Below are 57,671 nucleotides of genomic sequence, written 5' to 3'. Positions count from 1 at the left end.
CAGGTCCCTAAATCAAGCAGGTCGCGAATTTCACGATAGCTTTCTGCGCCATTTGCGACTGCATCTTTAATATCTTGATCGGTAATACCACGACATAAGCATACGTACATTTGAACTAGCCACACGAAGAGTGAAATGGGATAAGTGATATTATTGATAATTATTATCGTTTGTCAATGAAATTCATTTGAAATATCATTTATTGTGATTGAGTTTTTGAATAAAAAAATACCACCTGATCGGTGGTATTTTGTACAACGTTATAACTGATTGAAAATTATTTATTAATAATTACTATGCCATCCATTTCAACCAAAGCACCTTTAGGCAAGCTTGCTACACCCAGGGCTGCACGTGCAGGGTAAGGTTGGGCAAAATATTCACCCATAATCTGATTCACTAGCTGGAAATGAGACAGGTCGGTCAGGAAAATATTCAGTTTGGCGATATCTGCCAAAGAACCACCAGCTGCTTCACAGACAGCTTTTAAATTATCAAATACACGGCGAATTTGTGCTTCAATGCCTTCAACCAATTCCATACTGTAAGGATCTAAACCAATTTGACCTGAAAGGTACAGGGTATTTTCAACTAAAATCGCTTGAGAATATGTACCAATGGCTGCAGGTGCATTTTCAGTATGAATTACTTGGCGGGACATCGATTTCTCCTTATATCATCTCTATGCATCATAGCGTAAATTGTTCAATAAGCGTTACTTATGTTTGAACTAACTGGCTTTGGATGCTTCGGCAATATTAATGGGCTGGGCTAAACGGGTAATGCGTGGAAAACCAAAGTGCATACGCAAATCACGGATAATCTGCGCAATTTGCTTACGATTATGCACCACAATATGGACGTAGGTTTTGCCTTCATGGGCATGAACCATTTCTACACCGGTTTTTTCTTTACGGCATTGATAAATCAGGTCAGAAATCTGTTCATCATTCATCAGCATATCAATACTTAAATAGGCAGTGAAACTAATGTCATTGACTTCTTCAGATGTCCAATGCAACGGCATAATATTTTCTGGGTGCAGATGCTGTTCATGTAACAGGTTATGACAACGTGCACGATGCACAATTAAACCGCGACGTGAGAGATGTCCCTGAATTGGGTCACCAAGCACAGGGTTGCAACAATGGGCATATTTGACATCTACACCTTCAGTGCCTTGAATGAGTCGGGTAGACGATTGTGCATCCAGACTTTGTCCTTGGGCAAACAGATGGTTCGCCACTAATTGCGGTAACAGGTCGCCCACGGCAATCTGTTCAAATAACTGTTCCTTAGATTCGATATGACGCCATTGCAGGATATCCATCCAGTCAGCTTCGGTTAAGTCTTTAATGGAGCGATTAAATAGTTTCAGCGCACGATTCAGGGCTTGCTGACCCACCAGTTGTTGTTCTTCAATATCCTGATCACGCAAAATATTTTGGATGGCACGACGCGCTTTTTGAGTGTTAATGAAGCTGAGCCAGTCGGGATTTGGTGTCGCTAGGACATCTGTAATAATCTCAATGACTTGCCCACTCACCAGTGGTGTGGAAAGAGGGCGGGTTTCACCATTTATTTTGGCTCCGACAGCATGGTTACCTAAAAACAGGCTGGCTGAGTAGGCAAAATCGACTGCTGTAGCCCCTTGTGGAAGTTCGTGCAAATGGCCATGCGGGGTATACACCCAGATTTTTTCCTGATGTAAATAATCCAACAGATCACTAAAAGTGGTTTTGGCACAGGCCCCATCAATCAGTACATTCAGGTTTTGCATAGAGGCCTGAATGGCGGAACGGCAGGCTTGCGGGGCATTTTCACCCAATACCACCCCAAAACGGGCAGCCTTGCGCATCAGTTCGGTCTGAATGGTCAGAGAGAGCGTGGTTTTCTCACCTTTTAAGCGCATCATTAAAGACTGGTTACCACCCGGTAATGGGCGGCGAATATGATCTTCATAATGCAGAATCTGGAAATTTTCACGCAGGATTTCTGCCAGGCGGTCACAGTCGGCAATGCTTTGCAGAATAATCTCAAAAGCATGGCTATGGGTGAGTTCTTGCAGATCAATATCATTTTTTACGAAGTGACGCAGTAATTCAATATTGTTATTTTTCTTTTTAATACGACCGCCAATCTGGTGTTGTTGCAGCAGTTCGGTGAGATTCTTTTCCCAGATGCTCTGGTATTCACAGCGTTTCGGTTTGGTTTGTAATAAGGCATCTTGAACATTATTAAACATATCTAGGTCAAGATTTTGATAGCACAGATGTTCCAGGTTGTCGGCCATCTCGTTCATACCGACAATACGCGCCATGGGCACAAAAATATCAAAGGTTTCCTGGGCAATACGTGCCCGTTTATCTGGGCGCAATGAACCCAAAGTGGTCATGTTGTGATAGCGGTCAGCCAGTTTAATAATAATGACACGTGGGTCTTGTAGGGTGGCTTGCAGAATTTTACGGAAAGATGCGGCTTTATTATATTCTTTATCGCTGGAATGACTGAGTTTGGTTACACCATCGACCAGTTCTGCAACTGTGCGACCAAATTTTTCAGCAATATCTTCTTTGTTGAAATCAGTATCTTCAATCACATCATGCAGCAGGGCAGCCATCAGGGTTTCGGCATCCAGACGCATATGCGAAAGAATGCTGCTGACTGCAATTGGATGCAGGATATAGGGTTCGCCACTTTTACGGGTGATCCCGTCATGGGCAATATCGGCATAATCGCAGGCCACAAGCACGCGCTCGACATCGCTTGCACTTAAGTAAGCGTCGATAATAATTTTGAGCTGTTGTTTGGCTTGGCTGACCTGTGGGCCTGGCATATAACACCTTTAATACTTCAGTTTCTACAATTTAAAACGCTAGCCCTTTAATGAAAAACATATTGCATGACTTGTCAAATTTTTCATTTAAAAAAAGCAAAAAGATACATTTCAAATAACGTATCTTTAATCTTATGTTATAACGGTTATTCACCCAATATTAAAGTTGTGCAATAAAAAAAGCCTAGTTTTAACTAGGCTTTTTTAAGATATTTTTTCTTATTGGAAAGAAAAGCCATCTAAATTCAAATTGTTTGCAGAAAGTGCAAGGTCAAGGCTAGACGTTTGATAGTCTTGATCACGTTGTTTCAAGATATCTTTAGATACATGACCTACCGCAATTTCACGTAAAGCAACCACAGTCGGTTTATCGTTATCCCACTCTACAGTTGGTTCGATCCCTTGACGTGCCAATTGACGCGCGCGTTTGCTTGCCACTAGTACAAGCTCAAAGCGGTTGTCTACATGGTCTAAACAATCTTCAACGGTTACGCGTGCCATAAGAATTCTCGTTTGAATATTAAATTTGAACAGACTGGGCAGTATAAAATGCTTTGCCTGAAGACTCAAGTTTTAATCACGGTTCAACAGGAGTAATTAATTTTTCAATCAATTCCTGATGACGGGTTGCCTGCTGTGAAATTACTAAACGGTTGGCAATAATTACACATTCCAGATCATGCAGTGCCTTATTAAAGTCATCATTAATAATGACATAGTCAAAGTTTGTATACTGCTGCATATCTTCAACTGCACAGCCCAGACGGCGTTCAATCACCTCAACAGAGTCCGTGCCACGGTTAGACAGGCGCTGGCGCAAATCAAACTGGCTAGGCGGTAAAATAAAAATCTGTTTGGATTCAGGAAAAAGTTTGCGGACTTGATCTGCGCCTTGCCAATCAATTTCAAGTAAAACATCATGCCCTTTGGCAAGTTGCTGTTTTACAGTCGCTTGAGCAGTGCCGTAATAATTGCCAAACACTTCTGCATATTCAATAAAACCGCCTTGCTCAACCAAGGCAAGAAAATCTTCTTTTTTTGAAAAATGATAATGTACACCGTCAAGCTCACCAGGACGCTGGCCACGCGTGGTATGAGAGACAGAAACGTGCAGATTGGTCACACGGTCGAGAAGGGCTTTAACGAGGGATGTTTTGCCTGTTCCAGATGCAGCAGAAACGACAAACAAGAGACCCGACATGATATTTTTCCTGATATGATAAAATATCTTCTCTATTTTAGAGCAGACCAGCATCAAACTAAATAGCTGATCGAAGTTTGTTTGCATTTATTTCAAATTATTCCGCTTAAATTCGAGTGAACATTGAGGATCTTATGGAAATTGTATTGGCCAATCCACGTGGTTTCTGTGCAGGTGTCGACCGAGCAATTGCGATCGTCAATCGGGCACTGGAATGCTTTAATCCGCCTATTTATGTACGTCATGAAGTGGTGCATAACAAGTTCGTCGTGGATGATTTACGTCAGCGAGGGGCGATTTTTGTCGATGAACTGGATGAGGTTCCCGATGACAATATCGTGATCTTCAGTGCACATGGAGTATCAAAAGCGGTACAAATCGAGGCGGAGCGCCGTGGTTTAAAAGTATTTGATGCAACCTGTCCGTTGGTGACTAAGGTGCATATAGAAGTCACCAAATATGCGCGTGAGGGGACAGAAGCTATTTTAATTGGTCATGAAGGACACCCGGAAGTGGAGGGTACCATGGGGCAATATGATAAGAAAAATGGTGGTGAAATCTATCTGGTTGAAGATGAAGAGGATGTAGCAGCATTACAAATACAGCATCCTGAAAAAGTGGCTTTTGTTACTCAAACAACATTGTCAATTGATGATACCGCCAAAGTGATTGATGCTTTACGTGAAAAATTCCCTCACATTCAGGGACCTCGTAAAGATGATATCTGCTATGCCACGCAAAACCGCCAAGATGCAGTACGTGACTTGGCAACTCAGTGTGATGTGGTGTTAGTCGTGGGCTCCCCAAATTCGTCAAATTCAAACCGTTTGCGTGAACTGGCGGAGCGTATGGGGAAACATGCCTATTTAGTCGATAACGCAGATCAGCTTGATCAAGCTTGGTTTAATGATCAAACGAAAATTGGCGTCACAGCAGGAGCCTCTGCGCCCGAAATTTTAATCAAGCAAGTGATTCAGCGTTTACAGGACTGGGGTGCGAAAGCACCGCAAGAGCTGGCAGGGCGTGAAGAAAATATTACTTTTAGTTTGCCGAAAGAGTTACGTATTCCTGTAACTCAAGCTTAAAGCGTGAATGATTTAACATTCTGAAAATTTTAAAAAATTGACAGATAATGGCTTTTTGGCAATTATCTGTTTTTTTATGCCTTTTATCTCTTTGCGTGTTTAATTTGTAAATGAGTTAGGTATTATTTTTAATAGGGTAAAGTTTTGTTGCCTTGGGGGGAGTATGCAAAGAAAAGAACAGGGATTCACTTTAATTGAGCTGATGGTCACGATAACTGTGTTGGCTATTATTGCGAGTTTGGCTGCTCCTGCTTTTGGCAATTTGGTGGCTAAGCAAAAAATTAATACAGTGACTCGGGAATTGATGGTAGCTGTTAATCAAGCAAAATCCCAAGCTGCAACGCTGAAAACGACAGTAGCTTTATGCTTAAATAAAACAAATACTGATAATGATTTTGATAAGCAGAAGTGTGCAGAAGCAGCTATTCCTGAATATACAACGACCACAGGTACTCCACCCATCGCAGTGTTAACAGATGACCAAAAAAAAGAAGTATTAAAAACTCGTGTTATTTCTGTGCCAGTCGATAAGAAAATAACGGTTTCATCTACAAGTTCTACTGCAATCTTATTTAATGAAGTTGGAATTGCAACAAGTACAGCAACATTCAATATTTGTAAGTCCCCATTTATGAAGACGGTAACAGTAACAAGATTGGGGAATATTAGTCAGACTTCAGGGACGTGCTAATGAATAAATCTCAAAAAGGTGTAGGGCTAATTGAAGTACTAGTTGCACTTTTACTATTGGCAATTGGTGTACTTGGTTACAGCCTATTACAGCTACGTGCGATAGATGCTTCAGGTGAAGCTTTAAATCGTTCGCAGGGTATGTTGATTCTAAGAGGTCTAGCTGAAAACATGCGGGCCAATCCATTAGCTCAAAATAATTATCCAGCTGCCGTTAGAAGTTATACTAATATTACTGCTACCCCAACTGCACCAACTACTGCATGCTTTAACCCTACTACGGCTTGTACACCTGCACAAATGGCAACATATGATGCTTTTATGGCGGCGAGGTCTGCATTTGAAATTGGAATGAATATCACTATGGATAATTGTCCTGGAGTGGGTTCAGCACCACGACAACGGCAATGTTTGTTTATTGCCTGGGGAAATACAACGCTAAGTTCAACCAATACTGCAGCCAATGTAAGTAATTGCATGGGAACAACAGGTGTTTATGTAAATGGTTCTCGTTGTTTAATGATGGAGGCATATTAATGAAAACTCTGTCTTATTCAGTAATTAAAGCACAAAAAGGTTTTACGCTGGTTGAATTAATGGTGGCATTAATTCTGGGGCTTTTAATTAGTGCTGCCGCGGTTCAACTTTTTTTAGGTGGACTACTTGGTTCTCGTATGCAAGATGCAAATGCAGAATTGCAAAATAGTGGTGTATTTGGCCTGGATTATGTAGCTAGGGATCTTCGCCTAGCAAATTATATTAATACTACTAACCCTAGTTTAAATGAACAGACACCTTGGGGTGGGGTGGTATTAACAGCACGAGATGCTACGACAGTAAATGCCAATATACCAATACCTGTAGCTGCTCCTTTTATTTCTAAAGGCCTATTAAGTCATAGTGTTGGTACAGATGACGTATTAAGCTCGACTGCTAATGAGTGGCAAGGTTTGTCTAATGTCAATCAATCAAGTGATCAACTGACCATTCAGTTTGTTGCGCCTAATGATATGTTTAATTGTGAGGGTGAAAATGTTTTTGCAGGTGATTATGTTATTCAGCGTTATTTTTTAAGACGTGATCCTGCTGCAGCAACCACGGGTACAAATTACGGATTGGCTTGTGATGCCAATACTCCTGCTACCACTACCGCGAGTGTAAATCCTCAACCTTCAACAATTAGTGGTTTTGGTGGAGCTGGTGAGTTGATTATGCCTAGAGTGGATCATTTTACCGTTCAACTTGGAACGCGAAATGCATCAGGAAATATGGCGTATTACACGATCAATCAATATCGGCTTTTGGCAAAAAATGCGCGGTCAGCTGCTACTCCTGCGATACCTCCACGAATAGTTTCCGTGAAGTTGGCAGTACTTGTTCGTTCAATGGATAACACGCGTAACGAATCTATAAATCTGACTCAAACATTTAACATTTTAAATCAAAGTGTGAGTTTAAATGATCAAAATACCCAATTCGCACGTCGTGTATATAGCACAGTTGTAACGTTCAGAAATGGTCTAGGAGAATAAGAATGAGAAAAAAACAACTCCAACATCATCAACGTGGTGCGACCTTAGTGGTTGTTTTAATGATGTTACTCGTGATTACCATAGTTGGGGTTTTTGCCATTCGTACAGCAATGACATCCTTAAATATTGCAACAAATAGTCAAATTGGACAATTGCTTTTACAAACAAGTGACGCGCCTACAAACTTTTTTTTGAATCAGACTAATTATAAAAATATCACTTCTATTATGGGAGTGGTTGGAAAAGCAGTAAATGATCAGGCTGATCCTTTACGGCGAGGCAGAGAATACATTTTTTGCTATCGTCCTACTTCGGTAATCCAAACTGGAAGTATTCTAGATGTAACAGTGTTAATTCCTCCGGCAGCTACAGATGGAGATGATACAAGAGCAACAGTTGATACAACTGAAAGTAATAGAAGTGGTTTTTGTGATTTGGAGAAAGACTTTGGTAGTTCCCGTGAGGCAGTAGTGACACAGGTAGCGGTGAAATATATTGTTGAGGCTAACCCGGATGCTGCACCTGGTTCGGATTTAGACCGGGGTACGGATGCCAGTAAGGATTCAAATGTACAGCAAGGTAAAATTGAAGGTCGTGTTCGCATTACCTCAACTTCAATCTTGCCAAATTATTCCCGTGAACAAATATCGACTGTACAAGCAGATTGTATTGGGAATGCAAGTGCAGTTGGTTATATCAATGACAATATAGAAGCGGGTTTGCGGACTAAAAAAACGATGGCTCAATGTTTGACCGATTATGGTATTCCTGTGAATACGCAGGTTCAGGAAATTGATCTGAAAACACGTTATATTCAGGTGAATGCACCAATATAATTGGGGAGATAATTAAGATGAAAAATCAAAGACAGCATTCAGGTCTCAAAAAATATACTCACCATTTTAAATATGGTGCTTCATTTATTTGGGCATTTTCAGGGACAATGTTGGTTGCTTCCTCTGTCGTGCAAGCTAGTGACTTACAGATTTATGCGGTACCTACAGCCGGTAAAAAGACTATTGTGATGATGCTGGATACGTCGGGCTCAATGGGAGTAAACAGTAGCAGTAACTCTATTTATGCGGATTATGAAGTTTGTTATGATCGTTCAACCGTCCAAACAGAAACAGGTGGAAGTAGTCCTTATACTTATACCAGAACTTATTGTTCTGTAGCCTATTCCACCTCAAGTTCTTCAAATTATCAAAGACTTAAAGGCATTTGTTATAATCCGAATAAAAATGCTGATGGAAGTTACAGTACACGGACGGGAGCATTAAAATGTTATGACCGTATTTCGCGTTTAAAGGACGGCATGTTCGCTTTCTTGGATAGTGATACCCCAACTTTAACTGGTGTGCGGGTAGGGTTGGGGCACTATTCAGTTAATGGTTCGGGTAACGCAGGAAAAATTTTAGTACCTGCTGTCGCATTAGGTGCTTTAAACTCAACCCAGCGAAATGCAATAAAACTTGCTGTCAAAGATTTAACTGCGAGTGGGGGGACACCTACAGCAGCAGCCTATGCAGAAGCGGCGGCGTATTTAATGGGAACCTCAACGGTAGCACCTGTAGAAATTGCAGTGGATGTTTATAAACAGGTCTCAACAAGATCGATTGTGGGTTATTCATGCCCTTATTCTGATTATCCATATCAAAGAACTGATGTAAATCCTCAACGTTGTTATGAACGTTACGATAGTTGGCGTTCACAACCTTATCGCGGGGATTATATTAATGCATCTCCAGTTTATGGTGCTGCTACATCTACGACTTATTATAAGTGTAATAGTCTTAATTCTACCGATTTTAATGCTGAAGCTCAAAGATGTAGTTCTTCGGGGTGGGTTTCTTTAGGAGCTACAGCTCCAACTGATTTGGCCCAAGCAGGTAATTATGATAGTGGTAGCGATATTATTTATTATAAAAATGAGATGCAAACGGGCACTAATGTTTATAGCGGATTTAGTAGTTCGGTTTCGAGTTCTAAAAAAACAGATTTGGTCAGTTATGCTTCGCCATTACCTGCAGCAGCTGATCGAGTGAGTTGCGATGGTCAAGGTGTTTATATCCTTTCAGATGGTCAGCCAACTGATAAAACAGATTCAACTCTTAATTCTGTGATGAATGCCAGTCTGGATAGCACTACTTTTAACTGTTCTGCATCCGGATCACTAAGTAGTACCCGAGATTGGCATTGTATGAGTAACTATGCCAAAAAGCTTTTTAATGGAGGGCTAATTCAAAGTAATACCACAGACGCAACTAATCCCGTGAATGTACCTATCCAAACAGCTTTTGTAGGGTTTGGTAGTGATTTCTCTGACTTGGGGTCATCTGATGTAATCAATGCTTGTAAATTAACTTCTAGAGCGCAAAGTGACCGTACTGGTGATGATGCCTGTTCTCCTAATCAAGCGACAAATGCAGTGGCTGCTCCAGGTTATGGTAATGGTGGGTTTTTTACCGCGCAAACAGCGCAAGGGGTGACAAACAGTGTTATTGCTTTTATTAATAACCTGGGTCCAACACCTTTAGCTCCATTAACTACAGGGGCGATTTCTGTTCCTGCTGATGCTTTGAGTCCATCAGGTTTACAGCCTTATGGTTATTTACGTGCTTTGGAACCTGATCCGCAAAGCGGCAAACTGGCATGGGCGGGAAATTTAAAACGTTATAAAGTATTAACTTCAGGTATAAACGCAGGTGCTTTTGCTGGGGCAGATAGTAGTACTCTAGTTTATAATCCAGATGGTTCATTTAAAGCTGGGACGAAAGATTTGTGGAATAGCGCTGCTGTTTATAATAATAAAAGTTATAATGATGGCGGTATTATTAGTCTAGGTGGTGCATATTCTCGTGTGCCTATGCCAATCAGTGGGCAAGCCGAAGATTTAACTGTTAGCCCTATAAAATATGAGTATGCTGCAAATCCAAACGGTCTAAGAAGGCTCTTTACCGATGTTACCGCAACAGGTGGTGCAACTTTAACGGGTGCAAGTAATGGCGAAAGCTTATTGCGTATTCCTGAATGGCCCGTATCTCCTGCAACCGCGCCGTCTAATGTTCCTAATTATGTGTTGGATAAGTTTGGGACGCAAACAACATTAAAAGATATGCCGGTATTAGTAAAACAAAAACTTTTAAATTATCTAGGTTATAGCGTACCGTTAGATACAACTACAACGGGATCACTAACATTACCAACCACATTGCCTATTTCAGCGACCCCTCATTTAGCTATGGGAGGAAGTATCCATTCTTTCCCGGTTCAGATGACTTATTCAGGTACTTTAGATGCTTCTGGTTATTTAACAGCTACACGTAGTCAATCTATCCTCTACGGTACGATGGACGGTGGTTTGCATATTGTTGATAGCGGCACAGGTGTAGAACAAATGGTGTTTGTACCTGCTGAATTGCTTCGCAATACGACTACATCAAAAGCTTTAGTTAAAGCTCAAACTGATTTAAATGCACCACAAGCAGGTTTGGATGGTGCATGGGTTGCTGATTCATTATATGTTGCGCAAAAAGCAAGTTCATCAAGCGAAGATAGTGTGGTTAAAGCAAGCCGAATGAATGTCTATGGTGGTTTACGAATGGGGGGGGAGAGTTACTATGGTTTAAATGTACTAGACCCAACTGCACCCAAATTTTTATTTAGAGTAGGTCGAGATCAAACTAACTTTAGTCGTATGGGGCAATCTTGGTCTAAACCTGTGCTTGCTAACATTCGTTATAATGATGAAATTAGACGTGTCATGATTGTCGGTGGTGGGTATGATACCTGTTATGAAGATCCTACATTTACCCTCGCAGCTTCTGGTGATAATTCGTCTTGTACTACAAAAACCATGGCTCAAGGTAATGCTGTTTATATTATTGATGCCACAACTGGAGAACGTTTGTGGTGGGCAAGTAATACTGTATCGGGAGTAGGTACGGCGAATACAGATATGAAGCACAGTATTGTAAGCCGTATTAGTGCAATTGACCGTAATAGTGATGGTCTGGTTGATCATTTGTATTTTGGTGATTTGGGTGGTCAAGTTTTTCGTGCAGATTTAAACAATACCACAGGAACGACAACTGCCAACTTTGGTAAGCGAGTTGTACGTTTAGCTAACCTGGCAACGACTTCAACGGGGACAGTATTAACCGGCGGTAAAAATCCACGTTTCTATGAAGCACCAACGGTGACTATTCATGATCAAGGTGCAACGACCTTTATGTTGGTTGGTATTGCGGCAGGTAATCGCAGTACTCCATTAGATGTTTATCCTATTGTTGGCCGCGATGGTATGTCTCCAACAAATGCATTAAGTGATCGTCTAGTCAATAATGTATACGGTATTATTGATCGTGACTTTATCAAGCGTGATTTAATCACGGGTAATCCATCAATTACCACTCAAAACATTGATTTAAGCACTCTGCAAAAAAACCCTCAAACATTGTCTGGTAATATTCCAAGTGTGTTTATTGGAACATCTGCAACCAAAAATGGTTGGTATCGTTCACTTTCAAGTAACAGTGCTGGAATAGAGAGAGCGGATAATAGTTTCCGTATATCAGGTGGCATGAAGGCATTTGAAGAACCAATTGCATTAACTGGAAATCTGATAGTTCCTGTTTACGATCCTCAAGGGACAGGTATTGCACCTCAGAATCCATGCTTGCCACGTGTTGTTGGGGAAACAAACCGTCAACGCTATTGCTTGCCTTATGGAGTTTGCGTGAATGCGGATGGTACACGGAATAGTGGTAATGAATCAGATACTGGTTTTAAAACCAAGACCACAGGCTGCCCTGCTGGTGTAACTGAATGTAATGACAATACCCTTGGTGCAGGTATTGTGGGGGTTACTCCAGCCCCAATAACGGAGCCGACGGATGGTTCATGTCCTGATTTTACGATTGCAGGTAATGAGAAAGGCACTGGGAAATGGCAATGTCTTCCAACCATTAATCCGACACGGTGGTATGAAAAATGGAACAAATAATTAAATATAATAAAGGATTTTCCCAACCGACTGATGTGTTTAGTCGGTTGGGAGGTTTATCAAAAGGCTTTACTTTAATTGAATTAATTGTTGTGTTGGTTATTATTGGGATATTTGCAGCTATGGCTATTCCGAGCTATCAGGAATATGTTCGAAGATCAGATGCTTCTATGGCACAACAAGAAATGCAAAAGATTGCTGAGCAATTGGAGCGTCATAAAGCAAAGAATTTTACTTATAGAGGGTTTAATCCTAATTTTTTGTATGGGGAAAGTAGTGTGATGTCTTCAGTTACTTTGCCTAGAGGAGCGTCAGGTTCTCTTATCAAATATACGATTACAATTCAAGATGGTGATGATCCGGCTAAATTGCTAACCGCTGTAGATTCAAGTACACCACCAAAACCTTCAGTTAAGGGGCGGATATGGGTAATGAAAGCTGAAACCAATGATACAAAAAATTATAATTTTTTGATGAGTAGTACTGGTGTACGTTGTAAAAATAAAGCCAAAGAACTTTTAGAGTATAAAGACAGTGATACACAACAAGCTAGTTGTGGTTCTGTAGCAACTGGAAGTGAGGTGTGGTGAGTTATATGTATAAAAGAGGTTTTACACTTATAGAATTAATGATAGTCATTGTTATCATCAGTATTCTAGCAGCTATGGCTTATCCATTTTATACAAATTATAAAATTCGAACAGAGCGTGTTAATGCTCAATCGGAAATGCTGCAAATTGCACGTAATTTAGAAACTTATAAAATGGCAAATAATAATTACGCTGGACGTACGGCCATAAATGTTTATGGGGCTAACACCATACCGCAAACAAAACCACTCTATGAGATTGAATTAACGGATGCAAGTGGCGTTGCTTTGACTACTAATACAGCTCAGGTAAGGACATGGTTATTAATTGCAAAACCCAAATCAGGAACTACCCAAGCTAGTAATGGTTGGATTTGTCTTAACGACCAAGGTCAAAAATTCTGGGCCAAGGGTGCTACAGCGTGTGCACTTTCAGCCACATCAAACTGGGACGGGCGCTAAGATAAATTCAAACTGTGGATAACCTAAAATTTGATCTTTCTTTCGAGGCAAATATAACGTAAAATACTGCCCTCTATGAAAGGGGTTTGAAATGTATCGGTGGTCGGTGCAGGGATAATCCGTAAAAACTATAAGGTTCTATCATGGTTGTTATTCGTCTTGCACGCGGTGGTGCTAAAAAACGTCCGTTCTATCAAATCATTGTAACTGATAGCCGCAATGCGCGTGACGGTCGTTTCATCGAACGTATTGGTTTCTTTAACCCTACAGCTCAAGGTAAAGCAGAAAAACTTCGTTTAGATGCTGACCGTTTTGCTCACTGGGTTTCTCAAGGTGCTCAACCGTCTGAACGTGTTGCTTCTTTAGCTGCTCAAGCTAAGAAAGCTGCAGCTGCTGCTTAATTGTAGTAGGTAGCCCATGACACCAACACAGAATGTTCCCGAAGATCGTATTCAGATTGGACAGTTACGTTCAGCATATGGATTAAATGGGTGGCTCTGGGTCTATTCCAATACAGAACCTATGAGCAACATCTTTGACTATCTGCCTTGGTACATTGAGACCAAAGCAGGTTGGCAAACAGTAGATGTAAAACGTTGGAAACCACATGGCAAAGGCCTGGTTGTGTCGCTAAAAGGTGTGAGTGATCGTACTGCAGCGGATAGCCTGGTTGGCGCAAATGTCTGGATTTCAAAAGCGAAACTTCCAAAAGCAGGTGTGGACGAGTATTACTGGTCAGATTTAAAAGGCTTAACTGTGTTGGGCCTGAATGATGAAGACCAAGAAGTCAATCTCGGTAAAATCCATGAAATGTTTGAGACAGGTGCCAATGATGTGATGGTGGTTCACGCAACACCAGACAGTATTGATGCTGAAGAGCGTATGATTCCGTGGCATAAAGATGTGGTACAGCGAGTTGATATTGAAGCTGGTCGTATCTACGTGAATTGGGGCGTGGATTATTAATCCTTTAAGGATGAACGCAGCAGGAAAGTAGAGGAGTCTGCGATGTTTTTTGCAGTCATTACGCTTTTTCCTGAAATGTTTGAAGCGATTACAGCCTACGGTATTAGCGGGCGTGCGGCAAAACGTGAAATAGTGCAAGTCACTTGTATTAATCCTCGCGATTATGCTGAGGGCAACTACAAAAGAGTGGATGAACGTCCATTTGGTGGTGGTCCAGGTATGGTGATGATGGCAGAACCTCTGTCAAAAGCAATTAACCATGCCAAAGAGCTTGCAAAGCAAGCAGGATGTGTTCAGGTTCCTGTGGTGTATATGTCTCCACAAGGAAAAACCTTAAACGAACCTGCAGTACAGCAGTTTGTCGAATATGACGGATTAATTGTATTGTGCGGACGTTATGAAGGGGTCGATGAACGTTTGATCCAGAAATATGTTGATCAGGAATGGTCAATTGGAGATTACGTCTTGTCGGGTGGTGAACTGCCTGCGATGGTTTTATTGGACAGTATTATCCGGAGACTTCCGGGTGCCATGTCTGATGAACAATCACACGTGCAAGACTCATTTGTGGATGGTCTTTTGGATTGCCCACAATATACCAAGCCAGATCATTTTGAAGGTTTGGATGTGCCTGAAGTACTTAAATCCGGGCATCATGCAAATATTAAAAAATGGCGGTTTTTGCAGCGCTATCAACGGACTTTGGAACGCCGGCCTGAGCTGGTTGAAAAGGTAGAGTTGACCAAGCAGCAAAAAAAATGGCTACAGGATTTGTAAGGACCTCAATATTTTTCGTTGTTGTCCGAGCACACTTACTTAAATTTGAGTTTAAGTATTTAAAATAGGCTCTTTATGCATTGAAGCGGTCAAGCATAAAGGGAAAGTCAATCGGGCCTATGCGCTTTAGCCTCTAGTCCCAGTGGAATTCAGACCTCTTCTGAGCCACACATATTGGAGATACCCCATGAGCGGTAAGCATCCTTTAGTACAAGCTGTTGAAAATGCTCAGCTTAAACAAAACATCCCAGCTTTTGCACCAGGTGACACAGTAGTTGTTCAAGTAAAAGTAAAAGAAGGCGACCGTGAACGTCTACAAGCGTTCGAAGGCGTTGTAATTGCTAAGAAAAACCGTGGCTTGAACTCTGCGTTCACTGTACGTAAAATTTCTAGCGGTGTTGGTGTTGAACGTGTATTCCAAACTCACTCACCAATCGTTGCTGGTATCGAAGTGAAACGTCGTGGTGACGTTCGTCGTGCTAAACTTTACTACCTACGCGAATTGTCTGGTAAAGCTGCACGTATTCGTGAAAAATTGCCAGCTCGTAAAACTAAAGCTTAATTTTAAGTTTTATACGAGTGAAAAAAATGCGCCCTTTGGCGCATTTTTTATGTCTGAAATTTGAGTCTGTTATAAACCTTGCAGTTTTAAACGGTTGGCATGTTGACGATAGACATCGACCGGATCTGGTGCGAACATGCCTTTAACTCCAAACAATAAGTTCACTTCGTCCAGATGGTTCCAAGGGTAATCATCACGAATGGTTTTTCCAAAATGTGAACTGCATACCGATACAATGCCATCATTTTTACCGGCTTTACTGGCAGAGAGGAAGTCGAGTGCTTTCATCGCAAGATCTGAAGGATCAAGCGTATTGGTTACGGGCTGACTGCCGCTCATCGAATATAGCATGATCCCATTCTCTGAATATTGACCTTCGCCACATTCATTTTTTGGGATACCTAGCGTAAATGTTTTATTAAACTCGGCCGTACCTTCAATAGAAGTGCTTAATCCCGCAGCCATGGCGTCATGAGGGTAAGCATTAGTATCTAAGCCTTGCGCCCATAAAATGACTTTACCAAAGCTGCTAATCAGGACATTGAGCAAATTTGAGCTACCCGTGCTATTGGCAACTTTTAACACATCAGAGGCCACAATCGTCCCTTTATTCGCACCGCCCACAGTCATCACGGATGCAATTTTCTCTGGCATCACACCCGCTGCATAGCGAACCGCATGTGCACCATGACTGTGTCCAATCAGATTGACTTTTTGTGCCCCTGTGATGGCCATCACTTCTTTGAGTTGTTCGACATATTGTTCGCCTCGGACCTCACTTGAGTTGAAAGGAGACATTTGAGCAGCCCAAACACTACCACCGTGCCGTGTTAAATCAGGCAGAATTTGGTACCAATAATCCATGCCAAAAGTTTCAGTACCAATACGGTCGAATCCAACCATACCATGTGCAAATACGATTGGATATTTGGTTTTGGCATAATTCGAGATCACCAGTTTCGATTTATATTCGGCTATACCACTGGCGTGTAAAGGCATATTGAGCAAGGAAAGTCCGGCTATAGTAGCCACAATCCATGATTTGAATTTCATAAATAGTCCTTTAATTATTTTTACTTGGTATCCATTTTTATTTTTAGACAATAGTAATTGTCAGAGTTCATTAAGATAACAATAATGAAGTTAAAAATGAAATAAATGGAGATAAATGGTTAGTCAGTAAGATGAAATATATGAAGATCAGGGTAATAAAAAAGGGCAAATATTTGCCCTTTGAAAAATTATAAACCTTGCAGCTTTAAGCGGTTGGCATGTTGACGATAGACATCGACCGGATCTGGTGCAAATAAAGATTTCAGGCCAAGTACTTGGTTGACTTCATCTAAATGGTTCCAGTTATAGTCATCGCGGATGGTTTTGCCAAACTTGGCACTGCAGCGGGATACTAGCCCATCATTTTCTTTACCGCCATTAATAAGCAAACTTGTTACTTTTAAAGCCCCGTCAGGATCCAGCAAGTTGGTCACTGTCCCTACGCCGGTAAAGGAATAGTTATAAATACCCTGGTCTAGGAACTTGCCTTCTCCACATGCTGTAGTTGGCATGCCTATTGGGAAATTGGCATTAAACTGTGCAGAGCCTTCAAGAGTCAAACTTTTACCACCGGCTAAAGAGTCATGCGGGAAGCTTTGTGGGTCAAGACCTTGTGCCCAGGTAATCGCTTTTGAAACAAAATTGATGATCCCGACGAGTGGACCCTCAATAGCCGTGCCTTCAGCAGACAAGATCAGATCTGCTACGGGAGAGCCTTTATGTGGCGCACCTACTCCCGTCATTGAGGCAACTTTACCCGGTAAGGCTGCACCAACGTAGCGAATGGTTGGACCTCCATGCGAGTGGCCAATCAGATTGACTTTTTCTGACCCGGTCAATGCCAGAATCTCTTCGACTTGTTGTGCCAGTTGTTCACCACGAATTTCAGATGAATTAAATGGCGATACACGGGTTGCCCAGACATTGGCGCCATTTCGTGCTAAGTCAGGCAAAATCTGATACCAGTAATCCAGACCAAACTGGTCTGTACCTACAGTAATGAAACCTGCCATACCATGACTAAAAACAATCGGGTATTTTGTTTTTGCATAAGCTGAGACTGTTTTAGCTGTCACTTGTGAGGTGTTGGAGGCCTGAGCAGTACCCAATAGTGTGGTTGTGATTAAACCAGCGATTAATAATCCATATTTCATAAAAAATCCTCATTTTTTATATTTTCTAGATGCTTTTTATTTTTAGACAATTTTGATTGTCATATTGATTATTGAACAACTTCGAGTGAAATACCGACAAGTTATCGATCAGTGAAATATACAGATGTAACAAAATATTTAAAAAAAAGCTCATAAGAGAAAGTATCTCTTATGAGCGGGTTATTATAAACCTTGTAACTTTAAGCGGTTGGCATGCTGCCTAAACAGGGTAACTGGATCAGGAGCAAACATCCCTTTTAAACCAAACATCATGTTGGCAAGGTCAGTATGATTGAGGTTGTAATCATCACGGATGACTTGACCGATATGTGAACTACAGCGGGCAACCATGCCATCATTGTCTTTGTTGTCATAAGATAATGGCCCGAGTTGCATCAGAATGCTATCAATGTCCAGAAGGTTAGTAGTTTGAGCCGTGCCGCCCCAAGAATAGTAATAAATACCTTTATCGACTTTGGCTCCGCTCTTATTACAGTCAGAAGCTAAAGCGGTGGTCGGGAAGCGTTTATTAAAGTTTGCCGACTCTACTTCCGTCAGAGATTTCATTGAAGCATCAAAGTCTACCGGGATGTCCGGATTGGCTTGAGCCCAGGTCATCAGTGGTCCAATAATGTATTGTCCCAAAATATTGAACGCAGTGCGGCTAATACTATTGCTTTGAATATCATCGGCAACTTTAGAGCCGCGGTAAGTTCCTCCTACACCTGTGACTGAGGCCACGTATAGCGGTTTTACGGCTGCCACGTATTGTACAGTTGGGCCGCCATGACTGTGTCCGATCAGGTTTACTTTGTCCTTGCCAGTAATGGCCATGACTTCTTCGACTTGAGTAATCAGTTGTTCACCGCGGAACTGAGTGGTATTGGCGGGGGATAACTGTGCGGCAAAAACAGTTGAACCATTACGTGCCATATCTGGCAAAATTTGATACCAATAATCAATATTGAAACTGTCATCGCCAATACGTGACCAACCCAGCCAGCCATGCGTCATGACAATCGGATATTTGGTTTTTGCATAGTCTGATTTGACCGTTTCTTTAATTTGTAAAATTCCTTTTGCAGCTTGTATTTCAGCAGTAAAACCCATACTGAGCGCGGTCATTGCCGCAAGCATCATTGCTTTTTTGTTTTTAAAAGTTTTCATCAACTTTTCCTTAAATGATTTTGTTTTTTTTTATTCATATAAACATGTGAATAAGGTGATAGTCTGATCACCTTATGAGCTACAGTGCGATTACTCGCTATAGGGTAATTTTCCTCCCTGATCATGAATTGATTCAAAAGTTCCGACTCGAAGCTGTTCCTCAGGTTGACTGAAATGCTGAGCTTTTAATTGTTGAACCGCTTGTTGCTTGGCATTGTCACTCATGCCACTTTTCATAATATTGTCACGTTCATTCAAATAGTTATTGACCTTGTTTTTCCAGTCACTGCGCTGAACATCTAATTTTTCCAAACGTTGCGTTGCTTCAGGGCCGACCAGATTCATACGCATGCGATGGATTTCATCTGCAGAACCCCCTCGTGCCTTAATGTCTGCAGTGAGTTTTCTTAAGTCTTCTAATTTATTAAGTTGTTCAAGGTTTTCTTTCCAATCTTCAGGAAGCTGGTTGAACAGATCTTTTAATTTTTGTGCTTTCTGGGCTTCATTTAATTTTTTATCCGCCAGCACGGTCATACGGTTCAAGGTATATTCATGATAAGTATCTTCAGTACCGAATAAACCTTCAATTTCATAATCGGAAAAAAGTTGTTTACGTAAATTTTTCATCTCTGCATAAACGCTTTGATAATATTTAGGATCTTCCTTGTCGATATTGGGTGCTTGTAAATTACCCAGTTTTTGTCGGTAATTCATATAACGATCCCACAAATCTAGAATTTGTGTCAGTGCCGGAGCTTTATAATTTTGCTGGATATAGGCTTTGAAATCATGTTTGATTTGCTGGATATCCTTTTCCCCATACTGAGTAATGAAATATTCAAAACAGTTGCGGGTCTGTTCATTCACAATTAAACGATTGGCATTGTCCAGGCGTAATTGGCAGTTTACTTCAGTATCTTGCTGACTATGGCTCATCCATGCCCGATCAGCAGTTGTACTGGCTGGTTGAGGTAGTACAGGATTGCTCTGAACATCCATTGTTTGTACTGACTCTGTTTTTTCGGCAACGGACTGAGAGGGAGCTAACCAAAGTAATAGTGCTCCCAGGCAAGCAATGATCAGCGCCAAAATAATCCATAACTTATATTTCTGCATTTCCTATGCGACCTTCTTATTTGTTCTGTTTTTATAAGTCTAAAAATAGGACTCAATTTGACATTAAATAAATAAATGAATCGTAGAAAAGTTGTAAATACTGACAAGCGGTTGTTACCATGTCAGTCGTTTCAACTTGCTTGATCTTTCATTATGAAAAAGACTTCACCTAAAATTCAACGCCGACCGATTAGCGGTGTTTTTTTACTGAATAAGCCTTTGGGTATCAGTTCAAATGCTGCCTTACAAAAAGTACGCTGGTTGTATCGGGCACAAAAGGCTGGGCATACTGGTGCTTTAGATCCTTTAGCTTCGGGTCTGTTGCCGATTTGTCTGGGTGAAGCGACTAAATTTTCACATTATTTACTGGATTCAACCAAGCGTTACCAGACCACCATTCATTTGGGCCATAGCACAACAACGGGTGATGTAGAAGGTGAGGTACTGTTGGAACAAGCTGTGCCTGCATTGACGGAAGAAAAAATAAAACAGGTTCTGGAAAAATTTGTTGGCGATATTCAGCAAGTTCCGCCAATGTATTCGGCGCTGAAAAAAGAAGGACGTCCACTGTATGAATTGGCACGTAAAGGGATAGAAATTGAACGGGAAGCACGTCCGATTCATATTTATGCCCTCGAATTACTCTCTTTTACTGAAAATAGTATTACCCTTGATGTGACCTGTTCTAAAGGTACCTACATTCGTGTATTGGGTGAAGATATTGCCCAAGCCTTGGGGGCATTTGGACATCTGACTTATTTGCACCGGATTAAAACCGGTCATTTCGACCTGATTCCCGAATACACCATTGAATATCTGGAAAGCCTGACTGAACCGGAGCGTGAAGCATTGTTGCTCCCGGCTTATGCACCTGTTGATCATTTTCCTAAAGTTCAGGCTCCTGAAGGACGTGCTGAATATTTTAGCCGTGGTATGGAAAGCAATATTGAGCATGCTGCGGAAGCTCAGGTGTTGGTGTTTGATGGTGAAAAATGTTTAGGGCTGGCTGAAATTACCGACCGTAAGCGTCTGGTTCCGAAACGCGTGTTAAATCTCGAGTAAGTATTGAAGTAAATTTATGGAAATTGAAATTATCTTAAGCCTTCTGTTTTTTGCATTTTTTGCCGGTGCGATTGATGCAGCAGTAGGAGGGGGCGGGTTGATTCAAATTCCGGCAATTATGAATGCCATGCCGCAACTGTCGCCGGCAACCGTGTTTGGAACCAATAAGCTGTCCTCTATTTGCGGTACGGCATCGGCAGCCTATTCATTTGTGCGTAAAGTCAAACTGCGCTGGAAGCTGCTGGCGATTATTGCCAGTTGTGCTTTTGTCAGCTCTTTTGCCGGGGCTGCCTGTGTCACCATGATTCCCAAAGAAGTGCTGCGTCCTTTTGTACTGGTCATGCTGATTGTGATTGCCATCTATACCTTTATGAAAAAGCAGTTTGGACAAGTGCATGTACGACAGGAATTAACCCCGAAAATCTTGCTGCTGGCTGCTGTGGGTAGTCTCGCAATTGGTTTTTATGACGGAATTTTTGGTCCAGGTACTGGCAGCTTTTTCATCTTCTTTTTTATCCGTTACCTGCAAGCTGACTTTTTGCATGCCTCAGCCTTGTCCAAGGTCGCCAATTTAACCACCAACCTGGCAGCACTGAGCTTTTTTGCGCCGACTGGCCATGTCCTGTTTGGCTTGGGACTGATGATGGCTGCGGCTAATGTGGCAGGTTCGATTGTTGGTGTGCGGGCCGCATTAAAATATGGCAGTGGTTTTATCCGTATTCTGTTTTTAATTTTGGTCAGTATCCTGATTGTTCGTTTGGGCTATCAGACCTTTACTGGACAGGCTTAAACAAAAACCGAACAGAGTTAGACTTTTCTCGGATGCTGAAAGCGATAGTATAAAAATCCAGCAGATTTATTTGCTGCACAATAATTAAATTCCATATTGCATATCGTTCAGCATCAGAGGTCATGATCAGCATGAATATATTTGAGGCATTACGTGAAAGTCATAAAATCCAACGCGAACTTTCTGAAAAATTAATCCAGACTTCAGGGGACAGCACAGAGCGTCGCGAGCTGTTTGAACAGCTTAAAAACGAACTGTTTGCCCATGCCGTGGGCGAAGACCGCTATTTTTATATTCCCTTAATGATGACTGATTCGGGTCTAAACATTACCCGGCATGCTTTGTCAGAACATCATGAAATAGATGAATTACTCGAGCAGTTAACAGAAACTGAATTTAGCAATCATGGCTGGCTGGTGACTGCTAAAAAACTTTCAGAAAAAGTCCATCATCATTTACAAGAAGAAGAACATGGTTTTTTTCAGCAAGCCGGAAAAATCTTGGATGAGAAGCAAAAAGAAAGTTTAGCCCAGCAATATTTGGCTGAATATAAAAAGTATAAACAGGCAGATAAGGACAGTTTGACTGGATAAGGATTGAAATCTATCGGAATGGTAAAAGACGGCAGTTGCCGTCTTTTTTATGTTGCATCAATACTTGAATTTGCTGTTATTTAACTTGCAGCAGAATCCACTTTTTTCTGTGAAGAACGGAAGGTGACACCGACTGAAGCCAACATAATGCAGATCAGTGCCAACCATTGCCACATGCCAATGCTTTCACCCAGTAACAGCATACCAGTAATTGCAGCCAGTGCAGGGGATAGGCTGGATAGGGTGCCATAACTGAGTTTGCTGAGAATCTTTAAAGCTTTTAAATCCAGTGCATAGGGAATGGCGGTTGCCAGTACTGCAATTGCCAAGGCTTTGGGCCAGTATTGGGTTTGCATTAATGCCGGTGCATCGTGATACAGTCCAATCGGTAATAGCGTCAACGCAGACAAACTGATAGCAATGGTTAAAGCGTGCATGCCAATATTTTGATGCACCACTTTCTGTCCAAAATAAATATAGAAAGCCCAGCAAAGTCCCGCCGCTAAAGCACATGCTGCACCAATCAGCGAGAAGTTATCGCCACTGGCTTGTCCCCATGGCACCATCAGCACGATACCTAAAATTGCCAACAATACCCAAATGTAGTCGCTACGATTTTTAATTGAAAGCAGTGCCAAGCCGAGCGGGCCGATGAATTCAAGTCCAACGGCAATCCCTTGGGGGAGTTTACCCAGTGACATATAAAACAGTATGTTCATCAAACACAGTGCTGCACTATAACACAGTAAATCACGCCATTTTAAAAAAGACAGGCGCGACAAAATTGTCCATGAACGGAACATGACCCCAATAATGATTGAGGCAAAACTTAGTCTTAAAATGGTCACGGTCAATGGGTCGAGCACCAGGAACAACTGTTTGGCAAACGATGCACTGATTTGATAGGAGATCATGGACAGAACCATGAACACTACGGCAAGAAGTTGAGAGTTTGGCATGAGGCACGCAGTTAAATGGTCCGTCGAATAGACCATGTTTCAGGTGCGCACAGTATAGCGGTTAATGGTGATTTTTTGAGTTTTTACTGGGGGAAATTTTAAATTCAAAACTTTAAATTTAATCAATCATTAATGCATGATGGTTTGATGGATTTGAATTTAAATTACCCATTTTTTAATTTGTCTGCGATTTTACTCTTGGCTTGCTGAGTGGTGTAGGTACAGCCAATCGAAGCCGTGATAATGACAGCAAGTGCTAACCACTGTGTCCACAGCAGTTGTTCATGCAGGAAAATAAAGCCCGAGAGTGCGGCAACTGCAGGTTCCAGACTCATCAGCGTACCGAAACTCAGCGCGCTTAAGTTACGTAGCGCAATCATTTCCAATGTAAAGGGTAGGGCGCTGGCAAGGGTTGCCAAAGCCACAAAATACAACAGACTTATTGGTTCAAAGGCATGTGCAGGAATACCGGCAAACAGAGCAATCGGCATCAGCACTAACATACCGACAAACATCCCTAAGCAGACAGTGTGATTACCTGAAATGCCAGAAGGTTTTTGACCTGCAATTATATACAGTGCCCAACAAGCACCTGCAGCAAGCGCAAGTAAAATGCCGATGGGGTCCAGACGTTGAGCGGCTTGATCAAAAGGGAACAATAAAATCAGCCCAAGTATGGCCAGTCCAACCCAGACAAAATCAAATTTACGTCGGGCAGCCAAAAGAGCAACGCTTAAAGGACCAATGAATTCAAAAGAAACGGCAATGCCGAGGGGAAGGCGATCAATCGACAGGTAGAACAGCATGTTCATACCAGCCAAGGCACAACCATAGCTGATAATCGAGGGCCATTTGACCTGCCGGAAATTGATCTGCCAGATTTTAAAAATCAGAGCCAAAATGAGCGAGCCTAATAACAGGCGCATGGCTGAAACAGTCAGAATGGGAAATTGACCGAACAGATATTTGGCGAAAGAGCCGCTGCTTTGCATGCTGATCATGGCAATCAGCAAGATCAGCGGTGCCTGTACAGCAGGGGCGATTTTAAAACTTGGCATAACTAAATTTGTTTCGATTGCTCGAATAGCGGGAGATTGGCAAAATGCCAGATTTTAAAAATCTTAAAAAATAAAAAACCACAGCACGAATGCTGTGGTTTTTTAGAAAATCTTAAATTAGAACAATACGCGAACGCGGATAGTACCTTCAACTTCGTGAAGTGTATCTAGCGCTTCTTTAGATGCAGTCGCATCTACGTCCATCACTAAGTAACCGACATCACCTTTAGTCATTAATGACTGACCAGAGATGTTGATGCCGTGTTCAGCAAACAGGTTGTTGATTTTAGAAAGCACGCCAGGAATGTTTTTGTGAATGTGCAGTAAACGGTGTTTACCTTCAGTCAATGGCAATGCGATTTCTGGGAAGTTCACAGCAGAAAGCGTCATACCTTTATCTGAGTAAGCAACAAATTTCTCTGCAACTTCAAGACCGATGTTCGCTTGCGCTTCCATGGTTGAACCGCCCACGTGAGGAGTCAAAATCACGTTGTCCAGGCCACGAAGTGGAGAAACAAATTCTTCACCATTCGCTTTAGGCTCTTTAGGGAATACGTCCACTGCAGCACCTGCAATGTGACCAGATTTGATTGCATCAGCAAGATCTTCAATGATTACACATGTACCACGTGCAGCATTAATGAAGATAGAACCTTCTTTCATTTGAGCAAATTGTTCTTTACCCATGAAGTTACGCGTAGATGGAACATCTGGAACGTGTAGAGATACAACGTCTGCATTTGCAAGTAACTCGCCCATAGTACCCACTTGACGTGCGTTACCCATAGGAAGTTTGGTTACTGCATCATAATAAATGACATTCATACCCATGCTTTCAGCAAGAACTGAAAGTTGAGAACCGATTGAACCGTAACCGACGATACCTAAAGTTTTACCACGAGTTTCATACGAACCTACTGCAGATTTGTTCCAGCCACCACGGTGAGTAGAAGCAGATTTAGCAGGTACGCCACGAAGCAATAAAATTGCTTCAGCAAGTACCAGTTCAGCTACTGAACGGGTATTTGAATATGGTGCGTTAAATACTGGAATACCACGAATCATCGCAGCATTGAGGTTCACCTGGTTGGTACCGATACAAAAACAGCCAACAGCGATCAGCTTGTTGGCTGCTTCAAATACTTCTTCAGTCAACTGAGTACGTGAACGAATACCGATGAAGTGAGCATCTTTTACCGCTTCTTTCAACGCTTCACCCTCAAGCGCAGTTTTACGGTAGTCGATGTTGGTGTATCCAGCAGCATTTAAAGTGTCGATTGCGTTTTGATGAACGCCTTCTAACAACAAGAAACGAATTTTATCTTTAGGTAGAGAAAGATGTTGGCTCATTACGGCTCCGCTACAAAGGCCAAATTTAGTCGCGATATGATAACATATGACAAGGGTCTATATACATTTCCTTTATGACGCAAAGGATAGGTATTTTTGCCATACATACTGCCGTACATTACAGATTTTGGTCTAGCTAAGGCTGTAATTTTTAAGGCGAGATTGTGAAAATGCTTATTTCCGCAGGGTTTCAGTGGAAAATGTCTTATAATGCTGCACAGTGAAAAGTGCCACAGTCATGCTGCTGGTTTTATGTTCACAATCAGTCTAAGACATCATTTTCTTGTGAATCCTTTTACAAATGAATGCTCTATAGACCATCCACCACTTGTATATTTCTTGTTAGGTCTGCAAACGATGAATGCTCCAGTCGCTTTAACACCTGAGTTATTAACCCAATTGACAGCCATTGTTGGCGAAAACCGCATTAAGACAGATGCGGATAGCCTGCAAAACTGGGGTCGGGATCACACTAAACATTTCGATCCAAACCCGTCGGTCATCGTTTTTCCATCTAGCACAGAACAAGTGCAACAGATTGTAAAACTTGCCAACCAGTTTAATGTGGCAATTACCCCATCAGGTGGTCGTACCGGTTTATCTGCGGGTGCTGTAGCAGCCAACGGTGAAATCGTGGTGAGCATGGAGAAGATGAATCAGATTCTGGAATTCTTCCCGGCAGACCGTATGGTCCGTGTACAAGCGGGTGTAGTGACTGAACAGTTGCAGAACTATGCTGAAGAACAGGGCATGTACTACCCGGTAGATTTCGCATCTTCAGGTTCTTCACAAATTGGCGGTAACATTGGTACCAATGCCGGCGGTATTAAAGTGATTAAATACGGCATGACCCGTAACTGGGTGCTTGGTCTGACTGTTGTGACCGGTAAGGGTGATATCCTGCGCCTGAACAAGGGCATGATCAAAAACGCGACCGGTTATGCACTGCAACATTTATTCATTGGTGGTGAAGGCACTTTAGGTCTGGTGACTGAAGCTGAAATCAAGCTTGAGCGTCAACCGCATGACTTGCAAGTGATGGTTTTAGGCGTACCAGACTTTGATGCAATCATGCCGGTACTGCATGCATTCCAGAACAAAATTGATTTAACTGCATTTGAATTCTTTGGTGAACTCGCAATGCAGAAAGTACTGGACAATGGTCACGTACAACGTCCATTCGAAACGGCTTGTCCATTCTATGTGTTGCTTGAATTTGAAGCACCATTTGAACCGATTATGGATGCGGCGATGGAAATCTTCGAGCATTGCATGGAACAAGGTTGGGTGCTTGATGGTGTCATGAGCCAAAGCCTAGAACAGGTACATAGCTTATGGCGTTTACGTGAAGATATTTCTGAATCAATCGCGCCGTTCACACCATACAAAAATGACATTTCAGTACTCATTACCCACGTTCCTGCATTCATTAAAGAAATTGATGCGATTGTGGCGGAAAATTATCCTGACTTTGAAATTTGCTGGTTCGGTCATATTGGTGACGGTAACTTGCACTTGAATATCTTGAAACCTGCTGACTTAAGTAAAGATGAATTCTTTGCCAAATGTCAGGTGGTGAATAAATACGTGTTCGATACTGTGAAAAAATATGACGGTTCGATTTCTGCGGAACATGGTGTTGGTATGACCAAAAAACCTTACCTCAATTACACCCGTTCTGAAGAAGAAATTGGCTACATGAAAGCCTTGAAACAGGTATTTGATCCAAACGGTATTATGAACCCGGGTAAATTATTTGATCTTTAATATTTAACCTGTAAGTTCTATGCGCCGATGACTACATAACTGTTATCGAGTATGAAAAAAAGGCATGGCATCATAGATGCGATGTCTTTTTTTTATGGGGGATATTTCCCAATGTTACGTTTACTCTCTACCTGTATCATTTGTTTGGGGTTAATGTCGGGCTGTGCCACGACCAAAAAACTAGCGTCTAAAGTAAATATAGGTTCATCCGATACCCCAATGGCTCAGGTATTAAAAGAGCGTCCGGAATTACATAAAAATCTGACTACAGTCGATGTGCGACAATATTTTAACCGCGCCGAGTCACCTACAGCAGCACAGGTGAAAGTGACTGAAACCGGATTAATGGATGATTCTGTCCGTTCAATCCGTACCACTTATAGCTTTAAAAATATAAATGGCAATTGGAAAAAAACGGGGACACAGACCGAATATCAATGCCAACGCAGTAAAAATAGCAAAGCATTTCAAACGGCAAAATGTCCTTGATGAGTTTTTAATTCAGGAATGCTATTTCGGCCATTATGTCGCATAAAAAGCGTATCGATTGATGCGCTTTTTTGCGTTTGGGGATACAAGAACAATGAATATTTTGATTGTGGGTAATGGTTTTGATTTGTCGCACTATTTGCCGACAAAGTATGATCATTTTATGGATGTGATGACCGCTATAGAAGAAAAAGATACAGGTGGTAAAAAAGGTAATTTGGAGGTCAACTCTTTAAAAAAATGGATGGATTTACTTGATGATATGTTTGAAAGAAAAAAAGATGAGCCACCTTTAAGCTATCAGATGAATTTTGATGAATTGTTTTCTAAAACTCGTGATCCCAACTTTATAGAAAAAACAAAAGAGTTCTATTTGACTGAAAATATTGAAATTTGTGCGAAAGATATTGTAAAAATTCAATATCGTCTAGAGCTTAATTGTTGGTATCAATATTTTAAAAAACATGTAAAAGATGTTAAGACCTGGATTGATTTTGAGCAAAAAGTTGAAAGTGCTTTGGCACTTGTATTTAGATTTATAAGAAAAATTGATACAAAGTTTGAAAAATATGGAAAACTAGAGCCGACACTTAAAATTTTAACAAACACAAATTCTGATAAAGAGGATAATACAATTTATATCTCTGAATTAGAGATGGCTCTGCTTGATAAGTTAAAATTATGTGAACTTAATAGTAATTATGGAAAAGTAATAAGTGGTGGATTAGGGGCAATGCCTGATAATCGGAGAGGCTTTATAAGTGTTAATTGGTTTTATGTTGAAGAAAAAATTGATTATGGTTTTTCTGCTGAAAAATATATATCTTTTTTAAATAATCAATTAGAGGAATTTATTGAAATATTTAATCTTTATGTAAACTTAGTCGTTGATAAATTAAAAACAACAAATTCATTTATAATAGATAGCGAAAATTGGCAAAAACCTGAAAAAATATTTTCTTTTAATTATACAAATACATATCAACGAATTCATGACAATATAGAGGTTGATTTTTTACACGGTTCATCAGGAGAAGAGCAAAATATTGTTTTAGGTGTTTCTGATTTAACGGATGAATCTTTGGAGAAGCTTAAAGCTTATGGATTTACCAAATATCATCAAAAGCTTTTCAATGAAACGGATTATTTATTCTTAGACTCATATAAGTCAGATGTTGCAAAGCATAAAAGAAAAATTGAATATTTTGAAAAAGATTTTGGTTCTCATGACCCATTGGCTAAAAAATTCGAAAGACAAAATTTAATGGAAGATCAAAGTAAGCTTAATTTAAATATAAGTATTTGGGGGCATTCATTAGATTTATCAGATGAGGATTATATAAAAGATATTTTTAGTCTAAATGATGATGATATAGATCGAAATGTTCGGGTAATTATTTATTACTTTGATAAAAATGCAAAGTTTGCTTTATTAAACAATTTATTGGCAATTCTAAAGAAAGATAAAGTAGAGCGATGGATGAAAAATAAATGGCTAGTTTTTAAGCCAAATCCAGAAATTAAATTTAATGAAATGATTGCGGAAAAAACAGCTTAAAGACAAGAAAAACCGTCTCTGCTAAACTACACCTACTCAACCAAGTAGGTGTATTTGTTTGAGATCAACTATTCTCACGATTTTTTATTTAAACACCTTGTGAATATGGTGTTTTAAGTCACTTATAACCAAGTGCATTTCCCAAACTTTAATTTAAATACTCAATGCTTGTCATTGGGCTGACGCTTCTCTCCCTAAAAATAGTGCGTAGCTCTACAAGCCTAAAATATATGTAGAAAAACAATGCAAAATGTTCAAACTACCACCTTAAACCGTGCCACGCTGATGTTTCCATTGGCATTGGTCCTGTTTGAATTTTCCGTCTATATCGGTAACGACCTGGTTCAACCGGCCATGCTCGCCATTACCAAAGACTTTGGCGTCAGCAGTTCATGGGCACCATCTTCCATGTCGTTTTATCTGCTCGGTGGGGCATGTGTGGCATGGTTACTCGGCCCATTGTCCGACCGTTTGGGACGAAAAAAAGTGCTGCTCGCAGGTGTGTTGTTCTTTGTACTGTGCTGCTTGTTGATTTTACTGACGAAAAATATTGAAAGCTTTTTAGCACTACGCTTTTTACAGGGTATAGGCTTAACTGTTATTTCCGCTGTCGGCTATGCCGCCATTCAGGAAACCTTTGAAGAACGCGACGCAATTAAAGTCATGGCGCTAATGGCCAATATTTCTTTGCTTGCACCCTTACTGGGTCCTGTGATTGGCGCATTCCTGATTGATCACGTGTCATGGCATTGGGGTTTTATTGGTATCGCATTTTTAGCCTTTTTAAGCTGGTTTGGACTGAAAGCCAAAATGCCGGATACAAAGCTGAGCATTCCAAAACAGCCATTCAGCTACATTCTGGATGACTTTAAACAGGTCTATAAAAACAAGCGCTTCTTAATCATGACCTTGGCATTGCCGATGATTAGCATGCCGCTGATGCTGTGGATTGCACTTTCACCTGTGATATTGGTAGAAGAACTGGGTTTTAGCAGTATGCAATATGGCCTGGCACAGTTTCCGGTCTTGGGTGGATTAATTGTCGGTAATATAGTGCTGATTAAAATTATCGACAGACTGGCTTTGGGGAAATCGGTGCTGATTGGCTTACCGATTATGCTGCTCGGAACCCTAGTTTTACTTGCCGGTGTGATCTGGCAGGATTATCTGATCTGGTGCTTAATTACAGGCATGACCTTGATTAGCTTTGGTGAAGGCATCAGTTTTTCCGTGCTGTACCGTTTTGCGCTGATGTCATCGGAAGTTTCCAAAGGTACAGTCGCAGCCGCCGTTTCGATGCTGTTGATGTTCAGCTTCTTTATTATTATTGAACTGGTTCGGGTGATGTATGAGCAATACCATCTTTGGGCCTATGCGGTGGCCTGTTTTATTTTAATTGCACTGTGGTTTGGTTTCCCTCGAGCAATGCTCAAAGAAATTTTAAAAGAACGTGTCGAGAAGGGGGAGTTTTAGGAAAAGCTCCTTCTGCCTGTGGGAGATGAAATTCTATATTTACCTCCCCTAACCCCTCTTGAAAGGAGGGGAATATACCCGCTTGAAATCAGCATTTTCTTCCTGTAGGAGATGAAAAATATTCCGCAAGGGATGAGAGGGCGCTTTATTATTCGCTAAAAAAGAAAATAGCCCGTTAATAAAAAACTATACCTCGGATTCAGCGACTGGCTGTTCAAAGCTCTTTAATTTACGGTCGAAAATAAAAGTTCCAAACGGTAAAATGGATGCGATTAAGCCCAGAATAAACATGGTAATCGACCATTTCTGTCTTTCGCACACGATAAACAAAACAATTAAAAACAGGATAAACAGTACGCCGTGCCCCATACCGACATATTTCACCAGGATCGGATTATCCAGCATATATTTCATCGGCATGGCGATGAAAAGAAGCAACAGAAAGGAAATACCTTCTAAAAGACCGACAACACGTAAAGTTTGAATATTCATGGTCATGCTTAAATCTATGAGAATGAACCTTGAGTGTACCGAATATTGCCGTAGTAGTGTATGAAAATTCGATGTATTTTTAAAACTTATCAAATACTTATAACCAAGTGTTGAACTCGGGTTATTTGATTTCCTGCGCCCATAATTCGGTTCTTAAATTTAACAGTTCAGGCAATGTTTCCAGCAATAAACTGATCTGCTTCAGTACCAGTAATAAATTTTCAGACAGATTTTCCTGTGTGCTCATCTGTTTAATTTCTTGCAGCTTATCCTGAATTTTGTCTGTATCTAAAGGCCGTTGCTGTAACAGTACGGCAAATAAAGTGTCTTTACACCACAGCATTAAATCCAGTACTTGTGCATCCTGAACTTGCTCGCGGTGGCTGCCCAAAGCCGAAACATAACTGAGTTGACTGTGGCTATACACCAGATAACGGAAGGCGGAATGAATCAGCGCCTGATTGGGATTGGGTTCGGTACTCAAACTGGAAATCATGCTCGACAGTTCAATTTGCGCATTGTGGGCAGTCCGACGTGCACGACGGTAATCCAGACTGTTGTTTTTACCGAACTGGTATTGCTTCGCCACCGCATCGAAATACTCCAAAGTAGCTTGATTACTCTTTTTGATGGTGCTGGAAATATTACGGAAGTTCCAGTCGGGCCAGATAAAACTCACCGCAAACCAGGCGATCAGACAGCCTAAAAGGGTATCAATAATGCGCGGTAAAATGATGGCGTATCCTGCACCTTTTAGGTTGAAAATCAGCAGTACCATTAAGGTCGCCATCAGCGTCGCCATGGCATATTTTTTGGAACGCAAATAGAAAAAGTACACCCCGGAAATAATGGTCAGTACCAGTTGTCCTTCAATACTCGGTACAAAATATAAAATAGGAATGCCGAGCAATACCCCTAAAACCGTGCCTAAAGTCCGCAGTTTTAAGCGGCTTTTGGTGGCGAAATAACTGATCTGGCAGACAAACAAACTGGTGAGTAAAATCCAGTAGCCATTTTTGGCAAAAGGCAATAACGAGATGGCATAGCCGACGGTAAATACAAAGGCAATCCGAACTGCATGACGAAACAGCGCTGAATTTGGCGTGAGATGCTGTTTCAGCTTGAGCCATAAATCCTGCACATCGTGAATATCATCATCCAGCAGATTCAAATTTTCCTGATGTTGCAAATAATTCTGACGGTAATTATTTTGCTCATGACTTAAATTGATAAATTGTTCCTGAATTTTCTTTAAATTACGCAAAATCAGCAGCAGGTTTTTCACTTCCAAATTTCGCGGATTTTCCTCCATCCATAATTGAATCGAGTTTTCCAAATTGGCAAGGGCAATATCTGTGTCCGGATTGGACTGATAACGTTGATGGCTCAGAATATCTTGCGCCAGTTTCTGGCAGGAGAGGGCATGCAGTTTTACATTTTTCTGAATCCGGAAAATCAGGTCGGTACGGCTAAAGTTTTGATGAATATTTTCATAATGCAGATAGTTTGATGTCGCCTGTTCATGAATGTCTTGCGCCAGAAAATACAGATTGAGCCAGTAAATCGTATTTTTATTGGCACGCGAGGCTTTTAAACGGGTCAGTAAGGATGCCTTGGTGGTATTCAGGCTTTGTACCACTTCACTGTTTTTTAAGGAAAGTTCATACAGCAGCGGTTCAATGTTGTCGGTATTGTCCGGGTCAAATAGACGAGCTTTGGCCAAGAGTAATTCAGCAATGGCATTAAAATTGGCCGCCAGATTGTCCTGGACAGCCTGTGTCGGTTTGAGTAAATAGAAGATGATCGAGCTCAGGCCATACCACAGCGCACCCAACACAAAATAGCTTGGTTGCTGATACCATTCGCTATATTCCCCCAGTCCAAACATGGTGTAAATGGACAGTAAAATAGTGCCAAAAGAAATGGTGGCATAACGCTGTCCCAGTGCACCCATTAAAATAAAGGCTGCACTGGAGAGCGATAAATACAGGATAAAAAGCAGTTTATAAGGATAAAGAAATTCAAGAATACTGCTGACGCAAAAAAACAGCAGGCAGACATAGAGCAGATTACGCAGACGAATACTTAGGCGGTCATCAAAATCGGTCAGGGCAGTGGCAATGGCGCCTAAGGTTAGCGGAACAATTAAAGGCTCATAACCCAAGAACAGTAAGCCTAAGGTTGTTCCAGTCAGAACAATAAAAATTTGCAGACAATAGATTAAAATGGAATTTGATTTAAAGCGTTGAAGTAAGTCTTTCAGGCTATTCACGATTTTTCTAAAGCTCAATTATTGTGAATATAGCCTGAGCTTTTTTCGCTGTGCTGTCAATTTGTCATCGTTAGCGTGGCTCGATGTTCTCTTTCATTTTCAGGTCAGAATAAAAAAGCAGACATTCAGCCTGCTTTTTTATTCTATGGTTTTATGGACAAATTATTGAATCACACCACAGGCAATCCGGTCTCCGCCACCGCCTAAAGGTTTAGGCTCATCGGCATAGTTGTCACCACCCGCATGGACCATAATCGCCAAGCCTTGAACATCGGCCAGTTTTAAACGTGGAGCCACCAGTTTTTCCCGAGATTTGCCTGTAGCATCCACCGTAATAAGGGGTAAATCACCCAGATGGCCAGTGAGTGGCGTACCGTGATGTGGCGCCTGATTCGGGTTGAAATGACCTCCAGCGGCAATGGCTGCGCCCATTTTGCCATCTTTTTCTGCCGGACCACAGAAGCCTTTTTCATGAATATGGAAACCGTGAGGCCCAGGAGGCAGATCACTTAAATGGGTATTGATGACTAGACCAGACGGGCTATCGCGTAATTCTACAGTCCCGATTTTATTACCTACGCCTTGTGCGGTTACGGCATTGACCGTTACCCGTTGAGCTTTATGTTCATTTATAGGCATGGTGCCGGTACAACCAGCCAAAAAAATTGCCCCTAGTGTTGCCATTGCACCTTGTTTGAATAGGGTTTTCATGATTTGAAGCATCCTGACTTTTTATAATTTGCACCATTGAAACAAAGTCGAGGATACAAGACCACGTGATTTAAGTAGTCGAATGTATAAGTTTTTTAACTTAGGCTTACCAGCTTAATCAGTGTGGTGTTTTTCATCATCAATATCATGGGCAAGCGTGGCTTTAGGCATCATTAAACCTTCAGTTTCATTGGTTTCATGCAGCCATTCACGCCAAATTGCCAGTAATACGGCCAGAATGACCGGACCAATAAATAATCCCACCATGCCAAAGCTGGCCAGACCACCAAGTACACCAAACATAATCAGTAGGAAGGGGATCTGGGTGGCGCCTGAAATCACTAGTGGACGGATCACATTGTCTGCGGTACTGACAATACACACGCCCCATGCCATCACTCCAATTGCTTCAATGGTATGTCCCTGAGAAAATAACCACAGCGAAACAGAGGTGTAGGCCACTGGAGGTCCAAAAGGAATCAGTGCCAGCAGGAAGGTGATAATGGTCAGCACCATCGGATTAGGCACATCGGCAACAAAATAGCTGATGCCTGCCAGAATGGATTGGGCAATGGCAGTCAGGCCTACGCCATAGACCACGGCACGGGTGGTTTCAGAAATGGTGTCCAGGTAATGATGGATACGTGGGCCAATTACCATTTCCAGAGCTTTGCTGACCTGATTTAAAATGGTGTGACCATCACGGTAGAAGAAAAATAGCGACATCATGGCAAAGCAGAGCTTGATAAGATTTTTGCTGACTTCGTTCAGTACCGCCTTACCGTAATTTAAATGCCCCTGAACCCATAAAGACACTGACTGAACAATACTGTTTGGGTCCTGGTTAATTTCTCTTAAAGTACGTGAAATTTCTTTGCCAATAAAAGGTAACTGCCGAATAAAGTCAGGAACATTCAGGTGACCGGAAAAGACCTGTCTCTGTAATTCGTAATACAGATTTCGGCCTTCATGCTGCAACATAAAGATTGCAAAAATAATCGGTAAGCCCAGCACTAAAACTACAGCAAGAATCATTACTGTGGCACTGAGGGAGGGACGTTGTCCACACATGCGTAATACCGACTGATACAGCGGCCAGGTGACATAGGCAATAATTGCCGCCCAAACTACAGGTACAATAAAATATTTGAGCACATGAAAACTCAAATACATTAGGACAAAAAACAGTCCAAATAATAAAACCTTTTGTAATGTGGGCGCGTAATGTTGCACTGAATTCACTGACTACTTCCTAAGTTCGGAGATCATCTTAACCGAAAAAAAAGCTCCCGAGAACGAGAGCTGGGTAAGTTGTGATGAATATTTATTGCACATTTCTACACTAAAGCTTTCACCGCATCAATTGAGTGCGATTAAAACCAGGCGCTGGGATCATCAACAATAGCATTTAACAGTGGTTGCCATTGATCTTGCATGGCTAAATAGTTTTTTTGCGTTTTATCAAAAATACTCAGTCCATGCATGGCAAGCTGAGCATAGGCGGCACGTTCGGAAATCCAGGCCACTGGCTGCTGTTCAATTTTTTGGAAAAAATCCTGAATATCTTTGGAACTGGCAGTGTTTGCTTTCATCCGGTTAGCCAACAGTAAAATCTGTACCTTCCCTTTGCGGATGCGTTTAATATCCTGTAGATGCTTTAGGAAACGGCGGGTACTGTCAATATCAAAGAAAGAGGGCTGCAATGGGGTAATAATGGCATGTGCTTCACTGATCAATTGTTCGGCATGTTCGCCAGATAAGGCACCCGGTGCATCAATAATCAGATATTCGATATTTTTAGGCACATCACCAATCGATTTTTCCTGACGCCAGTCCAGGCTTTGAATAGGCGCAGCCTCTTCCGGACGCTGTTTAAGCCACTGCAGGGCAGATTTCTGGTTGTCCGCATCGGCAAGTGCAACTTTGTAGCCCTTTTGTGCCAAAGCGGCAGCAAGATTAATAGCGGTAATAGTTTTCCCGCATCCCCCTTTTTGATTGGCAATTAATATAGTTTTCATGACCCTAACGATTTTATTCTGCTCAGCCCTAGCATATCATTGTTTGATGTGATGAAGATGACTCATGACAAAAGTATGAAGGCTTATTGGCCGATAATTTTTGCAAGTAGGGAAAAACAATGTCCATTTGGATGGCAATGCTGATTGGGGCGTGTATTGGCGTGGTATTAACCACCATGATTTTAAGTAATACCCGTAATGGACGAGTCAAGGCAGAGTATGAGCAGTACATTGCTGAACTGGAACTGGAGCATCAACAGGCTTTGGCTCATGCGCAAAAACGCAGTGTCAATACCAGCCGTGCGGTGCTCAAAGGCAAAATGGCAGAACAACTGGCGCCGATTATGCCTCAGTTTCAATACTTGCCCAGTGATGCCAAATTTCTGGGTGATCCGGTCGATTATGTGGTTTTCGATGGTTATACCGACTTGCGCGATGGCGAAGGAAGTTCGGAAGATATCGAAGTTGTGTTGATTGATATTAAAAGCGGAGGCGCACGCCTGACTAAAGGTCAACAGGCGATTGCCCAGGCCATACGGGAAGGGCGGGTACGTTTTGAAACGGTACGCATCGATTTTGATGATTAAAACGGCGATGTGAGCCCGCCATTCAATTCAAGATCATTGTTTTTGAGCACGGGCAAACAGCATACGCTGGGCAATTTTAGGAATACCGGTGGCATTCAGGTAATGTTTTTCTTTAAAATTGAAATGTGCATCCAGCAAGGCCTGTTCAATATTACGGTTCAGATGACAGCCATCGGCAAGGCGTTTTTGAATGGGCGTCAGTAAATTCTGTAAATGCTGCACGTGAATGGCGCTCTCATGTACGCGTTTAATCGCCAGCTGATAAATATCCGCATTCGGTTCCAATGCGTAGAGGGTATCGACATTTTGATAAAAAGGCAGATTAACCCCGGTACCAAAGCCAATTTCCAGCACTTCGCCTGTAATGGGTAATAGCAGTTCGCGACGCTGATCCATGAGGCTGGGTGTTTGCATCACTTGATTGAGCAAATGCGGGAAAATGTGCTGTTGGTAAAATTTATAAATCATTGTCACTTAATTTTTCTTGCTTTATCTCATCTTAGTTTAACCAATCTTCTGCTCAGGAAATAAGACAAAAAAGTGACTGAATATATCTATATTGTTACCAAGTCCATATAGTTATTTAAGCTTACTGGCTTAAAATTAATATAGAAATCAAGAAATTTGTTAGGGGCATAAAGATGATCAGGTCAATATTATTCAGTACTTTACTTGTCGCCAGCATGTTGCAAGTGAGTGCGAGTGCCTCTGTCGATCATAATATTGCAAAGGGTCTGGCTCCAGTATCTAAAGACCAGTCGATCAAAAAGTTGCAATCCTTCAAAGGTGATTTTCGTATTTTAGGTTCGAAAATCTATACCAGCGATGAACAGGCCAAGTTTTCACCGATTGATTATGCCGTGAGTTGGGGATTGTTTGCTGAACCTGAAATAGCACGCCATATCTCGGTAAACCAGTATGACCGCTATTTAAACTGGAAGATTGATCGCCTGCCGGTGCCTGCCGATCAAGCCATGCAGATGGTGTCGAACATGCACATCATTCCTGCTAATCCTCAAATTGCCAGGCAGATCAAGCATGTAAAACGTGGTGATCTGGTTCGGCTAAAAGGCGAGTTAGTGGAAATTAAAGACAAGAATCTGGTCTGGACTTCATCTTTAGTCCCGACAGATACGGGTGATGGCGCGTGTGAACTGTTTCGTGTCAGTTCAATTGAATGGATTGAACGGGTTAAAGGTTAATTGGCTTTTATAAGAAGATGATTAAAAGAGTAAATTCATGAAAGCTTTAGTACTAAGTTTTGCTGCAATTCTAGGATTCAGCATGGTGGGGTGTAGCAGTATGAGTCCAACGGTAGATGGCAAAACCCATGTCTATTCCTTGAAACAGCAATGTCCGAGTTTGTTGGAAATGAACGTAGGACAAACCCTGGAACTTACTGTGCCAGAAAATCCGACTACAGGTTATATCTGGCAAGTGGCACAGCCGCAGAATATCTTAAAAGTTGAAGAAATTTATCGACAAGATCAAGTGAAAAGCCAGCAACCGATGGTGGGAGTAGGTGGCGAAAAGTTATTTCGTTTTACTGCGCTGCAACCGGGTGAAGAATGGATTCACGTGAAACATAGCCGATCATGGGAACAAAATCCGATTGATGAATGGCGTTGTCGGGTTCGGGTTTCTTGATTTAATTTTTTTTAGATTTCTTTGGGAAAAGGGGGATTTATTGATTTTCTAAATCCCTCCTGACCTCCCTTTCTGAAAGGGAGGAGTAAAAAGCCCGCTTTATTAAAGCGGGCTTTTTCATATTCTAAGACGTATATAAGTAACTTATTTCGCTGTTAATGCCTGACCGTCAAACTGAATGCCATCCCAGCCATTTCGCATAAACTGGCGAATGTTCTGGTGATCTGTAGCTTCAGGGGTCGCTAATACCGCTGCATAATGTTCAGCAAACAGGCTTAAGGTCTGAGCTTGGTCTAGACCATTAAGTTTGGCAAAAGAAAATACTTTAGCACTGCCTTGGTTTTCGGTTGCAGCATTGGCTTGTTTGCCATTTTGAAACGCTGTAGGGGTATGCTGATAACGTGCATCAATGTACGCAATCACGTCTGCAAATTTGATTTCACCTGCCTGAAGCTGTGCCAATAAATCCTGAGCCATAATTTCCTCAATTCATAGAAAAAAGTTGAAAAACACCGCGACTATAACAATTTTTACTGCAGTATTTCATTACTATTTCAGCTCATTTGTACTGTATAGTGAACAAAGAATTTATACCATCTTGATCTTTGATCTGACAAAAATGGAACAGATATGAATTGGCTACTGGTAGCTTTGGGGGGAGCGGTAGGCGCAAGTTTGCGTTATGGCGCAGGGGTATTGCTATTTAAACCGAGCAGCGGATTTCCGTGGACGACGTGGTGGGTAAATATCTTTGGCTGCCTGCTTGCCGGTATTTTCTTTGCTTATAGCCAGAAATTTCCTGTTTTGCAAAATGAAGCACGCCTGTTCTTGATGGTGGGTATTTTAGGTGGCTTTACCACTTTTTCCAGTTTTGGTCTGGAAACCTTTCAGCTATTGAAGCATGGTCAAATCGCACTGGCTTTGGGTTATGTGATGTCCAGTGTGATTCTGGGAGTTATGGTTTTGGCAGTGGGTTTTTACCTGTTTCAATGGCTGTTACACAGCAGATAAAATTTAAATATTCATAATAAAAATAAAAAAAGCCCAAGTTGGAGGAGGAGACCTGGGCTTTGTAAGGTTTTAGCTTAAGGGTTAAAGCTTAAAATAATATGAAGTTAATGTGAGCGTTTGAAACGCGCGAAACGTTTATTGAAACTTGCCACACGACCTTCATTGCTGGTTTGACGCTGTTCACCAGTATAAAACGGATGCGAGGCACTGGAAATATCTAGGGTAACATAAGGATAAGTCTGGCCTTCGTATTCACGTGTCTGGGTCGGCTTTAAAGTGCTGCCAATAATAAAATAGACATCCGCATTGGTATCGTGGAACAGCACTTGTTGATAATCTGGGTGGATATCTGGACGCATACATTTCTCCATTGTATTTTTTAAAGATAAAGAAATGTTATAACATAACAATTATCAAGTCAAATAAAACCCGGTCACCATGGGCTAACCGGGTGGGTGTGGCGTGATCAGACTCGAGGCGGCACCAGCTCCTCAAATAAATCATTCAGGTTATCATTCACTTTTAAATGAATTAAATTCCAGTAATGTCCGGAAACCGTACGGTTGACCATTAAGGTATCCGGTGAAGGCTTAAACACATCCCAATATTTTAATGACGGTTTGAGCAGTTCGACGCCATCATGATGAGCAGAATTTTCAGCAAAATCGTAATGGGTGGTCAATGGACGCATCAACACTTCCAGCCACTGACGATAGAGCTCTTCAGGAAACTTGCCTTGAGTGGTAAGAGAATGCAGATCATCCAGTTTCTGTTCCATTTCGGCAATATTGCCTTCACGGGCGGCATTAATCAGGGTCTTGAAATTGGAGACAATTTCAGTGGACAGGGTTTTGACACCGCCATAGTCATAAATAATCACCGTGCCATCTTCACGGAAGGCAAAGTTACCCGGATGCGGGTCACAGTGGAAACGTTTCAGATAGAAAATTTCCTGACCAATGGCACGGAACAGGCGGCGTCCCAGTTCATTTCGGGTGTCTTGAGACCAGCTGCTGGCGGTTTCCATGCTTTCGCCCTGTTCCAGACTCAAGGTTAAAATGTGACGCGAAGAATAGTCGCTATAGACTTGAGGAATAATAATTTTATTGTCTAATGTTTGATGAAATGTACGCGTGACTTCTAAGTTTTGCGCTTCAATCTCATAGTTCAACTCATTATCCAGACTTTCCTGAATTTCCTTAAACAAGCGGTCCTGCAATTTACGGTCAATTTTCAATACACCCATTAAACGTAAGGCCAGACGAACCTGTTTCAGGTCACTTTCGCAGGCTTCATCCACCCCCGGATATTGTACTTTCACCACCACCTGCTGACCGTTCGGCAAGATGGCTTTATGCACCTGACCAATAGAGGCCGCAGCAAAAGGCTGTTCATCGAAGTGTTTAAAGATTTTATTGAGCGGTTTACCCAGTTCTTTTTCGACTTGCGCTTTAATTTCAGCAAAAGGCATGGCTGGGGCTTGGCGTTGTAACTTGCTAATGGCGCGGGCCACTTCAGGCGGGAAGATATCTTTATATTGTGAAGCAATTTGCCCCACTTTCATGACCGCACCTTTCATTTCACCCAGGGTGTCCGCAATCTGAAGACCTATATCCTGAAAAAGTTTACTGCGCGAGGCATTTTTTTGTTCTTCATCGGCATTAAAATTTTTAATCGAGTTTGACACGGTTTTAGTTGCAATACTCGCCGTCATACTGGCAAGTTTCATAAAGCGACGACCGGGGGTCCTAGCCGTTTTTGCCATGCGATATTCCTCAGGATCATCATAGATGGGTTTTAATGATCATAGGCGTTAAACTGGATATTGCCTACTTTAAATTGTTAAAAGCTGCATTTTTACACTGAGATCATCAAAAAAATGAAGATTTTAATTATATAAAATACTGAATTATTTATTATTATTTTTCTATTTATTTTGTATGGATCTCATTCCTTTTCATGGGAAAAGGAATGAGTCTATGACATTTTAATGGGTTTTCAGTCGATGATTGATTCTATATAAACGCGTTAATAATAGGATACAGGCCACGGTTAAACCGACAATCAAACCCACCCAGACACCGGCGGCCTGCATTTCGGTAAAACGTGCCAGATAAACCCCGACCGGGAAGGCGATGACCCAATAGGCAATCATGGTAATCCACATGGGGCCTTTGGTGTCCTGCATGCCGCGCAGGCAACCTGCCGCACTGACTTGCCAGGCATCCATCAGCTGATAGGCCATAGCAAATAACAGCAGATACAGCGCGAACTGTGTTACGTCATAATCCGAGGTGTAAATGGACACAATTTCTGGCCGGAAAAACCAGATCAATGCCATGGTAGCGAAGGCAAAAACAGTGCCGGTGGCCAGACCTAAATATTGCACCTTATACATCGCCTGCCAGTTTTTTTCCCCATAATAGGTGCCCACACGAATGGTCAGTGCAATCGCCAGGGACATCGGGATCATAAATAACTGCGAGGTCACGGACATGGCAATCTGGTGGGCGGCCACCAAGGTTTCGCCCAAGGGGCTGAGCACAATGGCAGCCGTGCTGAACAGGCTCACCTCAAAAAAGATGGCCAGGCCAATCGGGAACCCAAGTTTTAAAATGCGCTTGATCCAGTTGGGATTGATTTTTTCAAATGCAGCAAAAGGCTGTGTTTTTTTGTAGGCCGAACCTTTAAATATATAGGCTGCGAGTGCAATAAACATCAGCCATTGCAAAATAGCGGTAGCAAAACCACAGCCGGCACTGCCCAGTTCAGGGATTGGACCCCAGCCATACATGAAAATAAAGTTAAGCGGAACGAGTGCAACCAGCGCGCCTAGACTAATGGCGGTGACAGGGCGTGGATGACCCAGTGCTTCCGAATAGCCACGCAGCGCTGCATACATGGTCACGGCGGGCATCCCCAGGCCAATGGCATGCAGGAATAAACTGGCTTTCGGAAGTAACGCTTCTGGCACGCCTAAAATAGGTAATAAAAATGGCATGACTTGTAAAATCAGCGCAGCGATGATGCCTAGAATCAGGGCGATCCACAGGGATTGTCGTGCAATGCTGGCAATTTTTTCAGGTGTACGTGCGCCGTTGGCTTCCGCCACCAAAGGCGTGGTGGCAATCATGATGCCGCTGAACAGCAGCATGACCGGAATCCATAAGCCTACCCCGACAGCAATCGCGGCAAGGTCCACCGGAGACAGATGTCCGGCCATAATGGTATCAATCAGTCCCAAACCGGCTTGGGAAAATTGAGTGACCAGAATTGGAATCATCAAATGAAAGAGTTGTTTTAATTCATAACGGGTCGTTGTAACCGACGAGACATTCGACACAAAAAATTACTCATCATGTGCTTAGAATAATGAGGTGTTAGCGTTGTAAAGTGAGAAGCACACCAATAAAAATCACCACGCCACCTAACATGCGTTGCCAATTAACGGGTGTTTTTTCTGTTCCAAGTAACCCAAAATGATCCAAAAACATCGAAGTGACGAGTTGACCAAAAATAATTAAACCGGACAGGGTTAGAAAACCGAGTTTGGGCGCGGCATAAATACTGAGGCTAATGGCATATACCCCCAGAAATCCGCCCAACCATAAATACCATGGAAGTTGCACAAACGTGGCAAAACCCGGTTTTTCTACCGGCTGAAAAAACACCAATATGGCCAGCAGTATTGTACCAATCAGAAAAGATAAAAGGGCGGCTTGTAAGGGAGAATTTAAATATTCTCTCAACTGGCTATTGATAGCCGTTTGAATGGTGAGCGCGATACCAATCCCTAGGGTCAGGGGGATAAATAACAATAACTGAGCAGATATTTTCATCATTCTAACAATTTAATTCTTCTATAGTTTTCTCTAGTGTACTGATATTCATTGTGAGATTTTATCAGTGTCCTGATGCAGTCATGTTAAAATATGCATCTTCCTTTACCCATTTCGAGCTTGTTCCTTGGCTGAATTAAATCCTGCATCTGTTCCTTTATCTTTATATATTCATATGCCGTGGTGTGTGCGTAAATGTCCCTATTGTGACTTTAACTCGCATGCAGTACCGGATGGAAAACTGTCTTTAGATTTGGAGCAGGAATATTTACAGGCTTTGGTAGAAGACTTTAAAACCCAGGTCGACTTTGCCCAAGGCCGTCAGATTCATAGTGTCTTTATTGGTGGAGGTACGCCATCTTTAATTTCAGCCAAAGGTTATCAATGGTTATTTAGTCAGTTAAAAGCCATGCTTCCTTTTGAAGATGGCTGTGAAATTACTCTGGAAGCCAATCCGGGAACGGTGGAGCATGATCCCTTTGCAGGTTATTTGGCAGCAGGAATTAACCGTCTTTCCATTGGTGTGCAGAGTTTTAATACCGATCAGCTGAAAAAATTAGGTCGTATTCACAGCAATGATGATGCGATTAATGCCATTCATTTGGCCCGTGAAGCAGGTTTTGAACGCATCAATGTCGATTTGATGCATGGTTTGCCAGAACAAACTTTAGAACAAGCCTTAAATGATTTAAAACTGGCAGTGGAAAATGGTGCTACTCATGTGTCGTGGTATCAACTGACCATTGAACCCAATACCGTATTTTTCCGTACCCAGCCGGTTTTACCTGTAGAAGATGTTTTGGAAGATATTCAGGAACAGGGCGAGGCATATTTAAAAGCCAATGGTTTTGTGAACTATGAAGTTTCAGCTTGGCGTAAGGAAAAACCGTCTGCGCATAATTTAAATTATTGGCAGTTTGGTGATTATCTGGCAATTGGGGCAGGTGCACATGGTAAAGTGACCCGACCTGATGGCGTGTACCGTTTTCAAAAAACCCGTTTGCCAAAAGACTATTTAGCCAAAGTGCCTGCCGAGCATTTGCAGTTTAAACGTATTGAAGATAAAGACATGCCGTTTGAATTTATGATGAATGCCTTGCGTTTAAATGAGGGTGTCGATGCCAAACTGTATGCTGAACGTACAGGTTTAAATTTAGAAAGTTTGGATGAACTTTTAAATTCACTGCATACGAGAAAGTTTATGGTGGAAGATGAAAACCGTTTGTCTTGTACAGAGCAGGGGCATGTGTTTTTAAATTCAGTGTTGGAAGAGTTTCTTTGATATAGGGTGAGATGGTTGATTTGCTTCAATTCGTGAGCATGGATGAAATCATAGGTATGGAACGTGATAAATCATCAAAAAAACCCAAACACTGAGGTTTGGGTTTTTAATATTTTTATAAATTTTTGATTTTAAATGTAAATTAAAATAATTTCGTATAACGTGTATTATGTTAATTTTAGGAAAAATAAAATATATGCATGATATTGGTAAAAAAGATTTTTACTTTTCAATTGAAGAAAAAAACTCTAAAGAAGGTTTATTTTTTTTAACGGTAAATATAAATGGTACATCTTTTAGTGATTATGAAAATCCAATTGAAATATATCATTTCATGGAAAGTCTGGATGAATTGTTAAATACATCTACGTATTTCATAGATGGATTAGACAATGATAATATAGAGGAAAAGTTAATAGAAATTAAAAACTTAAAAACAATAGAATACTTAGAATTAGAAAAAAATATTACTGCTTTTGAAAATAGTGCTGTTAGAAGTAAAAATAAGGTTTTTTTCTTCTATAAAATACCCAATCATCCATTTTATGAACCAAATTTGGATATTAAAATAGGAGCTGGCTATGCAGACATTGTTCCAATCGAGTCAGTTCAGATTGCTTTCAATGAATTAAAAGAATATCTGCATTTAACATAATGGTCGTTATACGAAATTCGTTTTTAATATTACTTTAAGATCAGTATCTTATCTTAATTTATACCCTCTAGAACGCCCTCGTTCAACCGACTTAGAAACAAGTCGGTTTTTTTATGAGCGATTCTGGAATATTTCGCCAATAAATCAGATCAATGTCTAATCAAATTGAAACTTGGTTCAGTGTTCAAGGCTTTCCCAGGGCAAAACGATCCCAAATTTCTGCGGAAAAAATAGGGGCTGGTTTTTAATCAACCTTGTACGCATTTGCTCACATCAATTCAGGTTCTTTGCGTCTAGGTGATTTAGGGCTTATTTCTTATGATAGGAGACATAGAGAGCAGGATGCTCCAAAAAAATAAAAACAAAGATAAGCACAAGGAAGGGTTAAGGTACGACAGGAGTTATACCAAGCTAACCGATACAAAAAAAGCCCGACAGGATGTCGGGCTTTTACTTTATATGCAATGAAAAAGAGCGCTGAAGCGCTCTTTTTCATTAACGATATTTAAATATTATGGGCCATTGTCATAATGTTTGTCTTTTTTAAGAAATTTTTGAGGTCTTTTTTATTAAAGTGAGCATGATGCATACCATTCCTAAATAGAGAGTAGTCTGAAAGTATTCAGCTTTTTTTAAATCTATTGTTTTATTTGTTAATTTTCATTCGATAAATACGCCCTAAGAATTGTCTATCCTTGCCTATGGCATATAACACATAGAGCTGACGGTTTTTTGGATCGACCGTTAAGCCCTCAGGTTCCCAGTATTGTATTGAATGATTCGATGACATATTAAAATGGCCCAGTGTCACATGATCCATTTTTTGAATCAGTTTTCCTGCGAAGTCATACACATAGATTTTTTTCGGACCTTTATTTTTATTACCGCTTAACAGGTATATATAAGTTCCATCAGTGCTCAGCCCTTGAAATGCACACCGATCATGAGTGAAACCTGAATCAATAGGCCATTCATCTTCATATAAAAAGCGAATATCGGTTAAATTTTTTTTGCTAATAAGATCGAATTTAAAAATACGGATGACATTGGTTTTATGGTTGTTACCGCGTACCAGCAGATATTTTCCATTCGGGGTAAAGGTCGGCATGGTATTGGTAATTTTATTGTATCTTTTATCAAATACCTGAATCACTTGAGTATGACTGGGTTCTGCATTAGGCATGTATTGAAATTTTAAGATATACCAACCTTTATTCGGGATGGCTGAACCAGCAGAGGCAAAAAGAAAGTCACTCTGTGGATCGACCGAAATGCCTTGATGACCAATCAGGGATGAAGGTTTTTGCACATCTTGCGCCGACCATAAATTTGAATCTTGAAAATGAAACCGATTAATCACACCCTGTTCTGGATGGCCCTCCACATGCGTGGTATACAGCACCTTTTGTCTTTGATCGATCGCTAGACCTTGAACAATATGCTGGTTCCCCAATCCTGTTCTGATCAGGGTAATGGGTTCGGCAGCATCACCCAAATTGGCAGAGTGAGGAGAATCCATATCTTGCTCAAGATGATGGATATTCAAAGGCACAGTTGCACTATAGGGTTGATAAAAGCGACTTAGAATTGAAAATAATTTTTTCATCTAAAAGGCGGCCTGATTCTTTTTTATTATTCTATGCTTTTGAAAATAGGCTATGCATTTAGATTATTGTAGCGCATAAAAAAGAGCACCGAAGTGCTCTTTTATTTTGACTTAAACTTTACAGCTTAGTAGTCAAAGCTAAAGTGTTCAGGCGCCAATGAAGTCATAGTCTTCGATGGATTGACCATTGCTTCGGCATGACCTTGGGTACGTGGCAACATGCGTTCAAAGTAGAAATCAGCCGTTTTGATTTTTGCTTTGTAGAACTCTGGCACTTCCTGGCCTTCACCAGCAGCCAGTTTTGCAGAAGCTACAGCTGCTTGTTGAGCCCAGAAATAAGCCATCATTACATAGCCAGAGAACATCAAGAAATCAACCGAAGCAGAAGACACGATGTCGCGGTCTTTACGTGCAGCAAGCATGATACGAACGGTGAGTGCATTCCATTGCGCGCAAAGTTTGGTCAAGTCCCAGGCAAAACGGCGCATGTATTTGTTACGTGCATGCTGACCACAGAACTTCAAGATTTCAGCCGTGTAATCACGAATTACTTTGCCCTTAGAGGTTAAAAGGACTTTACGGCCAATCAGGTCAAGTGCCTGAACACCGGTTGTACCTTCGTAAAGGGTAGAGATACGTGAATCACGTACAATCTGTTCCATACCCCATTCCTTGATGTAACCATGACCGCCATAGACTTGCATACCATGATTGGCAGCTTCATAACCCAATTCAGTCAAGAAACCTTTCAGGATAGGCGTGTAGAAACCCAAGTGATCATCATGTGCTTCATAGGCTGCAGTATCACCATGCATTAGAGCATCTGCCATTTTGTCGGCAATTTGCGCGGCATAATAAATCATTGCACGACCGCCTTCAGCAATCGCTTTTTGAGTGAGCAGCATACGACGAACATCAGCATGATGAATGATCGCATCAGCTACTTTTTCAGGATCCTTTTTACCTGAAAGGGCACGCATGGACATACGCTCTTTGGCATAAGGAAGAGCACCCTGGAATGACAATTCAGCATGTGCAATACCTTGGATGGCTGTACCAATACGAGCCGTGTTCATGAAGGTGAACATGGCATGTAAGCCTTTGTGTGGCTCGCCAATCAGGTAACCGGTTGCATTGTCAAAATTCAAAACGGCAGTCGCTGAAGCACGGATACCCATTTTGTGTTCGATTGAACCGCAGCTTACAGGGTTGCGCTCACCCACTGAGCCATCTGCATTTACAATGAATTTTGGCACGATGAACAGCGAAATACCTTTGGTACCTGCAGGTGCATCTGGAAGGCGAGCAAGAACGATGTGAATGATATTTTCAGTTAAATCATGTTCACCGGCAGAGATGAAAATTTTAGTTCCTGAAATGGCATAAGTACCATCAGCCAAAGGTTCAGCTTTGGTTTTCACCTGACCCAAGTCAGTACCACATTGTGGTTCAGTTAAACACATGGTGCCTGACCATTCGCCAGTCACCAGATTTGGCATATAGGTATTTTTTTGTTCCTCGGTACCAAACTGAAGAATGGTGTTCATACAGCCTACGCTCAAACCCGGATACATCTGGAATGACCAGTTCGCGGTACCCATCATTTCTGATTTGATCAGGTTTAAAGATTGAGGCAGGTTTTGACCGCCAAATTCTTCAGGGAAAGAAAGACCTTGCCAGCCGCCTTGAACGAATTGATCATACGCTTCTTTAAAGCCTTTTGGTGTTTTTACTTCACCATTTTCAAAGTGGCAGCCTTCTTCATCACCAGATTGGTTAAGTGGAGAAAGTACGTTTTCACAGAAATCTGCCGCACCTTCAAGAATCATGTCTACAGTGTCAGCATCTGCTGCTTCACCATTTGAAAGCGCTTTATAATGTGTTGGGTAATCAAGCACTTCGTTCATTAAGAAGCGAATGTCGTGCAAAGGGGCTTTATAAGCTGGCATAGTGTTAATCCTAATTTAGAAATAGTATTGGATTATCCGAATCGATAATTTGATTATTCACATTGTTGATTAAAATACATTGATGATGCAGCCTGAGAAAAATGTCAGAAAGGCTAATTTAAAATATTATGATTCAGCTTCAAGTTTAAATAATTATATGCTTTTATGCGATTTTTTGTGCATGCTACTTTCGGTTGATAATATAAAAATATAATTAAATAAAGATGTTATTGTAATTTTTGACAGAAAGAGAATAGATTTTTTATTTTTCTCAGAAGGAATATCTGTAAATTTATACAGATGTCATAAAATCCAATTGCAAGCCATTTATACTGATAAAAACTGAAAAGAAGCAGAGAGTTACTTCTTTTCAGTTATTTAATTAATACTATTTAAAGAAAATCTTTGAGTTCAGGCTTGACCCCGTTCCAAATCGAAAAAGATTCAATCGCTTGTCCAACCAGCATGCCATAACCTTCTGAAGTTGGAACACCGCGGGCTTTGGCTTGATCTAAAAAGCTGGACGGCTTGCCATAAGCCATTTCATAAGCATGCTTAAACTGTAAAGCTTCAGGTAAAACCAGAGCATCACCGGTTAAACTTGCCGAAGTTGCATTAATGACAATGTCAAAATTGCCCGTCAGATCATTTAATGAAATTGCTTCAAGAGTAGCTTGCGGCACAGCGGGTTTTAAATCGGCAACCAGTTGTTCGGCACGGGCTAAAGTCCGGTTGGCGATGACGATTTTTTTCACGCCTGCCTGTACCAGGGGATAGACGACGCCACGGGTTGCACCGCCCGCACCAATAATCAATAGCTCGGTATTGTCGAGCTTCCAGTCCAGGGCTTTGATGGCATCGACCAGACCTTGACCATCGGTATTATCACCATACAGTTCGCCATCTTGCATCCATAGGGTATTGACTGCCTTGGCAATTTTGGCACGCTCGGTTAATACCGCGCATGCTGCAAAAGCTTGCTCTTTAAAAGGCACGGTCACGTTCATGCCAATCCCACCCTGAGCAAAGAATTGCTGGATATTGGCTTCAAAGCCATCCAGTGGCGCAAGGCGTTTGCTATAGATCAGGTCAATGCCAGTTTTTTCTGCAAAAGCATGATGCAGTTCTGGAGAACGTGATTGTTCAATGGGATTGCCAATTACGGCAAATTGTTTGCTCATTTCACAAGGTCCATGTGCGGAAATGGCATTTAATATACGTGATTTTTCCCCCACGCTAAAGCCAGCAAGAAGAGGAAAAACTAAAAAGGGGGGATGTGGGAAATCGTTGCTGTTTAATGATTTTTACAATGGGTCGCAATGAAGCGGTCAATTTAAATGCTATTAAGGATTACAAATTTCGTGAATGGTATCTTCAAGCCACATCGCGGCAGTAAAAAACAGGGCAAAACCTGCAAATACGGTAAAGGTAATTGACAAGCTATCTGCAAGGGTATTGTGTGAAAGCAGAGTAATGGTGATAGAACACACGATCAGGGTCAAAATAGACCAAAATAGAATGACTTTGTGATTTAAAATCGTATTGAACATGGTTATCTCCCTCAAGCATGAATTGTTGTATTTGTGCATGCTTTTAGCTTTGTGATCTTGAATGGATTGACTCAGTCTAAACGATTTTTGTGACACACTCGTGTCTGGTGCTGTAAGGAAATATGTCAGCTTTTATTGTATTAATGACATAGTTAAGTGTCTTAGTTTACTTAAGATATTGATTTGATTGTTTAAATATTTGAGATGTTGATTTGATTTTAAAATTTATTTCAGTGGAAAAATCCCTTTTTCTGCTATGAAAAAGGGATAAAAACTTTTTTATTTTTTAAGTTCAGTCAGCCAATCGTGCGGTTTTAAATAATAGTCAGTTAAGCGTTTTTCAGGCGAATTTTCATCCCACTCAGGACGATAAGACCAGGCAGCAAGCGGGGGCATACTGACCAAAATGGATTCAATTCGGCCGCCAGTTTGTAACCCAAACAAAGTTCCACGGTCATAAACCAGGTTATATTCGACATAACGACCACGACGGTAAAGCTGGAAGTCACGTTGTACTTCGGTATACGGTTTATCTTGGTTACGTTTAAAAATAGGCAAAATCGCTTCTAGATAACCATTACCTACAGCCTGCATATACTGAAAGCAGGTTTCAAAATCCCACTGGTTTAAATCATCAAAGAATAAGCCGCCAATGCCACGCTGTTCATCTCGATGCTTTAAATAGAAATAATCATCACACCATTTTTTGTGTTCTGCATAAACCGTATCGCCAAATGGTGCGCAAAGGTCATGGGCCTTTTGATGCCAAGATAAAATATCTTTATCATCAGGGTAGAATGGGGTCAGGTCAAAACCACCACCAAACCACCATACCGGATCCTGACCTTCTTTTTCAGCTACAAACAGGCGCACGTTGGCATGCGAAGTCGGGACATTGGGATTCTTCGGATGAATCACTAAGGAAACACCCATGGCCTGAGCTTTGGCACCAGCAATTTGTGGATGGCGCTCTGTGGCCGAAGCCGGAAGTTTGGAAATGTTGATGTGAGAGAACATCACACCGCCTTTTTCAATGACGCTACCGTTTTGCAAGACACGTGAACGACCACCACCGCCTTCAGGGCGCTGCCAGTCATCAATCTCAAATTTAGCCGTGCCACCGCCGGCTAGTTCTTGTTGTTCAAGGGCAGCACAAATACGTGCCTGTAAATCGACTAAAAAATCACGCACACGTTGAATATCATTAGAAGTCGGATGTTGCATCGGAACGCTCAGAATCATTATGAAGGAACTCATCACATCAAAACATAAATTGCATAAAAGATTAAGGATTTTTATGCAGCATGTTTTTTTATTGAAATATGGAGACATTCATTTTGTTCAGACTTTGATTCGAAGTTGGCGCTGAAAAATATTCCGACTAGATCACTAGGTTGAATTCTATGCGCAAGCTCAGCAAAATGAGTTGAATGTGATAAAAAATATTGGCTCGGTTATCTACCGGCTGTTGCAGTGAAGAGTGGATGGTTCATATGACGAGTTCTTTAATTCAAAAATATAATGTGCCGGGACCCCGTTATACCAGTTATCCAACGGTGCCGTATTGGGAAGCCGAGCCATTTTCACTTGATTTGTGGAAGCAGACCTTAAAGTGTTCATTTGATGAATCTAACCAGAGCGAAGGCATCAGTCTGTATATCCATCTGCCTTTCTGTGAAAGCCTGTGTACCTTCTGTGGCTGCCATAAACGTGTCACGAAAAAGCATGAGATGGAACAGCCTTATATTCAGGCCGTGCTGAAAGAATGGGACTTGTATTGTCAGCTGTTAGCCACAAAACCGAAAATTAAAGAAATTCACCTGGGCGGCGGCACACCGACCTTCTTTTCCGTTGCGCATTTACAACAGTTGATTCAGGGCATTTTAGCCAATGCAGAAGTTGCTGCGGAGCATGAATTCAGTTTTGAAGGACATCCTAACAACACCACGCGTGAACATTTACAGGCCTTATATGATCTGGGTTTCCGTCGGGTCAGCTATGGGGTGCAGGACTACAATGAAATGGTGCAAAAAGCCATCCACCGTATTCAGCCTTTTGAACATGTACAGCGTGTGACGGAGTGGGCACGCGAGATTGGTTATACTTCCATTTCACATGATCTGGTGTTTGGTTTGCCTTTTCAGAATCTGCAAGATGTGCTGAATACCATTGATCAGACCAGCAGTCTAATGCCAGACCGTTTGGCGTTTTATAGCTATGCTCATGTGCCGTGGATCAAGGGCAATGGACAACGCGGTTTTAAAGATCACGATGTACCTAAGGATGAACTCAAGCGCCAGCTCTATGAGGAAGGCAAAAAGCAACTTCTTGGTCATGGTTACCATGAAATTGGTATGGATCATTTTGCCTTAACTCAGGACAGTATGTATCAGTCTTTTCAGGCCGGGAACTTGCACCGTAATTTTATGGGCTATACTTCATCTAAAACGCAACTGATGATTGGCTTGGGGATTTCTTCCATTAGTGACAGCTGGTACAGCTTTGCGCAAAATGAAAAAAAACTGGAAGATTATTATGCACGTCTGGAGCAGGATGAAATTCCAGTGGTCAAAGGTCATGTGCTGAGTACAGAGGATTTAATCATCCGTAAACATATCTTGAACTTGATGTGTACTTTTACTACATCTTGGGCATCGAAAGAGATGCAATTTCCTGAATTGCCCGAAGTTTTACTGCAACTTGAAGAAATGCAACATGATCAATTGTTACAGATTGATGAGCAGGGCATCACCGTAACAGAAAAAGGTAAACCTTTTGTGCGTAATATTTGTATGGCTTTTGATTTGCGCTTAAAACGCCGTATGCCAGAGAATCGCATTTTTTCGATGACGATTTAAATCCCTACAAACCTCCCTTTTAAAGAAGACAACTCCCTCCTTTAGCAAAGGAGGGTTGGGGTGGATTTGTAAAAAGGATATTAAAAATCACCTTTCTTATACATATGTGCCATACGTTCATGCTTGGTTTTTAAATACTGGGCATTAAACGGATTCAAGCCGACAGTCAGCGGAACGCGGTCAACCACATCAATGCCCAGCTCTTGTAGTGCCTGAATTTTTGAAGGGTTATTGGTAATCAGTTTGACCTGTTTTACCTGCAAATGGTCGAGCATGATGGTACACATGTCATAACGTCGTGCATCTGCGGGCAAGTTCAGCATCAGGTTAGCATCAACCGTATCGTGTCCCTGATCTTGCAAGGCATAGGCACGAATTTTGTTGGTCAGTCCAATACCGCGACCTTCCTGACGTAAATACAGAATCACGCCTTGACCGACTTCATTAATCAGTTTCTGGGTGGCTTGCAGTTGCGGACCGCAATCGCATTTCAGTGAAGCAAAGGCATCACCAGTTAAACACTCAGAATGAATTCGTACCAATACCGGCTCAGTGGGCGGTATATCCAAACCTTTAGAAAGTGCTACATGTTCTTCACCCGTTTTAGGGTCTTGAAATACCGTGATTTTAAATTCACCAAAAGCGGTTGGTAATCTTGAAGTCGCGACAAATTCTATGGGCACTGCTTAACTCGTTAAATAGTTCATTAATTAGCTAAAGTATAGCTGAATGATTGGACATTAGTTGAATTGTAAAGATGAATTTATGCAGAAGATTTTCTTTTTTGTATAAAGCGAACGATAATGGTTGATAAATAGTAAGATTATTCAGGATAATCTCGCTCATGAACAAACACCCAGTGTAGAGATTTGCCTCTAAACTGCATCGCTAGAAATGTGGCTGATTTAAAGGTGATACAATTCGATCATTATGCTCGAATAAACCCATTGACCTAGCTTAGGATTTGCCAGGCTTTAGAAGGCTTCGCCATTTATGTTGTATACAGAAATACCGACTCACCGACCTGTAACTCCGTTGCTGGATGCGATTGATCATCCGCAACAATTACGATTGCTCGAGCACAGCCAATTAGAACAAGTGGCGGATGAGTTGCGTCAGTACATTTTGTATGCAGCAGGGCAAAGCGGTGGACACTTTGGTGCCAACCTGGGTGTAATCGAACTGACGGTGGCTTTGCACTACTGTTTTAATACCCCGCATGACCGCCTGATTTGGGATGTGGGTCATCAGGCCTATCCGCATAAAGCCTTGACTGGTCGCCGTGAACAGTTGACCACCATTCGTGCCAAAGATGGTCTGGCAGCCTTCCCGGCGCGTGAAGAATCGATATTTGATACCTTTGGGGTAGGCCATTCTTCTACGGCAATTTCTGCCGGTTTAGGCATGGCACTGGCCCGCCGTTACCAGAAAGACCCTTGTGAAGTGGTCTCGATCATTGGGGATGGTGCAATGACGGCTGGTATGGCTTTTGAAGCCATGAATGATGCCGTTGCACATGATGCCGATTTAATCGTGGTATTAAATGACAATGACATGTCCATTTCATGCAGCACCGGTGGTTTTGCCAAACATTTGGCAGCCATTTGGGAACGTGGTCAGTCGGTAAATGTGTCGGATGAAGGCGAAGCCTATGTGCAGCCTCATCCAGCCTGGACTTATAACTCGCGTTTACATAGTGCGGCAACAGATGCAGCAGACAACCTGTTTAAGGCCATTGGTTTTGACTATTTTGGTCCATTTGACGGTCATGATGTCAATCAACTGGTCCAAGTATTTAATGCCTTGAAAAAACGAAAAGGCCCACGTTTAATTCATGTTTATACCAAAAAAGGTAAGGGCTTTGCGCCTGCGGAAGCCGATCAGATTAAATACCATGCCATCAGCAAAATAAATGCAGCAGCTTCAAGCAATAAAGCACCTAAATATTCCGATGTCTTTGGACAATGGCTGTGTGATGAAGCTGCACAAGATGAGCGCTTGCTGGCCATTACACCGGCGATGTGTGAAGGTTCAGGCATGGTGAAGTTTGCCAAACAGTTCCCGGAACGCTTTTTTGATGTGGCGATTGCCGAACAGCATGCCGTGACCTTGGCGGCAGGCATGGCCTGTGAAGGTTTAAAACCGGTCGTCGCGATTTATTCGACCTTCCTGCAACGCGGTTATGACCAGTTGATTCATGATGTGGCTTTGCAAAACCTGGATGTGACTTTTGGTATCGACCGTGCCGGGCTGGTGGGTGAAGATGGTCCAACCCATGCTGGTGCCTATGACTACGCCTTTATGCGTACTGTTCCGAATATGGTGATCATGGCGCCTAAAGACGAAAATGAATGTCGTCAAATGCTGCATACTGCTTATTTATACAATGGTCCTGCGGCGGTACGTTACCCGCGTGGTAATGGTGTAGGAGTTGAAATTCAGCAACAATTGACCGCTTTAGAGATTGGTAAAGCCGAAATTGTGGCGAGTTTTAATGAGTCGCAAGAAGATCAGATCAGCATTCTGGCATTCGGTAGCCGTGTCACTGTCGCCATTGAAGCAGCACAAGCATTGGCTGCTGTTCATGAAGTTGGGGTGCGTGTGGTGAATATGCGCTTCGTTAAACCGTTGGATGAGCAGATCATTGAACAACTTGCAGCAACTACCAGTTTATTTGTCACCGTAGAAGAACATGCTGTTATGGCAGGTGCGGGCAGTGCGGTAAACGAGTATTTGGCCCAGGCGCAAATTGTTAAACCAACATTGAATTTGGGTCTGGCGGACGTATTTATGCATCAGGCCTCACATGCACAGATGCTGCAACAGGCCGGGCTGGATGCCAAAGGTATTGAAAAATCAGTTGAATTAGCCTGGTTAAAGCTTGTGCAGTCGGTGTCCTGATCAGTTTAAAAATTTTAGAAACATTTTTTCCCTAAAAGCCCTCATATTTGCTAAAATGTGAGGGCTTTTATGCATTATTCTTTATCAATATCTTCAAATTTGTAGTGGGTGTTCAATGGAACCTATGGTGGTGATGGCTGCGCGTGCGGCTCAATTAGTTGGTCAAGAGCTTTTAAAAGCGCATCAAAATCGTCATAAACTCGATCTACAAGTCGAAGAAAAAGGGATTGATGGTCCAGTAACGCGTGTAGACCGTTATTTGGAACAGTTGACCATCGATACTCTACGTAAAAGCTATAAAAACCACAGCTTCCTTGGTGAAGAGTTTGGTCTGCAAGAAGGTAAAGGTCACGACGCTGATTGGTGTTGGGTGATCGATCCGCTTGATGGGACTTTAAACTTCATTAACGGTTTCCCACATTTCTGTATTTCTATTGCTGTTCAGCACAAAGGTGTGACTCAACACGGTGTTATTTATGACCCTGTGAAAGACGAGTTATTCTCTGCCAGCCGTGGTCGCGGTGCAATGTTGAACCAACGCCGTATTCGCGTAAATGTTAAAGACAGTCTGGAAAATACTTTCCTTGCTGTAGGTCATGCTTACCGTGCAAAACGTAACGGTGAAGTGATTTCTTATGCGAAAAACCATTTCGACTCATTATTAAACGTGACTGAGGCGGGTGCACAATACCGTCGTGCAGGTTCTGCTGCATTAGATTTGGCTTATGTGGCTGCAGGCCGTTTGGATGGTTATTTTGAACTGGGTTTGAAACCTTGGGATATCGCTGCAGGCGAGTTAATCGTGAAAGAAGCGGGTGGTACTGTAGTGGATGCACGTGGTGGTGCCGATTCTATGGAAAATGGTCAAGTACTTGCTTGCTCTATGAAAATGCTTAAACCTTTAATGCAGGCTGTTGTTCCAGCTTGGGGTGACGCAGCGAAGTAAGATCGATTGAATCGAGTGATATGACAAAGAAAAGCTCTCCTTGCGAGGGCTTT

The 57,671-nt window shown here is 41.7% G+C and carries 57 protein-coding genes (1 of these 57 only partly in view); 28 read left to right on the top strand and 29 right to left on the bottom strand.

Annotated features, from left to right (window positions below; all coding sequences use genetic code 11):
• From ACE01R_RS10110 to gmk, 5 genes are all read right to left on the bottom strand, one after another.
• Positions 1–110: the 5' portion of a bacterioferritin-associated ferredoxin gene (locus ACE01R_RS10110; protein ID WP_166168619.1), read on the bottom strand. It extends 85 nt beyond the left edge of the window; 110 of the gene's 195 nt are visible here — the first part of the coding sequence; it begins with the start codon at positions 108–110; its stop codon lies off the left edge, out of view.
• Positions 111–277: 167 nt separating this feature from the next.
• Positions 278–661 carry a RidA family protein gene (locus ACE01R_RS10105; protein WP_166168620.1) on the bottom strand — a complete coding sequence of 128 codons (384 nt, stop codon included), beginning with the start codon at positions 659–661 and terminating at the stop codon, positions 278–280.
• 69 nt (positions 662–730) lie between these two features.
• Entirely contained in the window at positions 731–2,836 is a 2,106-nt protein-coding gene (locus tag ACE01R_RS10100) for a RelA/SpoT family protein (RefSeq protein WP_395550883.1), read from the bottom strand.
• A 219-nt stretch (positions 2,837–3,055) separates the two neighbouring features.
• Positions 3,056–3,337: a DNA-directed RNA polymerase subunit omega gene (gene rpoZ / locus ACE01R_RS10095; RefSeq protein WP_004896248.1), complete on the bottom strand. Its 282-nt coding sequence runs from the start codon at positions 3,335–3,337 to the stop codon at positions 3,056–3,058.
• Positions 3,338–3,413: 76 nt separating this feature from the next.
• Positions 3,414–4,037, bottom strand: coding sequence for a guanylate kinase (gene gmk, locus ACE01R_RS10090; protein WP_395550879.1), 624 nt, complete (start codon positions 4,035–4,037; stop codon positions 3,414–3,416).
• A 134-nt stretch (positions 4,038–4,171) separates the two neighbouring features.
• Between gmk and ispH the strand changes: the two genes are divergently transcribed.
• The 12 genes from ispH to rplS all read left to right on the top strand — a co-directional run bounded on the left by ispH (position 4,172) and on the right by rplS (position 15,705).
• A complete protein-coding gene (gene ispH / locus ACE01R_RS10085) occupies positions 4,172–5,122 on the top strand; it encodes a 4-hydroxy-3-methylbut-2-enyl diphosphate reductase (RefSeq protein ID WP_395550877.1) in 951 nt (316 codons plus the stop codon).
• A gap of 163 nt (positions 5,123–5,285) precedes the next feature.
• Entirely contained in the window at positions 5,286–5,813 is a 528-nt protein-coding gene (locus tag ACE01R_RS10080; protein ID WP_395550875.1) for a GspH/FimT family pseudopilin, read from the top strand.
• The gene (gene pilV / locus ACE01R_RS10075; RefSeq protein ID WP_395550874.1) at positions 5,813–6,349 is read left to right on the top strand and encodes a type IV pilus modification protein PilV; all 537 of its coding nucleotides are present in this window, start codon (positions 5,813–5,815) and stop codon (positions 6,347–6,349) included. Before ACE01R_RS10080 ends, pilV begins: the two co-directional genes overlap by 1 nt.
• Positions 6,349–7,344: a PilW family protein gene (locus ACE01R_RS10070; RefSeq protein ID WP_395550873.1), complete on the top strand. Its 996-nt coding sequence runs from the start codon at positions 6,349–6,351 to the stop codon at positions 7,342–7,344. Before pilV ends, ACE01R_RS10070 begins: the two co-directional genes overlap by 1 nt.
• A 2-nt stretch (positions 7,345–7,346) precedes the next feature.
• Entirely contained in the window at positions 7,347–8,180 is an 834-nt protein-coding gene (locus tag ACE01R_RS10065) for a PilX N-terminal domain-containing pilus assembly protein (protein WP_395550872.1), read from the top strand.
• Between the two features lie 17 nt (positions 8,181–8,197).
• On the top strand, positions 8,198–12,349 hold the full coding sequence (locus ACE01R_RS10060) for a PilC/PilY family type IV pilus protein (protein WP_395550871.1): 4,152 nt from the start codon (positions 8,198–8,200) through the stop codon (positions 12,347–12,349).
• Positions 12,337–12,939, top strand: a complete 603-nt coding sequence (locus ACE01R_RS10055) for a type IV pilin protein (protein WP_395550870.1) — start codon at positions 12,337–12,339, stop codon at positions 12,937–12,939. The genes ACE01R_RS10060 and ACE01R_RS10055 overlap by 13 nt, the downstream gene beginning before the upstream one ends.
• A gap of 5 nt (positions 12,940–12,944) precedes the next feature.
• Complete coding sequence (locus ACE01R_RS10050; RefSeq protein ID WP_395550915.1) at positions 12,945–13,400, top strand: type IV pilin protein; 456 nt, start codon at positions 12,945–12,947, stop codon at positions 13,398–13,400.
• Positions 13,401–13,543: 143 nt separating this feature from the next.
• Complete coding sequence (gene rpsP / locus ACE01R_RS10045) at positions 13,544–13,801, top strand: 30S ribosomal protein S16 (protein ID WP_004826436.1); 258 nt, start codon at positions 13,544–13,546, stop codon at positions 13,799–13,801.
• A 16-nt stretch (positions 13,802–13,817) separates the two neighbouring features.
• Positions 13,818–14,366, top strand: a complete 549-nt coding sequence (gene rimM, locus ACE01R_RS10040) for a ribosome maturation factor RimM (RefSeq protein WP_395550869.1) — start codon at positions 13,818–13,820, stop codon at positions 14,364–14,366.
• Positions 14,367–14,408: 42 nt separating this feature from the next.
• A complete protein-coding gene (trmD, locus tag ACE01R_RS10035; RefSeq protein WP_395550868.1) occupies positions 14,409–15,143 on the top strand; it encodes a tRNA (guanosine(37)-N1)-methyltransferase TrmD in 735 nt (244 codons plus the stop codon).
• Positions 15,144–15,330: 187 nt separating this feature from the next.
• Entirely contained in the window at positions 15,331–15,705 is a 375-nt protein-coding gene (gene rplS, locus ACE01R_RS10030; RefSeq protein WP_395550867.1) for a 50S ribosomal protein L19, read from the top strand.
• 69 nt (positions 15,706–15,774) lie between these two features.
• Here the strand turns inward: rplS and ACE01R_RS10025 are convergent, their stop codons facing one another.
• The 4 genes from ACE01R_RS10025 to ACE01R_RS10010 all read right to left on the bottom strand — a co-directional run bounded on the left by ACE01R_RS10025 (position 15,775) and on the right by ACE01R_RS10010 (position 20,195).
• The gene (locus ACE01R_RS10025; RefSeq protein ID WP_395550866.1) at positions 15,775–16,758 is read right to left on the bottom strand and encodes an esterase/lipase family protein; all 984 of its coding nucleotides are present in this window, start codon (positions 16,756–16,758) and stop codon (positions 15,775–15,777) included.
• Between the two features lie 188 nt (positions 16,759–16,946).
• A complete protein-coding gene (locus ACE01R_RS10020) occupies positions 16,947–17,912 on the bottom strand; it encodes a lipase family alpha/beta hydrolase (RefSeq protein ID WP_395550865.1) in 966 nt (321 codons plus the stop codon).
• Between the two features lie 183 nt (positions 17,913–18,095).
• Positions 18,096–19,079 carry an esterase/lipase family protein gene (locus tag ACE01R_RS10015; RefSeq protein ID WP_395550864.1) on the bottom strand — a complete coding sequence of 328 codons (984 nt, stop codon included), beginning with the start codon at positions 19,077–19,079 and terminating at the stop codon, positions 18,096–18,098.
• Between the two features lie 90 nt (positions 19,080–19,169).
• Entirely contained in the window at positions 19,170–20,195 is a 1,026-nt protein-coding gene (locus ACE01R_RS10010) for a lipase secretion chaperone (RefSeq protein WP_395550863.1), read from the bottom strand.
• A 153-nt stretch (positions 20,196–20,348) separates the two neighbouring features.
• Here ACE01R_RS10010 and truB point away from each other — a divergent pair, with 153 nt between their 5' ends.
• From truB to ACE01R_RS09995, 3 genes are all read left to right on the top strand, one after another.
• On the top strand, positions 20,349–21,257 hold the full coding sequence (gene truB / locus ACE01R_RS10005; RefSeq protein WP_395550862.1) for a tRNA pseudouridine(55) synthase TruB: 909 nt from the start codon (positions 20,349–20,351) through the stop codon (positions 21,255–21,257).
• A 16-nt stretch (positions 21,258–21,273) separates the two neighbouring features.
• Complete coding sequence (locus tag ACE01R_RS10000) at positions 21,274–22,047, top strand: sulfite exporter TauE/SafE family protein (RefSeq protein WP_395550860.1); 774 nt, start codon at positions 21,274–21,276, stop codon at positions 22,045–22,047.
• 131 nt (positions 22,048–22,178) lie between these two features.
• A complete protein-coding gene (locus ACE01R_RS09995; RefSeq protein ID WP_395550859.1) occupies positions 22,179–22,640 on the top strand; it encodes a hemerythrin domain-containing protein in 462 nt (153 codons plus the stop codon).
• A gap of 80 nt (positions 22,641–22,720) precedes the next feature.
• Here ACE01R_RS09995 and ACE01R_RS09990 read toward each other — a convergent pair whose 3' ends face one another.
• The 3 genes from ACE01R_RS09990 to serA form a co-directional block, all read right to left on the bottom strand.
• Positions 22,721–23,599: an EamA family transporter gene (locus tag ACE01R_RS09990; RefSeq protein WP_395550858.1), complete on the bottom strand. Its 879-nt coding sequence runs from the start codon at positions 23,597–23,599 to the stop codon at positions 22,721–22,723.
• Positions 23,600–23,763: 164 nt separating this feature from the next.
• Entirely contained in the window at positions 23,764–24,657 is an 894-nt protein-coding gene (locus ACE01R_RS09985) for an EamA family transporter (protein WP_395550857.1), read from the bottom strand.
• A gap of 117 nt (positions 24,658–24,774) precedes the next feature.
• The gene (gene serA / locus ACE01R_RS09980; RefSeq protein WP_395550856.1) at positions 24,775–26,007 is read right to left on the bottom strand and encodes a phosphoglycerate dehydrogenase; all 1,233 of its coding nucleotides are present in this window, start codon (positions 26,005–26,007) and stop codon (positions 24,775–24,777) included.
• A gap of 357 nt (positions 26,008–26,364) precedes the next feature.
• On the opposite strand from serA, the gene ACE01R_RS09975 reads away from it, so the two are divergent.
• The 4 genes from ACE01R_RS09975 (at position 26,365) to ACE01R_RS09960 (ending at position 31,294) form a co-directional block, all read left to right on the top strand.
• Complete coding sequence (locus ACE01R_RS09975; RefSeq protein WP_395550855.1) at positions 26,365–27,774, top strand: FAD-binding oxidoreductase; 1,410 nt, start codon at positions 26,365–26,367, stop codon at positions 27,772–27,774.
• A gap of 111 nt (positions 27,775–27,885) precedes the next feature.
• A complete protein-coding gene (locus ACE01R_RS09970) occupies positions 27,886–28,263 on the top strand; it encodes a hypothetical protein (RefSeq protein WP_395550854.1) in 378 nt (125 codons plus the stop codon).
• Between the two features lie 94 nt (positions 28,264–28,357).
• Entirely contained in the window at positions 28,358–29,821 is a 1,464-nt protein-coding gene (locus ACE01R_RS09965; RefSeq protein WP_395550853.1) for an AbiH family protein, read from the top strand.
• A gap of 243 nt (positions 29,822–30,064) precedes the next feature.
• Positions 30,065–31,294, top strand: coding sequence for an MFS transporter (locus ACE01R_RS09960; protein ID WP_395550852.1), 1,230 nt, complete (start codon positions 30,065–30,067; stop codon positions 31,292–31,294).
• 186 nt (positions 31,295–31,480) lie between these two features.
• Here the strand turns inward: ACE01R_RS09960 and ACE01R_RS09955 are convergent, their stop codons facing one another.
• From ACE01R_RS09955 to ACE01R_RS09935, 5 genes are all read right to left on the bottom strand, one after another.
• Positions 31,481–31,786, bottom strand: coding sequence for a DUF3817 domain-containing protein (locus tag ACE01R_RS09955; protein WP_395550851.1), 306 nt, complete (start codon positions 31,784–31,786; stop codon positions 31,481–31,483).
• Between the two features lie 121 nt (positions 31,787–31,907).
• Complete coding sequence (gene yccS, locus ACE01R_RS09950) at positions 31,908–34,058, bottom strand: YccS family putative transporter (RefSeq protein WP_395550850.1); 2,151 nt, start codon at positions 34,056–34,058, stop codon at positions 31,908–31,910.
• Positions 34,059–34,220: 162 nt separating this feature from the next.
• Positions 34,221–34,769, bottom strand: a complete 549-nt coding sequence (sodC, locus tag ACE01R_RS09945; protein ID WP_395550849.1) for a superoxide dismutase [Cu-Zn] SodC — start codon at positions 34,767–34,769, stop codon at positions 34,221–34,223.
• A 114-nt stretch (positions 34,770–34,883) separates the two neighbouring features.
• Complete coding sequence (locus tag ACE01R_RS09940; protein ID WP_395550848.1) at positions 34,884–36,011, bottom strand: AI-2E family transporter; 1,128 nt, start codon at positions 36,009–36,011, stop codon at positions 34,884–34,886.
• 131 nt (positions 36,012–36,142) lie between these two features.
• Positions 36,143–36,787: a ParA family protein gene (locus ACE01R_RS09935; RefSeq protein ID WP_395550847.1), complete on the bottom strand. Its 645-nt coding sequence runs from the start codon at positions 36,785–36,787 to the stop codon at positions 36,143–36,145.
• Positions 36,788–36,906: 119 nt separating this feature from the next.
• On the opposite strand from ACE01R_RS09935, the gene ACE01R_RS09930 reads away from it, so the two are divergent.
• Positions 36,907–37,374 (top strand): Holliday junction resolvase-like protein, encoded by a 468-nt coding sequence (locus tag ACE01R_RS09930; protein WP_395550846.1) that lies wholly within the window; start codon positions 36,907–36,909, stop codon positions 37,372–37,374.
• Between the two features lie 33 nt (positions 37,375–37,407).
• On the opposite strand, the gene ACE01R_RS09925 is transcribed toward ACE01R_RS09930, so the two are convergent.
• Positions 37,408–37,842, bottom strand: coding sequence for a hypothetical protein (locus tag ACE01R_RS09925; RefSeq protein ID WP_395550914.1), 435 nt, complete (start codon positions 37,840–37,842; stop codon positions 37,408–37,410).
• A 173-nt stretch (positions 37,843–38,015) separates the two neighbouring features.
• On the opposite strand from ACE01R_RS09925, the gene ACE01R_RS09920 reads away from it, so the two are divergent.
• Entirely contained in the window at positions 38,016–38,576 is a 561-nt protein-coding gene (locus tag ACE01R_RS09920; protein WP_395550845.1) for a hypothetical protein, read from the top strand.
• Between the two features lie 37 nt (positions 38,577–38,613).
• Positions 38,614–39,021, top strand: coding sequence for a protease inhibitor I42 family protein (locus ACE01R_RS09915; RefSeq protein ID WP_395550844.1), 408 nt, complete (start codon positions 38,614–38,616; stop codon positions 39,019–39,021).
• Positions 39,022–39,165: 144 nt separating this feature from the next.
• On the opposite strand, the gene ACE01R_RS09910 is transcribed toward ACE01R_RS09915, so the two are convergent.
• Positions 39,166–39,498, bottom strand: coding sequence for a HopJ type III effector protein (locus ACE01R_RS09910; protein ID WP_395550843.1), 333 nt, complete (start codon positions 39,496–39,498; stop codon positions 39,166–39,168).
• A gap of 153 nt (positions 39,499–39,651) precedes the next feature.
• Between ACE01R_RS09910 and crcB the strand changes: the two genes are divergently transcribed.
• Positions 39,652–40,032, top strand: coding sequence for a fluoride efflux transporter CrcB (gene crcB, locus ACE01R_RS09905; RefSeq protein ID WP_395550842.1), 381 nt, complete (start codon positions 39,652–39,654; stop codon positions 40,030–40,032).
• A 104-nt stretch (positions 40,033–40,136) separates the two neighbouring features.
• Here crcB and ACE01R_RS09900 read toward each other — a convergent pair whose 3' ends face one another.
• The 4 genes from ACE01R_RS09900 to ACE01R_RS09885 form a co-directional block, all read right to left on the bottom strand.
• On the bottom strand, positions 40,137–40,391 hold the full coding sequence (locus tag ACE01R_RS09900) for a type B 50S ribosomal protein L31 (RefSeq protein ID WP_395550841.1): 255 nt from the start codon (positions 40,389–40,391) through the stop codon (positions 40,137–40,139).
• 107 nt (positions 40,392–40,498) lie between these two features.
• A complete protein-coding gene (locus ACE01R_RS09895; protein ID WP_395550840.1) occupies positions 40,499–41,797 on the bottom strand; it encodes an ABC1 kinase family protein in 1,299 nt (432 codons plus the stop codon).
• Between the two features lie 222 nt (positions 41,798–42,019).
• Positions 42,020–43,375: an MATE family efflux transporter gene (locus ACE01R_RS09890; RefSeq protein WP_395550839.1), complete on the bottom strand. Its 1,356-nt coding sequence runs from the start codon at positions 43,373–43,375 to the stop codon at positions 42,020–42,022.
• A 37-nt stretch (positions 43,376–43,412) separates the two neighbouring features.
• Positions 43,413–43,874, bottom strand: coding sequence for a DMT family transporter (locus tag ACE01R_RS09885; RefSeq protein ID WP_395550838.1), 462 nt, complete (start codon positions 43,872–43,874; stop codon positions 43,413–43,415).
• 124 nt (positions 43,875–43,998) lie between these two features.
• Here ACE01R_RS09885 and hemW point away from each other — a divergent pair, with 124 nt between their 5' ends.
• Positions 43,999–45,153, top strand: coding sequence for a radical SAM family heme chaperone HemW (gene hemW / locus ACE01R_RS09880; RefSeq protein WP_395550836.1), 1,155 nt, complete (start codon positions 43,999–44,001; stop codon positions 45,151–45,153).
• A 196-nt stretch (positions 45,154–45,349) separates the two neighbouring features.
• Positions 45,350–45,808 (top strand): hypothetical protein, encoded by a 459-nt coding sequence (locus tag ACE01R_RS09875; RefSeq protein WP_395550835.1) that lies wholly within the window; start codon positions 45,350–45,352, stop codon positions 45,806–45,808.
• Between the two features lie 646 nt (positions 45,809–46,454).
• On the opposite strand, the gene ACE01R_RS09870 is transcribed toward ACE01R_RS09875, so the two are convergent.
• The 5 genes from ACE01R_RS09870 to hemF all read right to left on the bottom strand — a co-directional run bounded on the left by ACE01R_RS09870 (position 46,455) and on the right by hemF (position 52,137).
• Complete coding sequence (locus tag ACE01R_RS09870) at positions 46,455–47,414, bottom strand: YncE family protein (RefSeq protein WP_395550834.1); 960 nt, start codon at positions 47,412–47,414, stop codon at positions 46,455–46,457.
• 125 nt (positions 47,415–47,539) lie between these two features.
• Positions 47,540–49,363 carry an acyl-CoA dehydrogenase C-terminal domain-containing protein gene (locus ACE01R_RS09865; protein WP_395550833.1) on the bottom strand — a complete coding sequence of 608 codons (1,824 nt, stop codon included), beginning with the start codon at positions 49,361–49,363 and terminating at the stop codon, positions 47,540–47,542.
• Positions 49,364–49,755: 392 nt separating this feature from the next.
• Positions 49,756–50,544 carry a shikimate dehydrogenase gene (aroE, locus tag ACE01R_RS09860; RefSeq protein ID WP_395550832.1) on the bottom strand — a complete coding sequence of 263 codons (789 nt, stop codon included), beginning with the start codon at positions 50,542–50,544 and terminating at the stop codon, positions 49,756–49,758.
• Between the two features lie 162 nt (positions 50,545–50,706).
• The gene (locus ACE01R_RS09855; RefSeq protein ID WP_395550831.1) at positions 50,707–50,913 is read right to left on the bottom strand and encodes a hypothetical protein; all 207 of its coding nucleotides are present in this window, start codon (positions 50,911–50,913) and stop codon (positions 50,707–50,709) included.
• A 279-nt stretch (positions 50,914–51,192) separates the two neighbouring features.
• Positions 51,193–52,137, bottom strand: coding sequence for an oxygen-dependent coproporphyrinogen oxidase (gene hemF, locus ACE01R_RS09850; RefSeq protein WP_395550913.1), 945 nt, complete (start codon positions 52,135–52,137; stop codon positions 51,193–51,195).
• Between the two features lie 269 nt (positions 52,138–52,406).
• Here hemF and hemN point away from each other — a divergent pair, with 269 nt between their 5' ends.
• Positions 52,407–53,771 carry an oxygen-independent coproporphyrinogen III oxidase gene (gene hemN, locus ACE01R_RS09845; RefSeq protein WP_395550830.1) on the top strand — a complete coding sequence of 455 codons (1,365 nt, stop codon included), beginning with the start codon at positions 52,407–52,409 and terminating at the stop codon, positions 53,769–53,771.
• Between the two features lie 80 nt (positions 53,772–53,851).
• Here hemN and ribA read toward each other — a convergent pair whose 3' ends face one another.
• On the bottom strand, positions 53,852–54,454 hold the full coding sequence (gene ribA / locus ACE01R_RS09840; RefSeq protein WP_395550829.1) for a GTP cyclohydrolase II: 603 nt from the start codon (positions 54,452–54,454) through the stop codon (positions 53,852–53,854).
• 310 nt (positions 54,455–54,764) lie between these two features.
• On the opposite strand from ribA, the gene dxs reads away from it, so the two are divergent.
• Together dxs and ACE01R_RS09830 are read left to right on the top strand one after the other, a co-directional pair.
• The gene (gene dxs, locus ACE01R_RS09835; RefSeq protein ID WP_395550828.1) at positions 54,765–56,672 is read left to right on the top strand and encodes a 1-deoxy-D-xylulose-5-phosphate synthase; all 1,908 of its coding nucleotides are present in this window, start codon (positions 54,765–54,767) and stop codon (positions 56,670–56,672) included.
• 115 nt (positions 56,673–56,787) lie between these two features.
• On the top strand, positions 56,788–57,618 hold the full coding sequence (locus tag ACE01R_RS09830) for an inositol monophosphatase family protein (RefSeq protein WP_395550827.1): 831 nt from the start codon (positions 56,788–56,790) through the stop codon (positions 57,616–57,618).
• Positions 57,619–57,671 lie beyond the last annotated feature (53 nt).

The sequence above is a fragment of the Acinetobacter sp. BSP-28 genome, assembly GCF_044130285.1.
GTDB lineage: Bacteria > Pseudomonadota > Gammaproteobacteria > Pseudomonadales > Moraxellaceae > Acinetobacter.
The sequence above is the reverse complement of the archived record's forward strand: the minus strand, read 5'-3'. Positions and strand labels throughout refer to the sequence as shown.

Bases quoted from the DNA above. Each gene is read 5' to 3' on its own strand.
- ACE01R_RS09930 (WP_395550846.1), top strand. From the start codon at position 36,907: ATGTCCATTTGGATGGCAATGCTGATTGGGGCGTGTATTGGCGTGGTA.
- aroE (WP_395550832.1), bottom strand. From the start codon at position 50,544: ATGAGCAAACAATTTGCCGTAATTGGCAATCCCATTGAACAATCACGT.
- hemN (WP_395550830.1), top strand. From the start codon at position 52,407: ATGACGAGTTCTTTAATTCAAAAATATAATGTGCCGGGACCCCGTTAT.
- ACE01R_RS09870 (WP_395550834.1), bottom strand. From the start codon at position 47,414: ATGAAAAAATTATTTTCAATTCTAAGTCGCTTTTATCAACCCTATAGT.
- ACE01R_RS10050 (WP_395550915.1), top strand. From the start codon at position 12,945: ATGTATAAAAGAGGTTTTACACTTATAGAATTAATGATAGTCATTGTT.
- truB (WP_395550862.1), top strand. From the start codon at position 20,349: ATGAAAAAGACTTCACCTAAAATTCAACGCCGACCGATTAGCGGTGTT.
- ACE01R_RS10060 (WP_395550871.1), top strand. From the start codon at position 8,198: ATGAAAAATCAAAGACAGCATTCAGGTCTCAAAAAATATACTCACCAT.
- serA (WP_395550856.1), bottom strand. From the start codon at position 26,007: ATGAGCCAACATCTTTCTCTACCTAAAGATAAAATTCGTTTCTTGTTG.
- ACE01R_RS10105 (WP_166168620.1), bottom strand. From the start codon at position 661: ATGTCCCGCCAAGTAATTCATACTGAAAATGCACCTGCAGCCATTGGT.
- crcB (WP_395550842.1), top strand. From the start codon at position 39,652: ATGAATTGGCTACTGGTAGCTTTGGGGGGAGCGGTAGGCGCAAGTTTG.
- ACE01R_RS09995 (WP_395550859.1), top strand. From the start codon at position 22,179: ATGAATATATTTGAGGCATTACGTGAAAGTCATAAAATCCAACGCGAA.
- sodC (WP_395550849.1), bottom strand. From the start codon at position 34,769: ATGAAAACCCTATTCAAACAAGGTGCAATGGCAACACTAGGGGCAATT.
- ACE01R_RS10000 (WP_395550860.1), top strand. From the start codon at position 21,274: ATGGAAATTGAAATTATCTTAAGCCTTCTGTTTTTTGCATTTTTTGCC.
- ACE01R_RS09915 (WP_395550844.1), top strand. From the start codon at position 38,614: ATGAAAGCTTTAGTACTAAGTTTTGCTGCAATTCTAGGATTCAGCATG.
- ACE01R_RS10070 (WP_395550873.1), top strand. From the start codon at position 6,349: ATGAAAACTCTGTCTTATTCAGTAATTAAAGCACAAAAAGGTTTTACG.
- trmD (WP_395550868.1), top strand. From the start codon at position 14,409: ATGTTTTTTGCAGTCATTACGCTTTTTCCTGAAATGTTTGAAGCGATT.
- ACE01R_RS10080 (WP_395550875.1), top strand. From the start codon at position 5,286: ATGCAAAGAAAAGAACAGGGATTCACTTTAATTGAGCTGATGGTCACG.
- dxs (WP_395550828.1), top strand. From the start codon at position 54,765: ATGTTGTATACAGAAATACCGACTCACCGACCTGTAACTCCGTTGCTG.
- pilV (WP_395550874.1), top strand. From the start codon at position 5,813: ATGAATAAATCTCAAAAAGGTGTAGGGCTAATTGAAGTACTAGTTGCA.
- ACE01R_RS10065 (WP_395550872.1), top strand. From the start codon at position 7,347: ATGAGAAAAAAACAACTCCAACATCATCAACGTGGTGCGACCTTAGTG.
- rpoZ (WP_004896248.1), bottom strand. From the start codon at position 3,337: ATGGCACGCGTAACCGTTGAAGATTGTTTAGACCATGTAGACAACCGC.
- ACE01R_RS09900 (WP_395550841.1), bottom strand. From the start codon at position 40,391: ATGCGTCCAGATATCCACCCAGATTATCAACAAGTGCTGTTCCACGAT.
- ACE01R_RS09955 (WP_395550851.1), bottom strand. From the start codon at position 31,786: ATGAATATTCAAACTTTACGTGTTGTCGGTCTTTTAGAAGGTATTTCC.
- ACE01R_RS10020 (WP_395550865.1), bottom strand. From the start codon at position 17,912: ATGAAATATGGATTATTAATCGCTGGTTTAATCACAACCACACTATTG.
- ACE01R_RS09965 (WP_395550853.1), top strand. From the start codon at position 28,358: ATGAATATTTTGATTGTGGGTAATGGTTTTGATTTGTCGCACTATTTG.
- ACE01R_RS09875 (WP_395550835.1), top strand. From the start codon at position 45,350: ATGCATGATATTGGTAAAAAAGATTTTTACTTTTCAATTGAAGAAAAA.
- gmk (WP_395550879.1), bottom strand. From the start codon at position 4,037: ATGTCGGGTCTCTTGTTTGTCGTTTCTGCTGCATCTGGAACAGGCAAA.
- ACE01R_RS10015 (WP_395550864.1), bottom strand. From the start codon at position 19,079: ATGAAAACTTTTAAAAACAAAAAAGCAATGATGCTTGCGGCAATGACC.
- rimM (WP_395550869.1), top strand. From the start codon at position 13,818: ATGACACCAACACAGAATGTTCCCGAAGATCGTATTCAGATTGGACAG.
- hemF (WP_395550913.1), bottom strand. From the start codon at position 52,137: ATGCAACATCCGACTTCTAATGATATTCAACGTGTGCGTGATTTTTTA.
- ACE01R_RS09830 (WP_395550827.1), top strand. From the start codon at position 56,788: ATGGAACCTATGGTGGTGATGGCTGCGCGTGCGGCTCAATTAGTTGGT.
- ACE01R_RS09910 (WP_395550843.1), bottom strand. From the start codon at position 39,498: ATGGCTCAGGATTTATTGGCACAGCTTCAGGCAGGTGAAATCAAATTT.
- ACE01R_RS09925 (WP_395550914.1), bottom strand. From the start codon at position 37,842: ATGATTTATAAATTTTACCAACAGCACATTTTCCCGCATTTGCTCAAT.
- ACE01R_RS10055 (WP_395550870.1), top strand. From the start codon at position 12,337: ATGGAACAAATAATTAAATATAATAAAGGATTTTCCCAACCGACTGAT.
- rplS (WP_395550867.1), top strand. From the start codon at position 15,331: ATGAGCGGTAAGCATCCTTTAGTACAAGCTGTTGAAAATGCTCAGCTT.
- ACE01R_RS09960 (WP_395550852.1), top strand. From the start codon at position 30,065: ATGCAAAATGTTCAAACTACCACCTTAAACCGTGCCACGCTGATGTTT.
- ACE01R_RS09920 (WP_395550845.1), top strand. From the start codon at position 38,016: ATGATCAGGTCAATATTATTCAGTACTTTACTTGTCGCCAGCATGTTG.
- ACE01R_RS09990 (WP_395550858.1), bottom strand. From the start codon at position 23,599: ATGCCAAACTCTCAACTTCTTGCCGTAGTGTTCATGGTTCTGTCCATG.
- ACE01R_RS09885 (WP_395550838.1), bottom strand. From the start codon at position 43,874: ATGATGAAAATATCTGCTCAGTTATTGTTATTTATCCCCCTGACCCTA.
- ACE01R_RS10100 (WP_395550883.1), bottom strand. From the start codon at position 2,836: ATGCCAGGCCCACAGGTCAGCCAAGCCAAACAACAGCTCAAAATTATT.
- ACE01R_RS09895 (WP_395550840.1), bottom strand. From the start codon at position 41,797: ATGGCAAAAACGGCTAGGACCCCCGGTCGTCGCTTTATGAAACTTGCC.
- ispH (WP_395550877.1), top strand. From the start codon at position 4,172: ATGGAAATTGTATTGGCCAATCCACGTGGTTTCTGTGCAGGTGTCGAC.
- ACE01R_RS09975 (WP_395550855.1), top strand. From the start codon at position 26,365: ATGAATGCTCCAGTCGCTTTAACACCTGAGTTATTAACCCAATTGACA.
- ACE01R_RS09985 (WP_395550857.1), bottom strand. From the start codon at position 24,657: ATGCCAAGTTTTAAAATCGCCCCTGCTGTACAGGCACCGCTGATCTTG.
- ACE01R_RS09935 (WP_395550847.1), bottom strand. From the start codon at position 36,787: ATGAAAACTATATTAATTGCCAATCAAAAAGGGGGATGCGGGAAAACT.
- ACE01R_RS10010 (WP_395550863.1), bottom strand. From the start codon at position 20,195: ATGCAGAAATATAAGTTATGGATTATTTTGGCGCTGATCATTGCTTGC.
- ACE01R_RS09970 (WP_395550854.1), top strand. From the start codon at position 27,886: ATGTTACGTTTACTCTCTACCTGTATCATTTGTTTGGGGTTAATGTCG.
- rpsP (WP_004826436.1), top strand. From the start codon at position 13,544: ATGGTTGTTATTCGTCTTGCACGCGGTGGTGCTAAAAAACGTCCGTTC.
- ACE01R_RS09865 (WP_395550833.1), bottom strand. From the start codon at position 49,363: ATGCCAGCTTATAAAGCCCCTTTGCACGACATTCGCTTCTTAATGAAC.
- ACE01R_RS09855 (WP_395550831.1), bottom strand. From the start codon at position 50,913: ATGTTCAATACGATTTTAAATCACAAAGTCATTCTATTTTGGTCTATT.
- ACE01R_RS10025 (WP_395550866.1), bottom strand. From the start codon at position 16,758: ATGAAATTCAAATCATGGATTGTGGCTACTATAGCCGGACTTTCCTTG.